This window comes from Nonomuraea sp. NPDC048916 (genome assembly GCF_040649575.1).
Classification (GTDB): Bacteria; Actinomycetota; Actinomycetes; order Streptosporangiales; family Streptosporangiaceae; genus Nonomuraea.
In genome coordinates, this window is record NZ_JBEZFS010000013.1 from 56143 (window position 1) to 110917 (window position 54775).

General features: G+C 71.4%; 55 protein-coding genes (2 of these 55 running past the window's edge). 17 read left to right on the forward strand and 38 right to left on the reverse strand.

What is annotated here, in order from left to right:
• The 3 genes in view from AB0C16_RS15965 to AB0C16_RS15975 are tightly spaced (at most 3 nt apart) and all read right to left on the reverse strand, a layout consistent with a single transcriptional unit that may run on beyond the window.
• A protein-coding gene (locus AB0C16_RS15965) for a DUF87 domain-containing protein (RefSeq protein ID WP_357683192.1) crosses the window boundary here: on the reverse strand, positions 1-984 show its 5' end (the start). It extends 2181 nt beyond the left edge of the window; only the first 984 of its 3165 coding nucleotides appear in the window; it begins with the start codon at positions 982-984; the stop codon falls past the left edge of the window.
• Positions 981-1628, reverse strand: coding sequence for a hypothetical protein (locus AB0C16_RS15970; RefSeq protein ID WP_357683195.1), 648 nt, complete (start codon positions 1626-1628; stop codon positions 981-983). The genes AB0C16_RS15965 and AB0C16_RS15970 overlap by 4 nt, the downstream gene beginning before the upstream one ends.
• 3 nt (positions 1629-1631) lie before the next feature.
• The gene (locus AB0C16_RS15975) at positions 1632-2684 is read right to left on the reverse strand and encodes a DUF559 domain-containing protein (RefSeq protein WP_357683197.1); all 1053 of its coding nucleotides are present in this window, start codon (positions 2682-2684) and stop codon (positions 1632-1634) included.
• Positions 2685-2981: 297 nt separating this feature from the next.
• Between AB0C16_RS15975 and AB0C16_RS15980 the strand changes: the two genes are divergently transcribed.
• On the forward strand, positions 2982-3752 hold the full coding sequence (locus AB0C16_RS15980) for a SigB/SigF/SigG family RNA polymerase sigma factor (RefSeq protein ID WP_357683200.1): 771 nt from the start codon (positions 2982-2984) through the stop codon (positions 3750-3752).
• A 3-nt stretch (positions 3753-3755) separates the two neighbouring features.
• Here the strand turns inward: AB0C16_RS15980 and AB0C16_RS15985 are convergent, their stop codons facing one another.
• The gene (locus tag AB0C16_RS15985; protein ID WP_357683203.1) at positions 3756-4340 is read right to left on the reverse strand and encodes a hemerythrin domain-containing protein; all 585 of its coding nucleotides are present in this window, start codon (positions 4338-4340) and stop codon (positions 3756-3758) included.
• 69 nt (positions 4341-4409) lie between these two features.
• Positions 4410-6068, reverse strand: a complete 1659-nt coding sequence (locus AB0C16_RS15990; protein ID WP_357683206.1) for a catalase — start codon at positions 6066-6068, stop codon at positions 4410-4412.
• A gap of 283 nt (positions 6069-6351) precedes the next feature.
• Between AB0C16_RS15990 and AB0C16_RS15995 the strand changes: the two genes are divergently transcribed.
• Entirely contained in the window at positions 6352-7533 is a 1182-nt protein-coding gene (locus tag AB0C16_RS15995; protein WP_357683208.1) for a TerC family protein, read from the forward strand.
• 329 nt (positions 7534-7862) lie between these two features.
• Here the strand turns inward: AB0C16_RS15995 and AB0C16_RS16000 are convergent, their stop codons facing one another.
• The 16 genes from AB0C16_RS16000 to AB0C16_RS16075 form a co-directional block, all read right to left on the reverse strand.
• Positions 7863-8270: a pyridoxamine 5'-phosphate oxidase family protein gene (locus AB0C16_RS16000; RefSeq protein ID WP_357683210.1), complete on the reverse strand. Its 408-nt coding sequence runs from the start codon at positions 8268-8270 to the stop codon at positions 7863-7865.
• 73 nt (positions 8271-8343) lie between these two features.
• Positions 8344-9138: a hypothetical protein gene (locus AB0C16_RS16005; RefSeq protein WP_357683212.1), complete on the reverse strand. Its 795-nt coding sequence runs from the start codon at positions 9136-9138 to the stop codon at positions 8344-8346.
• Positions 9139-9428: 290 nt separating this feature from the next.
• On the reverse strand, positions 9429-10700 hold the full coding sequence (locus tag AB0C16_RS16010) for a GTP-binding protein (protein WP_357683720.1): 1272 nt from the start codon (positions 10698-10700) through the stop codon (positions 9429-9431).
• A gap of 19 nt (positions 10701-10719) precedes the next feature.
• Positions 10720-11631 (reverse strand): sulfate adenylyltransferase subunit CysD, encoded by a 912-nt coding sequence (cysD, locus tag AB0C16_RS16015; protein ID WP_357683214.1) that lies wholly within the window; start codon positions 11629-11631, stop codon positions 10720-10722.
• Between the two features lie 164 nt (positions 11632-11795).
• Complete coding sequence (locus AB0C16_RS16020) at positions 11796-13241, reverse strand: MFS transporter (protein WP_357683216.1); 1446 nt, start codon at positions 13239-13241, stop codon at positions 11796-11798.
• A gap of 9 nt (positions 13242-13250) precedes the next feature.
• Positions 13251-14648: an FAD-binding protein gene (locus tag AB0C16_RS16025; protein ID WP_357683219.1), complete on the reverse strand. Its 1398-nt coding sequence runs from the start codon at positions 14646-14648 to the stop codon at positions 13251-13253.
• Positions 14645-16345 carry an alpha-amylase family glycosyl hydrolase gene (locus AB0C16_RS16030; RefSeq protein ID WP_357683221.1) on the reverse strand — a complete coding sequence of 567 codons (1701 nt, stop codon included), beginning with the start codon at positions 16343-16345 and terminating at the stop codon, positions 14645-14647. The genes AB0C16_RS16025 and AB0C16_RS16030 overlap by 4 nt, the downstream gene beginning before the upstream one ends.
• A 14-nt stretch (positions 16346-16359) precedes the next feature.
• Positions 16360-17334, reverse strand: a complete 975-nt coding sequence (locus AB0C16_RS16035) for an aldo/keto reductase (RefSeq protein ID WP_357683223.1) — start codon at positions 17332-17334, stop codon at positions 16360-16362.
• Positions 17334-18746, reverse strand: a complete 1413-nt coding sequence (locus AB0C16_RS16040; RefSeq protein ID WP_357683225.1) for a glycosyltransferase — start codon at positions 18744-18746, stop codon at positions 17334-17336. Before AB0C16_RS16040 ends, AB0C16_RS16035 begins: the two co-directional genes overlap by 1 nt.
• Positions 18739-22326: a DUF4915 domain-containing protein gene (locus AB0C16_RS16045; protein ID WP_357683227.1), complete on the reverse strand. Its 3588-nt coding sequence runs from the start codon at positions 22324-22326 to the stop codon at positions 18739-18741. Before AB0C16_RS16045 ends, AB0C16_RS16040 begins: the two co-directional genes overlap by 8 nt.
• Complete coding sequence (locus AB0C16_RS16050) at positions 22323-24362, reverse strand: class II aldolase/adducin family protein (protein ID WP_357683230.1); 2040 nt, start codon at positions 24360-24362, stop codon at positions 22323-22325. The genes AB0C16_RS16045 and AB0C16_RS16050 overlap by 4 nt, the downstream gene beginning before the upstream one ends.
• A 105-nt stretch (positions 24363-24467) precedes the next feature.
• Entirely contained in the window at positions 24468-25178 is a 711-nt protein-coding gene (locus AB0C16_RS16055; RefSeq protein ID WP_357683233.1) for an HAD family phosphatase, read from the reverse strand.
• Between the two features lies 1 nt (position 25179).
• Positions 25180-25830, reverse strand: a complete 651-nt coding sequence (locus AB0C16_RS16060; protein ID WP_357683236.1) for a transaldolase family protein — start codon at positions 25828-25830, stop codon at positions 25180-25182.
• Between the two features lie 170 nt (positions 25831-26000).
• Positions 26001-26663, reverse strand: a complete 663-nt coding sequence (locus AB0C16_RS16065) for a response regulator transcription factor (protein WP_357683238.1) — start codon at positions 26661-26663, stop codon at positions 26001-26003.
• Positions 26660-27322, reverse strand: coding sequence for a sensor histidine kinase (locus tag AB0C16_RS16070; RefSeq protein ID WP_357683239.1), 663 nt, complete (start codon positions 27320-27322; stop codon positions 26660-26662). The genes AB0C16_RS16065 and AB0C16_RS16070 overlap by 4 nt, the downstream gene beginning before the upstream one ends.
• Positions 27323-27383: 61 nt before the next feature.
• A complete protein-coding gene (locus AB0C16_RS16075; RefSeq protein WP_357683242.1) occupies positions 27384-28010 on the reverse strand; it encodes a helix-turn-helix domain-containing protein in 627 nt (208 codons plus the stop codon).
• A 329-nt stretch (positions 28011-28339) separates the two neighbouring features.
• Here AB0C16_RS16075 and AB0C16_RS16080 point away from each other — a divergent pair, with 329 nt between their 5' ends.
• The 3 genes from AB0C16_RS16080 to AB0C16_RS16090 all read left to right on the forward strand — a co-directional run bounded on the left by AB0C16_RS16080 (position 28340) and on the right by AB0C16_RS16090 (position 30848).
• Positions 28340-28627 (forward strand): excisionase family DNA-binding protein, encoded by a 288-nt coding sequence (locus AB0C16_RS16080; RefSeq protein WP_357683245.1) that lies wholly within the window; start codon positions 28340-28342, stop codon positions 28625-28627.
• Entirely contained in the window at positions 28534-29586 is a 1053-nt protein-coding gene (locus AB0C16_RS16085; RefSeq protein WP_357683247.1) for an RNA polymerase sigma-70 factor, read from the forward strand. Before AB0C16_RS16080 ends, AB0C16_RS16085 begins: the two co-directional genes overlap by 94 nt.
• Positions 29587-29666: 80 nt before the next feature.
• Positions 29667-30848 (forward strand): FAD-dependent oxidoreductase, encoded by a 1182-nt coding sequence (locus AB0C16_RS16090; RefSeq protein WP_357683249.1) that lies wholly within the window; start codon positions 29667-29669, stop codon positions 30846-30848.
• A gap of 221 nt (positions 30849-31069) precedes the next feature.
• On the opposite strand, the gene AB0C16_RS16095 is transcribed toward AB0C16_RS16090, so the two are convergent.
• Positions 31070-34243, reverse strand: coding sequence for an acyltransferase domain-containing protein (locus AB0C16_RS16095; protein WP_357683252.1), 3174 nt, complete (start codon positions 34241-34243; stop codon positions 31070-31072).
• A 418-nt stretch (positions 34244-34661) separates the two neighbouring features.
• Between AB0C16_RS16095 and AB0C16_RS16100 the strand changes: the two genes are divergently transcribed.
• Positions 34662-35408 (forward strand): hypothetical protein, encoded by a 747-nt coding sequence (locus AB0C16_RS16100; RefSeq protein ID WP_357683254.1) that lies wholly within the window; start codon positions 34662-34664, stop codon positions 35406-35408.
• A gap of 366 nt (positions 35409-35774) precedes the next feature.
• Positions 35775-35978, forward strand: coding sequence for a cold-shock protein (locus AB0C16_RS16105; RefSeq protein ID WP_014179498.1), 204 nt, complete (start codon positions 35775-35777; stop codon positions 35976-35978).
• A 216-nt stretch (positions 35979-36194) separates the two neighbouring features.
• On the opposite strand, the gene AB0C16_RS16110 is transcribed toward AB0C16_RS16105, so the two are convergent.
• From AB0C16_RS16110 to AB0C16_RS16140, 7 genes are all read right to left on the reverse strand, one after another.
• A complete protein-coding gene (locus AB0C16_RS16110; protein ID WP_357683257.1) occupies positions 36195-36554 on the reverse strand; it encodes a MerR family transcriptional regulator in 360 nt (119 codons plus the stop codon).
• Positions 36554-36679 (reverse strand): hypothetical protein, encoded by a 126-nt coding sequence (locus tag AB0C16_RS16115; protein WP_357683259.1) that lies wholly within the window; start codon positions 36677-36679, stop codon positions 36554-36556. Before AB0C16_RS16115 ends, AB0C16_RS16110 begins: the two co-directional genes overlap by 1 nt.
• A 556-nt stretch (positions 36680-37235) precedes the next feature.
• Complete coding sequence (locus tag AB0C16_RS16120) at positions 37236-37385, reverse strand: GPGG-motif small membrane protein (RefSeq protein ID WP_357683261.1); 150 nt, start codon at positions 37383-37385, stop codon at positions 37236-37238.
• 86 nt (positions 37386-37471) lie between these two features.
• Positions 37472-38083, reverse strand: a complete 612-nt coding sequence (locus AB0C16_RS16125) for a GNAT family N-acetyltransferase (RefSeq protein ID WP_357683263.1) — start codon at positions 38081-38083, stop codon at positions 37472-37474.
• A complete protein-coding gene (locus AB0C16_RS16130; RefSeq protein ID WP_357683265.1) occupies positions 38080-38826 on the reverse strand; it encodes a TetR/AcrR family transcriptional regulator in 747 nt (248 codons plus the stop codon). The genes AB0C16_RS16125 and AB0C16_RS16130 overlap by 4 nt, the downstream gene beginning before the upstream one ends.
• Positions 38827-39034: 208 nt before the next feature.
• The gene (locus AB0C16_RS16135; protein WP_357683267.1) at positions 39035-39571 is read right to left on the reverse strand and encodes an NUDIX hydrolase family protein; all 537 of its coding nucleotides are present in this window, start codon (positions 39569-39571) and stop codon (positions 39035-39037) included.
• An 82-nt stretch (positions 39572-39653) separates the two neighbouring features.
• On the reverse strand, positions 39654-39956 hold the full coding sequence (locus tag AB0C16_RS16140) for a helix-turn-helix domain-containing protein (protein ID WP_357683268.1): 303 nt from the start codon (positions 39954-39956) through the stop codon (positions 39654-39656).
• A 269-nt stretch (positions 39957-40225) separates the two neighbouring features.
• Between AB0C16_RS16140 and AB0C16_RS16145 the strand changes: the two genes are divergently transcribed.
• From AB0C16_RS16145 to crcB (AB0C16_RS16160), 4 genes are all read left to right on the forward strand, one after another.
• Complete coding sequence (locus tag AB0C16_RS16145; protein ID WP_357683271.1) at positions 40226-40582, forward strand: STAS domain-containing protein; 357 nt, start codon at positions 40226-40228, stop codon at positions 40580-40582.
• A gap of 260 nt (positions 40583-40842) precedes the next feature.
• Positions 40843-41355, forward strand: a complete 513-nt coding sequence (crcB, locus tag AB0C16_RS16150) for a fluoride efflux transporter CrcB (RefSeq protein WP_357683274.1) — start codon at positions 40843-40845, stop codon at positions 41353-41355.
• Positions 41352-41702, forward strand: a complete 351-nt coding sequence (locus AB0C16_RS16155; protein WP_357683276.1) for a DUF190 domain-containing protein — start codon at positions 41352-41354, stop codon at positions 41700-41702. Before crcB (AB0C16_RS16150) ends, AB0C16_RS16155 begins: the two co-directional genes overlap by 4 nt.
• Positions 41699-42067 (forward strand): fluoride efflux transporter CrcB, encoded by a 369-nt coding sequence (crcB, locus tag AB0C16_RS16160; RefSeq protein ID WP_357683278.1) that lies wholly within the window; start codon positions 41699-41701, stop codon positions 42065-42067. Before AB0C16_RS16155 ends, crcB (AB0C16_RS16160) begins: the two co-directional genes overlap by 4 nt.
• A gap of 25 nt (positions 42068-42092) precedes the next feature.
• Here the strand turns inward: crcB (AB0C16_RS16160) and AB0C16_RS16165 are convergent, their stop codons facing one another.
• Positions 42093-42437: a DUF3040 domain-containing protein gene (locus AB0C16_RS16165; RefSeq protein WP_357683281.1), complete on the reverse strand. Its 345-nt coding sequence runs from the start codon at positions 42435-42437 to the stop codon at positions 42093-42095.
• Positions 42438-42501: 64 nt separating this feature from the next.
• Positions 42502-44181: a cytochrome c oxidase subunit I gene (gene ctaD / locus AB0C16_RS16170; RefSeq protein ID WP_357683723.1), complete on the reverse strand. Its 1680-nt coding sequence runs from the start codon at positions 44179-44181 to the stop codon at positions 42502-42504.
• Between the two features lie 255 nt (positions 44182-44436).
• Between ctaD and AB0C16_RS16175 the strand changes: the two genes are divergently transcribed.
• The 5 genes from AB0C16_RS16175 (at position 44437) to AB0C16_RS16195 (ending at position 48774) form a co-directional block, all read left to right on the forward strand.
• Positions 44437-44691 carry a hypothetical protein gene (locus AB0C16_RS16175; protein ID WP_357683284.1) on the forward strand — a complete coding sequence of 85 codons (255 nt, stop codon included), beginning with the start codon at positions 44437-44439 and terminating at the stop codon, positions 44689-44691.
• Between the two features lie 48 nt (positions 44692-44739).
• A complete protein-coding gene (locus AB0C16_RS16180; RefSeq protein ID WP_357683286.1) occupies positions 44740-45093 on the forward strand; it encodes a hypothetical protein in 354 nt (117 codons plus the stop codon).
• A gap of 302 nt (positions 45094-45395) precedes the next feature.
• Positions 45396-46154: a carotenoid biosynthesis protein gene (locus tag AB0C16_RS16185; protein ID WP_357683289.1), complete on the forward strand. Its 759-nt coding sequence runs from the start codon at positions 45396-45398 to the stop codon at positions 46152-46154.
• Entirely contained in the window at positions 46142-47623 is a 1482-nt protein-coding gene (gene crtI / locus AB0C16_RS16190) for a phytoene desaturase family protein (protein ID WP_357683291.1), read from the forward strand. Before AB0C16_RS16185 ends, crtI (AB0C16_RS16190) begins: the two co-directional genes overlap by 13 nt.
• Positions 47623-48774: a glycosyltransferase family 2 protein gene (locus AB0C16_RS16195; protein ID WP_357683294.1), complete on the forward strand. Its 1152-nt coding sequence runs from the start codon at positions 47623-47625 to the stop codon at positions 48772-48774. Before crtI (AB0C16_RS16190) ends, AB0C16_RS16195 begins: the two co-directional genes overlap by 1 nt.
• Here AB0C16_RS16195 and AB0C16_RS16200 read toward each other — a convergent pair.
• Positions 48725-49321: a glycerol-3-phosphate acyltransferase gene (locus AB0C16_RS16200; RefSeq protein ID WP_357683297.1), complete on the reverse strand. Its 597-nt coding sequence runs from the start codon at positions 49319-49321 to the stop codon at positions 48725-48727. The two genes, AB0C16_RS16195 and AB0C16_RS16200, sit on opposite strands and share 50 nt — an antisense overlap.
• Here AB0C16_RS16200 and AB0C16_RS16205 point away from each other — a divergent pair.
• On the forward strand, positions 49296-50036 hold the full coding sequence (locus AB0C16_RS16205) for a spheroidene monooxygenase (RefSeq protein WP_357683299.1): 741 nt from the start codon (positions 49296-49298) through the stop codon (positions 50034-50036). The genes AB0C16_RS16200 and AB0C16_RS16205 overlap by 26 nt on opposite strands.
• A 5-nt stretch (positions 50037-50041) precedes the next feature.
• Here AB0C16_RS16205 and plsX read toward each other — a convergent pair whose 3' ends face one another.
• The 6 genes from plsX to AB0C16_RS16235 all read right to left on the reverse strand — a co-directional run.
• Positions 50042-51049, reverse strand: coding sequence for a phosphate acyltransferase PlsX (gene plsX / locus AB0C16_RS16210; protein WP_357683301.1), 1008 nt, complete (start codon positions 51047-51049; stop codon positions 50042-50044).
• Positions 51046-51945, reverse strand: coding sequence for a phytoene/squalene synthase family protein (locus tag AB0C16_RS16215; RefSeq protein WP_357683303.1), 900 nt, complete (start codon positions 51943-51945; stop codon positions 51046-51048). The genes plsX and AB0C16_RS16215 overlap by 4 nt, the downstream gene beginning before the upstream one ends.
• Entirely contained in the window at positions 51942-53408 is a 1467-nt protein-coding gene (gene crtI, locus AB0C16_RS16220) for a phytoene desaturase family protein (RefSeq protein WP_357683305.1), read from the reverse strand. The genes AB0C16_RS16215 and crtI (AB0C16_RS16220) overlap by 4 nt, the downstream gene beginning before the upstream one ends.
• Positions 53408-53602, reverse strand: a complete 195-nt coding sequence (locus AB0C16_RS16225; RefSeq protein ID WP_357683307.1) for a hypothetical protein — start codon at positions 53600-53602, stop codon at positions 53408-53410. The genes crtI (AB0C16_RS16220) and AB0C16_RS16225 overlap by 1 nt, the downstream gene beginning before the upstream one ends.
• A 129-nt stretch (positions 53603-53731) precedes the next feature.
• Complete coding sequence (locus AB0C16_RS16230) at positions 53732-54208, reverse strand: sigma-70 family RNA polymerase sigma factor (RefSeq protein WP_357683309.1); 477 nt, start codon at positions 54206-54208, stop codon at positions 53732-53734.
• A gap of 78 nt (positions 54209-54286) precedes the next feature.
• Positions 54287-54775, reverse strand: partial view of a MerR family transcriptional regulator gene (locus tag AB0C16_RS16235; RefSeq protein WP_357683312.1) — the 3' portion only. The gene runs 474 nt beyond the window's last position; only the last 489 of its 963 coding nucleotides appear in the window; the start codon falls outside the window, past its right edge; its stop codon occupies positions 54287-54289.

Below are 54775 nucleotides of genomic sequence, written 5' to 3' on the forward strand. Positions count from 1 at the left end.
CCGCCCGGTCTCGGCGTCGGAGATGGTCATCAGCGGCGCGGCCTGCCGGAAGCGGTCGCGGACGGTGTCGGTCGCCACCTTCTCGATGAGGGTCCACGTCGCCGGGATGCAGGAGACGACGGTGAGGGTCCGGCGGGTGTACTCGCGCAGCGCCATCAGGCCGCCGGCGATCCGCTCGATCATGAGGCGTTCGCCGCGGTCGTGGGCCGTCGTGGGGTCCGTCGAGGTCAGCGACTGGGCGACGAGCGCGTCGATCTGGTCGACGGCGACGACGGTGGGGCCGGTGAGCGCGAGCAGGTGCGAGATGTCCCTGACGATCTCCTGTGGGGTCCGGTCGACCTGCCGGATGCCCCACCGGGCGCGCTCTCCCGGCTCCTCCTCGGGCACCGACGACAGGTACGCCTCGCCGAGGTCCTGCTGCCCGAGGTCGTCGGAGGCGTAGAGCACCAGCGCCCGCGCGGCGTCCTGGGCCAGGCTGCCGACCTGCCGGTCGAAGCGGCGGAGCGCGCCGATGAAAGTGTCGAGCTCGTCCCTGGTGACGGACTTCCTGCCGGTCACCGCCCGGCGTACCATCCTCGGCACGTCGACCGCCGCCGCCAGGCGGGACAGGAACACCTTGAGCTGGCTCTCGCCGTTCTCCCCTTCGCGCGCGAGGCTGTCGAGGAGGGACACCACCATGCTCTCCCAGAAGCCCTTGGCGTCCAGCAGCCCGGCGAGGACGAAGTAGCCGCCCTCCCGCTGTGTCCGCTCGCGCATCCAGCCGAGCAGGTGCGTCTTGCCCGCGCCGCGCTGGCCCTGCACGACCACGCCGATGGGGCTGGCGTCGGGCCGGTTCGCGGCCTCCGCCAGGCCGTCGAGCAGCACCTTCGTGGAGGCGCCGTGCAGGCCCTCCACGTGGAAGTCGGAGCGGCGCCACACGTCGTCGGCGCCCTCGGTGTAGTTGAAACTGAGTGCCTCCAGCGCGTCGGTGCCGGGGGCCGTCACGGCTTGCCGATCCAGAGCAGGTGCTTGTCCTGGTCTCCGATGTTGACGGCCGCCTCCCGATCCTGCGCCGTGAGGGTCTTCTGGTTGGACTCGGGGACGAGGTTGACGTCCGCCAGGCGCTCCATCCGGACGAGGGCCTCGTCGACCTCTCGCCTCGGCGCGTCGCCCAGGAGCGGGCGGAGCCTCGTCAGGCTGACCCAGGCGCCGGGCGAGGCGGCCAGTTCGCCGTAGGCGGCGCGGATGCGCGACTCCAGGTCGTACGGCTGCGCCGCCGGTGTCTCGTGGGGCTGGAAGTGGGGCTGGAAGACGTCGGCGAGCCGCTGGTCGGTGTGCTCCAGGAAGCCGGGCAGCCAGCCGAGCAGCGCCCGGGCCAGCACCCCGGACGAGCCGGTGAAGGCGGGGACGGCGCCGGTGCGCAGGTCCTCGGCCAGGCGGGCCCAGCCGGAGTCGGTCAGCACGTGGACGAACACGCGGCCCTGCTTCCAGCTGTCGACCAGCTTCAGCTCGTTCAGCCGGAGCCGTTTCCTACCGTCGATCGTCAGCCCGCGGCGCTCCTTGAGCTCGCTGTTGGAGATCTCACGCGCCTCCACGGCCAGGACGACCAGGGCGGTGAATTCGGGGAGCGACAGTGCGCGCTCTGGCATTGCTCATCCTTCCGGTGTTCCACGGCGACGGCTGCGCAGGTACAGCTCGATCTGGCGGACCACGGCTTGCGGGTCGGTCATCACATGGGAATCGGTGAAGCGAAGTACGGCGTAACCCGCGAGCTGGAGGTGTACGTCGCGGCGCCGGTCCTCGTCGAACGCGCGGGGGCGGCGGTGCTCGGGGCCGTCTATCTCCACGACGCACCGCTCGTCCTGCCACAGGAGGTCGACCCTGATCGGCCCGGCCAGCGGGTGCGGCCGGTAGGTCTGGTTCCAGGCCCGCCCGGCGGCCCAGGCGCACCCGGCCAGCGCCGCCTCGAGCGCCTGCTCGCTCCGGCTGCCCGGATGCGGCTTCCCGGCGACCGCCGGATAGCTCACGCTCGGCCGCGCCTCCTCGACGGCCGGTCGCGGCACCCCGACGGACAGGGGAGTGGTCGCCTGCCGAAGGTGGTCCACGGTGTCGGGCGGGGGTGTCACGCGCTGGACGCGGTCGACGGTGTCGAGCGGGGCGCCGGTCAGCCAGACGCCCAGCTCGCCGCGCTGGGCGAGCCATTCGCAGCCCGCGACGAGCACCTCCTGCGCCGCCGGCGAGAGCCCGCCGGGCACGTCGACCAGGAGCGCCGCGCGTGACCTGCCGAAGCTGGCCGCGATCACCCGGGCCAGCCCGGTGGCCCGCGTCTCGGGGGAGAACCTGGTGGGCGCCGTCCGGGCCGACAGTGCCAGCTCGGCGAGGTCGGCTAGAAACGGGCCGAAGTGGTCGCTGGCCGCAGCCCGGCGCAGGGCCAGGGCGCGTACGGCGGGCACGCCCGCGCCGCCGGGCCCGTCGAGCCCTTCGGCGCCGGGCAGCCACGCGGGGAACAGCGCGACGGCGGCCCGTTCGAGCTCGCACAGCGCGGCGGAGACGAAGCCGGTGGTGGAGCGGGCGACGGCCGGCAGGTAGGTGACGATCGCGGGGGCGTCGTCAGGGAGGGGGTCGATCGCCAGCGCGACGGCCTCGGAGTCGGCGCCGTCGAGCCACACGGGCCGGCCGACCGGTAACTGCGCCCACGACCGCACCACTCGCCGCCTTCGACTGCCGGAACATCTCAGTCTTGGCGACGGTATACGGCCCGCACCTGAAAAAGAAGCGGGACCGGGAAGTGCGATCCCCCCTTTTTGCGCGGGTTGATTCGAGCCGGCCCGGTCCCCGATGGGCCGGAGCCGCGGAAGGCCGCGGAAATTCGGCGGAATATTTCGTGTGAAAGGGGTATATACCTGTCGGAGTCCAGCAGAGGGCTTCGCCTCGAGAACGAGCGAGGCGTGCTCCTGCCTGGGTTTTCCTGGATGTGGCCGCCCGCCGAACAAGGAGCAGGCATGGCTGTCCAGGAATTCGTGCTCACGGAAATGACCGCCGAAGAACTTCTGACCGAGATGGTCAATCCGGATACGCCCGACAGCGTCCGCGAGCGGTTGCGTGAGCGGTTGGTGGCGATGCACGACCGGCTCGCCCACGAGATCGCCCGGCGATACCGCTACCGGGGCGAGCCCATGGAGGATCTGCTCCAGGCCGCCTACGTGGGCCTGATGAAGGCCATCAACGGCTTCGACGCCGCTCTCGGCCACGAGTTCAGGGGATACGCGGTCGTCACCATGACGGGCGAGGTCAAGCGCCACTTCAGGGACCGCACCTGGGCCATCAGGGTGCCGCGCGTCTACCAGGAGCGCCGCTCCGAGCTCAACAAGCTCAGCTCCGACCTCGCCCAGGACCTCGGCCGGGCCCCGACCGTCGCCGAGTTGGCGGCCAGGATGAACATCTCGCAGGAGGACGTGCTGCTGACGCTCGACGCGTCGGCCGCCTACAGCACCCTGTCGCTCGACGCCCCGCTGGGCGGCCCCGACGACGACGCCACGCTCGGCGACGTCATCCCCGAGGAAGACCACTCGCTCAGCATCCTGGTCGACAAGCACGCCGTGAAACCGCTCATCGACGCCCTGCCGGCGCGGGAGAAGAAGATCCTCCTGCTGCGCTTCTACGGCAACATGACGCAGTCGGAGATCGCCGCGGAGTTCGGCATCTCGCAGATGCACGTCTCCCGCATCCTGCGCAACGTGCTCTCCCAGTTGCGCGCCGGGCTGTCGGACTAGCGGTCAGTCCCACCCGCCCATGGCCTGGCGGATGACGTCGCGCGCCCGGTCCATCATCGCGATCGGAGTGCCCACCAGGATGTTCCTGATGGCCGACTCGGTGCCGGGATGGGGATGGGTGGGCGCCAGCGCACTGGCCGCCTTGACCCCGGCCGCCAGCGTCCGGCGCTGGGCCACCGTGGTGCGGGCGCGCAGCCGCGGGAACTCGTACCTCTCCTCGCCGCCGGCGTGTGCGGTGACGGCGGCACGCAGCACGGCGAGGTTCGTCAGGAAGTCGGGCTCGTCCACGCCCGCCTGGTCCATCTTCCGCAGGAGCTCCTTGGCCTCCCTCTCCTCGGCCAGGCGGTCATCGACGACCGCCTCGCCGTCTTCGAGCACCAGCCGGGCATAGGGGTGGACGATCTCCTCCTCGACGGTCTCGTGCACGGCGAGCAGCCGCACCAGCCGGGTGAACGCCTTGGCCCGCCGGTGGACGGGCGCCCGCTCGACCTCGTCGAACAGGTCTCGGATCATCGCGTGCTGGGCCACCAGCAGCTCGACGACGTCGGTCTCGTTCATGGTCTCCGGCATGACGCGGGACTCGGGCATGGTGTTCCCTTCTTCGAAGGCGGCGGGGCCCACGCCTGCCGGTCACGGCGGCGCGGGCCCGTGTCAGACCTAGGGGGCGTGGGCGGCCCGCTCGTTGGGCACGCAGTGCGTCATGATCAGGCCGCTGACGTCGCGCGGTCCGTTGGCGCCCAGCCTGGACAGGCGCAGCCGGTCCTCGTCGGTCAGGTTCTGGCCGTCGAGCGGCGGGAGGTCGGCCACGTCCTCGGGACGGATGCCGAGCCCTTCACCGACCCGCAGCCCCAAATCGTCCTCCACCAGCAGGAAGTGCCAGACCATCCGCTCCTGGACGCGCGGGTCGCACTGCTTGAGCGCGGTGACGAAGTTGTGCACGAGGTCGTCGCGCTCCCACTGCTCCATCAGCAGGTAGCGCTGGCCCGGCTGGGCGTAGTCGTTGGTCCGGGGGATGCGTTTGCGCGTGAGACGTCCCGAGATGACCGGACCCTCCTCGTCCTCGGTCGGGTAGTCGGCCTCGCGCAGCCCGTCGACCAGCGACGGCTCGTAGTTGATGTGCGGGCTCTCCCCGGCGGTGTCGACGAAGTAGGTCATCTGCCCGTCGCGCTGGTTGGTGCGGACGGCGGAGTTGCGTGCCTGGTTGATCGGCAACTGCAGGTAGTTGGGGCCGACCCGGTAGCGCTGGGTGTCGCTGTAGGAGAACGTCCGGCCGACCAGCATCTTGTCCTCGGAGAAGTCCAGGCCGTCGATGAGGACGCCGGTGCCGAAGGAGATCTGCTCGTTCTCGGCGAAGTTGTTGTCCACGTTGCGGTTGAGCACCATGCGGCCGACCGGCCTGGGCGGAAACTGGTTCTCCGGCCACACCTTGGTGTCGTCGAGCGGGTCGAAGTCCAGCTCCGGGTGCTCGTCGTCGCTCATGATCTGCACCAGCAGCTCCCACTCGGGGAAGTCGCCGCGGTCGATCGCCTCGTGCAGGTCTCTGGTGGCGTGCCCGAGGTCGTTGGCCTGCACGGCCGCCGCGTCGGCCTCGGTCATGCCGCGTACGCCCTGCTTGGGCATCCAGTGATACTTGACCAGGACGGTCTCACCCTGCTGGTTGACCCACTTGTAGGTGTTGACGCCGAAGCCCTGCATGTGCCGGTAGTCGGCCGGGATGCCGCGCGGGCTGAACAGGTTGACCAGCATGTGCAAGCTCTCCGGCGTCTGCGACATGAAGTCGAAGATCCGCGCGGGCTCCTGCCTGAAGGTCACCGGGTCCGGCTTGAGCGAGTGGATGACGTCGGGGAACTTGATCGCGTCCCTGATGAAGAAGACAGCGAGGTTGTTACCGACCAGGTCCCAGTTGCCGTCCTCGGTGTAGAACTTGATCGCGAATCCACGCGGGTCGCGGGCGGTCTCCGCCGAGTCGCGCCCGCCGATGACCGTGCTGAACCTGACCGCCACATCGGTGCGCCTGCCCTGCTCCTGGAAGATCTTCGCCCGGGTGTAGCGGCTGATCGGCTCGTCGCCGATGCGGCCGTACGCCTCGAAGAAGCCGTGGCTGGTCACCCCGCGGGCGTGGACCACGCGTTCGGGGATCCGTTCGCGGTCGAAGTGGCTGATCTTCTCGAGGAACTGGTAGTTCTCGAGCGTGGCCGGCCCGCGTGCGCCCACGGTCCGCTGGTTCTGGTTGTCGTAGACCGGATGTCCCTGCCGGTTGGTCAGGATCTCCCGTTTGCCACCCGACCGGGGTCCGGTGCCCGAATTGTCTGCCATATCCGTGTTCCTCTCCCTCGTTGGGCCTCTTCCCGTCCGGTCATCAAGGTCCGGTGCCCCGAGAGCAAAGAGTCATCCCGATCCCCCGCCGGAGAGCGCGGGCGGCCTGATCGGGAAGCAGGCGGCTTGAGCGGGAAGCAGGCGGCTTGAGCGGGAAGCGGGCGGCTTGAGCGGGAAGAGAGTGGTTTGAGCGGGACGCGGGCGGCTTGAGAGGAAAACCGGGGGGTAACAGACGCCGAGTAATCCGACAAGGACGGTCGCAGTCGAACCATGGAGCCGCCGAATGGAAGTATCCGCTGCCGTCTGGTGGCTGACGATCCTCGGGATCGCCGCCCTGCTCGCGTTCGACTTCGTCTTCCACGTGCGCAAGGCACACGTCCCGACGATCTCCGAGGCGGCGGTGTGGTCGGCCGGCTACGTGGGCGTCGCCCTCCTGTTCGGCGCCGGCGTGTGGGTCTTCGGCGGCACCGAGATGGGAGCCCAGTATTTCGCCGGCTACGTCACGGAGAAGGCGCTCTCGGTCGACAACCTGTTCGTCTTCCTCGTCATCATGTCGAGCTTCAAGGTGCCACGGTCCTACCAGCAGAAGGTGCTGCTCTTCGGCATCGTCTTCTCGCTGGTCGCCCGGACCGGGTTCATCTTCCTCGGCGCCGCGCTGATCAACACGTTCGCGTGGGTGTTCTACATCTTCGGCCTCATCCTGCTGATCACCGCCGGCAGCCTGTTCAAGTCCGAGAGCGAGGAGAGCCACTCCCCGGACAACATGGTGATCCGGGCCGCCCGCAAGGTCCTGCCCGCCTCCGACACCTACGACGGCGACAAGCTCTTCACTGTCGTCGACGGCAAGCGGGTCGTGACCCCGATGCTGCTGGTCATGACCGCCATCGGCGGGACCGACCTGCTTTTCGCGCTGGACTCCATCCCGGCCATCTTCGGCCTGACCCAGAACGTCTACCTCGTCTTCACCGCCACCGCGTTCGCCCTGGTCGGGTTGCGCCAGTTGTACTTCCTCATCGACGGGCTGCTGGACCGGCTCATCTACCTGGCCATGGGGCTGGCCGTCATCCTCGCCTTCATCGGCGTGAAGCTCATCCTGCACGCGCTGCACGAGAACAACGTCCCGTTCATCAACGACGGCGAGCCGGTGAACGTCGTAGAGATCAGCACCGGGCTGTCCCTCACGGTCATCATCGGGATCCTCGTCGTCACCGTGATCGCCTCTCTGGTCAGCGCCAAGGGACGCGCGCAGAACGCCGTGTCCTGCGCCCGCCGCCACGCCACCGAATACCTGTACGTCGAGCGCGACCCGGCCCGGCGCGAGGAGATCTTCCGCGACCTGCTCGCGGAGGAGGCCGAGATCCGCAAGCTGCCCGAGAAGTACCGCGCCAGGATCCGCGAAGAGGACAAGCTGATGGACCTGCTCCGCCGGGCCCACGCCGAACACGACTCCCGCACGTCGGGCTGACGTCGACCGGGACAATCCTCGCGGCGTCCTGGCGTCGGGGTCGGTGAGGACGTGCCGCCCGGGCCGACGGGGTTGTAGGAGATGATCTGCCGGTTGTCGCGAAGCCCGTCCTGCCAGCACAGGAAGGTACGGGCGCCGGGGAACCTCGTGACGCCGTGTGCCTGCGCCTGGCGGGGGATCAACCGGCAGCACTCGCGCGAACGCATTGAAACACGTGCACACCGGACCGGCAACGCGCCGTGAAAGTTTCACCCGGCCCGGTAGGGCAGCCACCCGGCCAGGTGGGCCAGCCCTGCGACCCGGTGGGTCAGCCGCGCGGCCAGGCTGGGTCAGTCGTGCGGTCGCCCGTCGACCAGGCGGATCCCGGTGATCATCTCCACCTGGATGGAGATCACCTCGTCCATCTCGCGATCCACCCAGGGCCGGAGCATCGTCCGGTAGCGGGTGACCGCGGCCGGTTCGGTGACGAGGCGGGCGGTGCCTGTGACGATCACACTCCAGCCCAGGTGCTCGACCGGGTCCAGGTTCTCGGCCTCGTAGGCGACCACCGAGCCGCCGCGTCCCGCCGACTGGGAGACGATGGCGGCGCCCAGATGGCTGCGGATGATCACCGCTTCCTCGTCCACGATGTGGTTGACCGGGCGGATCGCCGGCAACGCCTGCTGGGTGAAGACGACCCGTCCCAGCGTGACGCTGCCCAGGAGCTCCAGGGACTCCTGCTCGGTCAGCTTCAGCATTCGGCGTGGTGTGGCGGGCATCGTCTCTCTCGCATCGTGCCGCTCCTGGCGGCTGTCAGGGGGCGCGTGCATCTCAGGTTCCCCGCAGAATCCGGTCGTAACGCAGGACGGGGCCGTCCAGGCAGGCTCGCAGCGCGCCGCCGGGGTCGTCCAGGCGGCACCGGCCGCAGCGGCGGTTGCCGCAGCCCAGCAGCCCGTGCGCGGCCAGCTGGACCGACGCGGTGGGCAACCCCCGGCCGATCAGCGCCTTGGCCGTGTCGCAGGCCATCGGCCAGGGGCCCGCGAGCAGGGCCACCGTGTTGCCGGTGTCGAGGTCGAGCTCGTCGGCGGCGGCGGTCATGGCCGGGCCGGGCGACAGGCGCACTCCCTCCCGGGTTGCCAGGTCGCGCCACTCGGGCCGGGACACCCAGCGGGCGCACCCTCCCGCCCACAGCCGGACGCTGCGGACGGCCAGGTCGTCGGCCTGCTCGATGAGCGGGCGGAGCAGCGACACTCCCGTGTCCCAGCCGATGAGCACCAGGTCCCGGCCCGCCGCCGACTCCAGGTCCCAGCCGGCTCCCATCGGCCCCCTGACCTCGACCAGGTCGCCGACCGTGCCCATCGACAGCCCGCAGGGCACGCGCAGCGTGGTCATCCGGACCAGCGTGTCGCCGGGCCCGTACGTGACGTCGACCGCGGGCACCCGCACGTCGCCCGCCAGGTCGAGCACCCAGTACTGGCCCGGCAGCGCGCGTGGCGCGGGTGGGCCCGCGACTCCGGCCGCGGACAGGGACAGGGTAAGTCGTCCCGGACCGTCGGCCCGCAGGTCCACTATCCGGTGTGGCCGGGGAGCCGTCGCCCATCTCCGATCACGCTCGTCACCAGGCACGACAGCCTCCTCACAGCCCATATCCGAAAAACCCTCATGGCGGCGCACCCATCAGGTTTCCGGCTGGTTCCCAGGAACGACAAGGGTCGAAAGTCCCTTCCGTGCCCTCAATCTCCAGCACGCTCCAGCACGGTCCCGCCGGGCGGCCGACGCCGACCACGGCCGGGTGTCCGCGTTGTGGCCTTACGGTCGCCGCACGAGGAAGCGCTGCCGCTCGTCATGACCCACGGCTGGCCCGGGTCGCGCGCCTGCTTCCGCGCGCTCGGCCGCTGAGCGGCCACGCTCCGGGATCAGCGGCCGGAGCGTGGCCCGATGATCATGCCCGCGCCGACCGTGGCGTTGGTCGCCTCGTCGATGAGGATGAAGGCGCCGGTGAGACGGTTGCGGGCGTAGTCGTCGACGAACAACGGCCGGGTGACCCGCAGGCTGATCCGGCCCACCTCGTTGAGCTCCAGGCCGCCCGCGTGCTCGTCGCGGTGCAGGGTGTTGACGTCCAGCCGGTAGCGCAGCTCCTTGACCAGGGCCTTCGCGGTGCTGGTGGTGTGCTTGACGAGCAGCTTCATCCGGGGCGAGAGCGGCCGGTCGGCGGTCAGCCAGCACACCATGGCCTCCAGGTCCTGGGCCGTCTCGGGCCGGTTGTTCGGCCGGGCGATCATGTCGCCGCGCGAGATGTCGATGTCGTCGGCCAGCCGCAGGGTCACCGACATCGGCGGGAACGCCTCCGGCACCGGGCCGTCCGGGCCGTCGATGTGCGTGATCGTGGTGGTCAGCCCGGACCCCAGATGCACCACCTCGTCGCCCGGCCGGAGCACGCCGCCGGCGACCTGGCCGGCGTAGCCGCGATAGTCGTGCAGCCCGGGGTCGTCCGACTTGTGCGGGCGGATCACGTACTGCACCGGGAACCGCACGTCGATCAGGTTGCGGTCGGACACGATGTGCACGTGCTCCAGGTGATGGAGTAGCGACGGCCCGTCGTACCACGGCATGTTCACGCTGCGCTCGACCACGTTGTCGCCGTGCAGCGCGGAGATCGGGACGAAGGTGAGGTCGCCGATGTCCAGCCTGGTGGCGAACGCGGTGAACTCGTCCTTGATCCGTTCGTAGCCGGCCTCGTCGTAGCCGACCAGGTCCATCTTGTTGACGGCGACGACCAGGTGCGGGACCCGCAGCAGGGTGGTCAGGAACGCGTGGCGGCGCGACTGCTCCAGGACGCCCTTGCGCGCGTCGACCAGCACGATGGCCAGGTCCGCGCCGGAGGCGCCGGTGACCATGTTGCGGGTGTACTGAAGGTGGCCGGGCGTGTCGGCGATGACGAACGAGCGCCGCGGCGTGGCGAAGTAGCGGTAGGCCACGTCGATGGTGATGCCCTGCTCGCGTTCGGCGCGCAGCCCGTCGGTGAGCAGCGCCAGGTCGGCGTACTCCTCGCCGCGTTCGGCGCTGGTCCGTTCGACGGCCGCGAGCTGGTCCTCGAAGATCGATTTGGAGTCGTACAGCAGCCGGCCGATCAGGGTGGACTTGCCGTCGTCGACCGAGCCCGCCGTCGCGAACCGCAGGATGCCCATCCTCTTGGTGACGTTCATGCTAGAAGTAGCCTTCCTTCTTGCGGTCCTCCATCGCGGCCTCGCCGCTGCGGTCGTCCGCGCGGGTCTGCCCGCGCTCGCTGACCCGGGTGACCTGGATCTCCTCGATCACCTCGGCCAGGGTGGCGGCCGTCGACATGACCGCGCCGGTGCATGACGCGTCGCCGACCGTGCGGTAGCGGACCCTCGCCTCGAACGCGGGCTCGTCGTCGTCGCGGTGCGCGTACGGGTTGTCGTCCAGGAGCATCCCGTCCCGCTCGAACACCGTCCGGGGGTGGGCGAAGTAGATCGACGGGAGCTCCAGCCCGTCGCGGCGGATGTACTCCCACACGTCCAGCTCGGTCCAGTTCGAAAGCGGGAACACCCGCACGTGCTCGGCCTGCCGGATCCGGGTGTTGAACAGGTTCCACAGCTCGGGACGCTGGCTCTTGGGATCCCACTGGCCGAACTCGTCGCGGAACGACACCACCCGCTCCTTGGCGCGGGCCTTCTCCTCGTCGCGCCGGGCGCCCCCGAACGCCGCGTCGAACCGGTGCCGCTCGATCGCGTCCAGCAGCGTGGTCGTCTGCAGCCGGTTGCGTGAGGCCCGCCTGCCGGTCTCCTCGGTCACCCTGCCCTGGTCGATGCTCTCCTGGACCGACGCGACGACCAGCCGGACCTCCAACTCGGCGACCCGGCGATCCCGGAACGCGAGCACCTCGGGGAAGTTGTGCCCGGTGTCGACGTGCATCACCGGGCACGGGATCGGCGCCGGCCGGAAGGCCTTCTCCACCAGCCGCAACAGCACCACGCTGTCCTTGCCGCCCGAGAACAGCAGGACCGGCCGCTCGAACTCGGCCACGATCTCGCGGATGATCTGGATCGATTCGGCCTCCAGGATCTCCAGCTGCGAAAGCAGGTGGGTGGTGCGCATGGGGTGCTCCCATCGGGTCGGGGACGGTCAGTTGGCTCGCGCGGCCGTTCGGGGGCGTTCGTGCGGGGGATGGTCAGTTGGCTCGCGCGGCCGTTCGGGGGCGTTCGTGCGGGGGATGGTCAGTTGGCTCGCGCGGCCGTTCGGGGGCGTTCGTGCGGGGATGGTCAGTCGGCTCGCGCGGCCGTTCGGGGGGCCGTTCGCGGCCGGATCACGTACGCGATGGCGGAGGCGATCGCGGCGGCCAGCGCGATCAGGGTCAGCCCGACGGGCAGCCCGAAGGCGTCGGCCAGCAGGCCGATCGCGGGAGGCGCGGCCAGGATGCCGCAGTAGCCCAGCGTCGCCGCGACGGCGATCCCGCTCGGCCCACCCGCCACCCCGGCCTGCGCCATGGCGACGGGAAAGATGTTGGCCAGGCCGAGCCCGGTCGCGATGATGCCGACGAACACCAGCGGCAGCGAGTCGGTCATCGCGGCCAGCAGGGTTCCCGCGCACGCGGTCAGCCCGCCGATCACCACGACACGCGTGGGCCCGAGCCGCTCCAGCAGGGCGACGCCGGACAACCGCATGAAGCCCATGGTGAGCTGGAGCGCCGCGTAGCCGGCCGCCGCGGCTCCGGGGCTGCCGGCCAGGTCCTCACGGATGTGCAGCGGCATCCAGCCGTCGAGAGCGCCCTGACTGAAGGCGGCGCACAGGCCGATCAGCCCGAAAACCACCACGGCCACGCCGAGCCGCCGCCCAGCGGGCTTCACCTCCGAGCCCGCCGAGCCGCCCGGGCCTGCGGGGCCATCCGGGCCTGCGGGGCCGTCCGGGCCTGCGGGGCCGTCCGGGCTCCGCGGGCTGTCCATGCCCGTCGGGCCCTTCGCGCCTGCCGAGCCGTTCCGGCCTGCCGGGTCGCCCCGGCCTCCCGGGTGCCCGGCCGTCTCCATGTCTTCCAGGACGTCCGCCTGGCTCGCCGCCTCCGCGTCCACGCCGTCCGGGACCTCGGTGTCGGCGCTCGGGAGCGGATGCGCCATCAGCATCCGCCCCAGGATCGCGGTGGCGAGCAGCCCCGCCGGCACGAGCAGCAGCATGTGCCGGGTCGGCGACAGGTACGGTGCGAGCAGCCCGCCGAGCGCGGCGCCCGCCAGGCTGCCGAAGCTGTTGGCCGCGTGGAAGCCGGGCATGACGGGCCGGCCCAGCGCCGCGATCAGATCGACCGCCACACTGTTGACCGCCACGTCGATGCCGCCGTACGCGATGCCGAAGATGATCAGCACGAGGCCGAGCCCCACCGCGGAGTGGGTGAGGGTCGGAGGCACCACGCTGACGGAGAGCAGCGCGGCGGTCGCGATCGTGACCCGGCGGCTGCCGAAACGCCTGCAGAGCCCGCCGGTCGCCAGCATCGTGAGCACCGCCGAACCGGTCATGCAGAGCAACGCCAGGCCGAGCGGCCCCGGCGAGGCCCCGATCTGCTCCTTGATCGCGGGGATACGGACCGCCCACCCGGCGAACAGGAAGCCGGCCAGCGCGAAGAAGAACGTGACGGCGACGCGTAACCGGACGAGCGCGGCGGGGGACGGTTCCCGGTCCGGAGTGTCGGACCCCGTCCGGTAACCCTTGATCAAGGACACGGGAGTCTCCTAACTCAGGTAGCGATCCAGGAAGGAGTTGCCGAACTTGCCTGCCGGGTCCCAGACGCGTACCAGGTCGCGGAAGTCGGATGCGCGCTCATAGCGCGAGCGCAGGAGCGCCGGGGGAGTGGTGAAGATCTTGGCCCAGTGGGGCCTGGCCCGGAACGGCGCCAGCCGCTCCTCGACCATCCCCACCACCGGAAGGACGGCCGCGGTGTCGGCGATCCAGGTGAAGTGGATGCTCACCGAGTCCTCCCGGTAGAACGGGCTCATCCACAGGTCGTCGGCGGCGACGGTGCGCACCTCGCAGATCTGCGACACGGGGCTGATCGACGCCCGGATCCCGTCTAGGGCGCGCAGCGCGGGCACCGCGTCGCGCCGGGCGACCATGTACTCGGAGTGCAGCTCGTCGCCTGCGCTGCTCGGCTCGAAGTCGGGGCGGAAGTGCGGCAGCCGCTCGTACCAGCGGCCGGTGACGCCGAGCTGCTCGGTGCAACTCGCCGCCGAGAACCCCGGCACCGGGTGCAGCGGGCCCGTCGCGGGCGAGGCGGTGAACCACGGCTCCTTCACCACGGGCGACTCGGGCTCGTCGACGCGTTCGATGATCCAGACCTGCGTCAACGCCGGCGAGCGCCAGTCGGTGAAGAGGCACACGCTGTAGGCCGCGGTGACGAGCTCCTCGAAATGGTCGTCGAGCACGTCGAGCGGCAGCCCCTCGTAGACCCGCTGCCGCAGGTCGAACGACGGCACCAGGTCCAGGGTCAGGCTCACCACGATGCCGAGGGCGCCGAGGCCCACGACCATGCCGGAGAAGTGGTCCGCGGCGCGGCCCACCGTCACCAGGTCGCCGTCGGCGGTGACCAGCTCCAGCCGTGACACCGCGGTGGACAGGCAGCCGTTGCCCACGCCGGAGCCGTGCGTCGCCGTCGCGCAGGCGCCTGCGACCGAGATGTGCGGCAACGAGCCGAGGTTCGGCAGCGCGAACCCCTTCTCGTCGATGTGACGGGCCAGTTCCGCGTAGCGCACGCCCGCGGCCACCCGTACGGTGCCGGCGGCCGAGTCCACGTCCATGGCCGGCGGCAGGCCCGCCAGCGACACCAGGTCGCCCGGTCCGTCGGCCAGCTCGTTGAACGAGTGCCTGGTGCCCAGCGCGCGGATCCGGTCGCCACGCGCGGTCAGCGCCTGCAGCCCCGCCACGGACGTGGGCCGGTGCAGACGCGCGCACGTGTAGGCCACGTTCCCCGCCCAGTTCGTGCGGGCGAGGTCGGCCCGGTTCGTGCGGGCGAGGTCGGCGGCGAGATCGGCCCGGTTCGAACTGGCGGGTTCGGCCCCGTTCGCACCAGCGGGTTCGGTCCGGTTCGTGCGGGCGGGTTCGGTCCGGTTCGCACCGGTGGGTTCGGCCGTCATGAGGCCTCCTCGATCCGTACGATCACGCCCTCGTCCGGGGCGAGACGCAACGGCCGCAGGCTCGCGGCCTCGCCGGACGGGCGGGCTCCGGTCGACAGCCCCACCCGGCCCTCGGCGGGCAGGTCGGGCACGGCGACCGAGGTGCTGTGCGGCGCGAAGTTCAGCGCGACGAGCAGCCGCTCGCCGGGCGCCGAGCGCAGGTAGGCGAAGACGTGCCCGGGAGCCTCCAGCGAGCGGTAGTCGCCCGTCCGGAGCGCCGCCGACGCGCGGCGGAACGAGATCAGCCGCCGGTAGAGGTTCAGCAGCGACTCCGGGTCGTCCTGCTGCCCGGCCACGTTGACCTGGCTCTGGCCGTCGGCGAACGGCAGCCAGGGCAGCTCGGCGCCGGTGAAGCCGCGTCCCGTGGCGTCCCACTGCATGGGGACACGGGCGCCGTCCCTTCCGTCGACGTCCAGCACGAGGTCGAGCGGCGGCTGGGCGTCGGCCATGCCGATCTCCTCGCCGTAGTAGACGCAGGGGATGCCGCGCAGGGTCAGCATCATCATCGCGGCCACCCGGGGCCGGCCGCCGCCGCCGAAGCGGGTGACCGTGCGGGAGATGTCGTGGGTCGCGAGCGCGTGGGTGGGCAGCGCTTCCGGCCGCGCCAGCGCCGCCAGCCTGTCCACCACCTCGCGGAACGCGGCGCCCTGCCACGGCTGCTCCCAGAACGCGATGTGGAAGGCCGTGTGCAGGCCGTCGCCGCCGAAGTACGCGGCCAGCCGCCGGTCGTCGCCGATGGGCACCTCGCCCAGCGCGAACCGGCCGCCATAGGAGTCGAGTGCGCTCCGCAGCTCGCGCAGCACATCCTGCGTCTCGGGAAGGTCCAGGTTGCGCTGGTACGCCCCGGGATGCGACACGTGTCGCCGGGCATGGGCCACCTCGGCCGGGTTGTCGCGCAGCTCGGCGTCCTTCAGCAGTCGGTGCGCCACGTCCACCCGGAAGCCGTCGACCCCGCGGTCCAGCCAGAACCGCCACACCTTGTGCATCGCGGCGCGCACCTCCGGGTTGCGCCAGTTGAGGTCGGGCTGTCCCGGCGTGAAGCTGTGCAGGTAGAACTGGCCCGTCGCCTCGTCGAACGTCCAGGCCGGCCCGCACTTCTCGAAGGCGCTGAGCCAGTTGTTCGGCGGCCCGCCGTCCGGTCCCGGGTCGGCCCAGATGTACCAGTCGCGTTTGGGGTCGCTCCGGCTGGAGCGGGACTCGGCGAACCAGGGGTGCTCCGCCGAGGTGTGGTTCATGATCAGGTCGATCACCACCCGGATGCCGCGCTCGTGGGCTCGGCGGAGCAGCTCGTCGAAGTCCGCGAGCGTCCCGTAGACGGGGTCCACGGCCTCGAAGTCGCTGACGTCGTATCCGAAGTCGGCCAGCGGCGACGGATAGAACGGCGACAACCAGACGGCGTCGACGCCCAGCGCTTCGAGATGGCCGAGCCTGCCGATGATGCCAGGCAGGTCGCCGATCCCGTCGCCGCCGGAGTCGGCGAAGCTGCGCGGATAGATCTGGTAGACGACGGCTTCGCGCCACCACTCGTCCTGGCTCATGTCGGACTGGGTCCTGTCGGACAGGTTCGTCTCGGACAGGTTCGTGTCGGACTGGGTCTTGTCGGATCGGTTCATGTCTGGCTGGGTCCTGTCGGACTGGTTCGTGTCGGGCTGGGTCATGTCGGGCCCCTTCGCTATGTGTTCACCCCGGACATGTCGGGGTAGCGGTCGCCGGCGGCGGACCCGGACGGCACGAGCTCGTCGAGCGCCGCCAGGTCCGCCCAGGTCAGCTCCAGCGCCATGGCGGCGACGTTCTCCGCCAGCCGCGCCCGGGTCTTGGTGCCGGGGATGGGCACGATGTCGGTTCCCTGGGCGAGCACCCAAGCCAGCGCGAGCTGCGTGACGCTCACCCCGTGCTTCTCGGCGAGCCGGGCGACCCGCTCCACCAGGGCGGCGTTGTGCGGCAGGTTCTCCCCCTGGAACCGGGGCAGCGTGCGACGGAAGTCGTCGTCCGCCAGGTCGCCGGCGACGGTGATCCGCCCGGTCAGCAGCCCCCGGCCGAGCGGGGCGTACGCGATGAACCCGATGCCGAGCGAGCGCAGCACCCCCAGCAGCTCCTGCTCCGGCTCCCGGCTGACCAGGGAGTACTCGGTCTGCACCGCGGCGACGGGGTGCACGGCGTGCGCCCGCCGCACGGTCTCCGGTGCGGCCTCCGAGATGGCCAGATGCCGCACCTTGCCCTGCCGCACCAGCTCGGACAGGGCCGTCCACGTCTCCTCGATCGGGATCGAGGTGTCCACCCGGTGCTGGCAGTAGACGTCGATGACGTCCACGCCGAGCCGGCGCAGCGACCCCTCGCAGGACTTCCGCACGTATTCCGGGCTGCCGTCGACCCCGATGACCCGGCCGTCCGGCCCTTTGACGTTGCCGAACTTCGTCGCGATCACCACCTGGTCGCGGCGGCCCCCGACCGCGCGCCCGATCAGCTCCTCGTTGGTGTACGGGCCGTACATGTCGGCGGTGTCCAGGAGGTTGACCCCGAGGTCGAGGGCGTGATGGATGGTCCGGACGGACTCCGCGTCGTCCCGGGCGCCGTAGAACTGCGACATGCCCATGCAGCCCAGGCCGATGTCGGAGACCAGCGGCCCGTCGCGGCCGAGCCGGCGCATCAGGCGGCCCTCGCCGTGGCGACGTTCTCGATCACCTGCGCCCAGTCCAGCAGCTGCCGGTCCGGCAGGTACCGCTGGTGCACCCACTCCCGGGCGCGGTCGCCGAGCCGCCGGGCGAGCTCCCGGTCGGTGAACAGCCGCCGGATCTGCGACGCGGCCGCATCGACGTCCCACGGGTCGGCCAGCAGCAGGCCGGTCTCACCGTCGAGCACCTGATCGCGCAGCCCGCCGACGGCGCTGGCCAGCAGCGGGCGCGACTTCCACATGGCCTCGGTGGCGGTCAGCCCGAACCCCTCGGCCAGGCTCTTCTGCACCACGACCGTGGCGTGCTGCTGGAGGGCGTTGACCACCACGGCGTTCTCGCGGAGGTCGGCCATCGGCAGGCACAGCAGCTGGCAGCGGCGACGGTGCTCGGGCGGCAGTGCCCGCCAGGCCCGCACGCACTCCTCGTACAGCTCCTTGGCCTCGGGGTCGTCGACGACGCCGCCGAGGTCGGCGCCGGCCAGGCTCAGGTAGCCGTCCACACCGGAGGCGACGAAGGCGTCGAGGACGCCGCCCATGTCCTTGAGCCGGTCCCAGCGCGACACCTGGACGACCATCGGCAGGTCCGGAGGCGGCGGCGGCCCGTCGCGGAGCACCAGCGCCGGCCGCCGCACCTCGACGTCCGGACCGATCGGCGCCGGCACGGTGACCGGAAGCCCCGGCCCGCCGTCCAGGATGCCGGCGGCGCCGAGGATCGAGACGGCGTCCTCGCCGCTGAGCGCCATGTTCTTCGGCCCGCACGGGTCGATCGACGGCGCGATGATCTGCGGCCTGGGCGCCCAGTCGGGGACGTGGCCGGGGGTGGAGAACACGGTGGCGTCCGCCGCCTGGACGAACCGGCTCACGAACGCCCCGCCGTCGCGGGTGTGCTCGTTCTGCCGGTCGCTGCCGATGTGGCAGCGCCACACCACGGTCGCCCCGCGCTTCCGCGCCTTCTCGATGAGGCCGGCGGGCTGGGCGTCGTGCACGATCACCACGTCGCCCGGGCCGACCAGCTCGGCCAGCCAGCCCGCGTTGGCGTCGATCGCCCGCTGGTAGTGCCGCAGCTCCGCCGGGCCCAGTGGCCCGCCGTCGCCCGCGATCCCGTAGAGCCGCGACACCAGCCGCTTGGCGATGGCGTAGAACTCGGGATCGCCGTCGATCACCAGCCACCGCACGTCCAGGCCGACGGCGCGGGACAGCGGGCCGAGCACGTGCAGCAGCTCGGCCACCCCGCCTCCCGCGGCGGTCGAGTTGACGTTCCAGATCCTGCGGCCGTTCAGCATCCCTCCGACGCGTCCGGCGTCGTCGCGCAGCCGCGCGACCCGCTCGTCACCGAGCACCTGCCGGTACGGCGCCAGGGGGATCTGGCGGAACTGAACCTCACGCATCTCGGCCTCCTACCTCGATGGGCCCTTGGTTGGTGGGCCCTTGCTTGGCGGGCTCTCGCTCGACCGGCCCCTGCTCGACCGGCCCCTGCTCGACCGGCTCCTGCTCGACGGGCCCTTGGTTGGTGGGCCCTTGGTTGGCGGGCTCTTGCTCGACCGGCCCCTGCTTGCCGGGTTCCTGCTGCTTGCCGGCCTGCTCGAAGCCCTGGTTGATCCAGACCCCGGTCCAGAACTCCGGGTCCGGCGGCAGGACCAGCTCGATCAGGGTGGGACCGGGATGGTCGACCATGGCGTCCAGCGCCCGGGCGAACGTCTCCAGCCGCATCGCGGCGTGCTCGCGGTCCAGCCAGCCGCTCAGGTCCACGCGCAGGCTGCGGACTCCGAGCGCGGTGGCGATCTCGACGTAACGCATCCCCTCGGCGTTGTCCAGATAGCGGTTGTGCCCGCTGTCCAGCCAGCCCGACGGGGTCGACTGCTTGCGCAGCGACACGGCGCCGCCGTTGTTGCACACCAGGAAGGTGACCGGGGCGGCCTCCTGAACGGCGCCGACCAGGCCCTGCATGCTGTTGGTGAACCCCTGGTCGCCCAGGCAGCAGATCACCTTGGCCGAGGGCTCGCCCAGGGCGAGACCGGTGGCCAGCGTGATGCCGCTGCCGACGAAGCCGCCGTGGCCCCCGGCCACCCGCAGGCCGGGCGGGAACTCGTCGTACTCCTCCGCGAGCATGCCGCCGAACATCTGGCTGTCGTCCACGAGCACCACCTGCCGGGGCAGCCGCGCGGCCACCTCGCCGATGGTCCGGGCGATCCCGGTACGGAGCGCCGCGGCCTCCTCCGGGATCTCCGACTCCGCCGGGCCGGCCGCCCGCTCACCGGTCGCGAGCCTGGCGTACCAGGGGGCCGAGCCGTCGCGGCCGGGCACGGCGCCGGTGAGGCCGCGCAGCGACTCCACCACGTCCGCGTGCACGAGCGCGTCGTCCGGCCGCAGGTAGCCGTTCTTCTCGACCGCCTCGGGCTTGGACGTGAGCGCGATCTTCCGGCACCCGGGCAGCTCCCCGACGACGCGGGGATACATGTTGCGGTCCTCCACGGTGATCAGCAGGTCGGCGGCGTCCAGCACCGCCCGGTGCTCGGGGTCGGCCGGGTCGTACCAGCCCAGGAAGCCCGGGATCTCGCTCCCGCTGATCCGCTCGAACAGCATGGGGCCGCGGCGGTACTTCACCTGGAGCACCGGGGCGCCGGTCCGCTCGCAGAACGCCGCGAGAGCGGGCACTGCGCCGTCGTGCAGCAGCGCGTAGTCGTCGACGAAGACCACCGGCCGGCGGGCCGAGGCCACTGACTCCGTGGCCGCGCGGAGCGCCGCGTCGTCCCCGGCGGCTTCGCCGCCCGAGCCGCCGCTCCTCGGCAGCGCGTCGAGCGGCACCCAGGCGGCCTCCGCCACGTCCTGCGGCACGGCGACGAGCGCCGGTCCGTACGGTGCCCGCTTCGCGTCACCTATCGCCGCCTCGACCGCCTCGACCAGGGCGTCCACCGCCACGCGGCGCTCACCCGGCTCCTTGGGCACCGCGTGCAGCTCGTGCCACGACTTGGCGAAGGCGCCCGAGACCGGGATGAGGTCCGGCTCGCCGTGCGGCGGCAGGAAGGGCTGGGAGCCGGTGGACGGCAGTCCGACCACGGCGACGGTGCCGATCTCGTTGCGGCGCAGGTCGGCCAGCGCGCCGAGCGCGTTGGTCAGGCCGCGCGCGCCGTGCAGGACGGCGGCGCCGTTGCCGGGCCGCAGCCGGCTCGCGCCCCCGGCCTGGAAGAGGGACTCCCGGTCGCCGCGTCCGTTCACGAGCAGGCCCAGCCGGGCCATCGTGTCGCACATGACCAGCTCGGACGTGCCCGCGTAGGCGAACGCCACGTTCACCCCGGAACGGCGCAGCGTGAGCCCGACCGCCTCGGCTCCGGTGAGCAGCACCTCGCCGGCCTCGGTGATGGCGTCGTCGACGACGTGCTCGAGCGAGGCGGCCGACGCCTTCAGCGCCGTGGCCAGCGCCTTGACGAACGCGGGCCGCCCGGCGTCCTCGATCAGCCCCACGGTCAGGCCGTTGACGCCGCCGGTCGGGCGGGTCAGCAGGGTCCGGACCAGGTCGTGGACCGTGCCCCCCGCCGTGCGCGCGGCCCGTACCTCCGCCGGGTAGAGCCCGAAGGCGCCGAGCGCTCCGTAGGCGGCGTTCTCGGCCACCACGCTGATGCCGACGTCGGCCGCGCACCGCTCGTCCAGCTCGTCGAACGGCACGCCGCCGTCCTGCACCAGGGTGATCCGCAGCCGGTAGTCGCCCAGCTCCGAAGGGGTGCGCGCCCGGATGAGGACTCGGGCGATCGCCTCCGGCGGCAGCGAGCGGGGCAGCGGCACCGTGATCGGCTGCGTCGAGACCACCTGGCCGTCCGCGTCGTACCAGCGGTGCAGCACCCGGACCGGGAACGGCGGCGCGGGAGTCAGCACTCCGGCTCCGGTGTTGCGGATCCGGCAGTCCACCGTGATCAGGCTGTCGGCCTCGACCTGCTCGTCCACCGGGTCGGCCACGGTGATGACCGCCCGGCAGTCCTCGACGGCCAGCGGGTCACCGACCGCCCAGAGCCGCTTCGGCTGCCTGCCGAGCCGGTCGAACAGCTGCCGCTGGCCCTGCTCGTGCACCCGCGTGTGGTTCGCGTCGAAGCCCTGCCGGGCGCCCTCGGCGAGCGGAGACGAGGCCAGCGCGAGCGCGTACACCTCGCGCGCGGGCAGGTCCACCAGCCCGATCACGCTCCAGTCGGCGCGGTCCACCACGGCCACGGCCGCCGTCTCCACCGAGTCGGTCACGTGCCGGTGCGGGCTGACCCCGACGAACAGGTAGTCGTCGGTCACCACCAGGCCGCGCGGCCAGCCGGGCAGGCTCAGCCGCCTGGTCTCCTTGCGGGTGGCGTCGGAGATCTCCACGAGGTCGCCCTCGGCCGAGTCGCAGACCAGCCACACGCCGTCGCCGTACCAGGGGTTGTGCGGGGCGCGCAGGCCCTTGAGCACCGGCTCGCCGGTGTCCAGGTGCACCACCTGGCCGGTGGTGGGCTTCCCGCTCTCGTCCCAGCCGCGCCGGCGGAGGAACGGGCCGAACCCGCACACCACGACCCGGTCACCGGCCAGGGCCAGGCTGTTCAGGTGCCAGCTGTCGACCTCGCCAGGCGCGCGCCAGCGCCACGCGATCTCGCCGTCGGGTGAGACGCACTGCACCTCGTTCTGGGTCGTCGCCACCACCAGCACCTGGCCGTCGACGACCAGGATGTCGTGCGGCGTGGAGACGTCGTCCAGCCGGTGGTAGCGGCGCACGCCGGTCTCGTCGTACGCGACCAGCTCGGCCGGGCTGCCCTCGGCGCTCCACAGGCAACGGAACAGCAGGCCGTCCGCCGCGAACAGGCCGGTGCTCGACACCCGGTCGATCTCCTCGACCGAGCCGTTGATCGCGAACAGTCCGCCGCCGATCGTGTGGTGCGCGTCGAAGCACGACGCCAGCAGGTGCTGATCCGGCGGCACCAGGCCGTCCAGCGTGGTCAGCTTCTCGATCGTCATTCGGATCCCCTCGTGTTGTCGTGGATCGTGTCGTCGTGAACGTCCTGAGCGATGTCATGAGCTGTCTCGTGGGCGATTTCGTGAACCGTGTCGTGCGCGGTGTCGTGGGCGGTTTCGTGCCCCGTGCCGTGAACGGTGTCGTGAGCGCGTCTCGGGCACAGCACCGTGCCGTCCCAGGTGTCGCTCACCGGGCCGAAGACCGGACCGGCGAGGAAGAGGGCGGCCTCGGCCACGGCCACCGGGTCGGCGGTCGCGACGGCGTTGACCGTCAGGCCGAACCGGCCCTCCGCGTCCGCCTCCAGGCGGCCGATCTCCAGCTCCAGCTCACCGGCGGTCCGCCCGTCGCGGGCCAGCAGAACCGAGCCGCGGCGGCGCTGGCGGCCGAAGACGGCGAGCGCCGCGGATGCCAGGTCGCCGGAGCCGGTCAGGTCGATGAAGACGTCGAATCCGCCGTAGGCCAGCACGGCGTCCCGGACGACGGCGGCCGGATCGGAGGCCGGTGAGGCGAGCGCGACGGCCCGCCGCTCGCCGTGCCGCGCGCTGATCTCGGCGGCCGAGGTCGCCATCCCGGCCTGTTGCCGGGGCGACTCGGCGGCCAGGGCGACGTGCGCGCCGGACGCGGCCAGCCGGTCGACCACCGCCGCCGCACAGGGCTCGTCGGAGGCGGCGACCAGGAAGACCTTCCCGGCCAGCGGCCCGTCCGGCGGCCGTAACTGGGGCTTGCGCCGCATGAGCGGCCAGTATTCGTCGGCGGCGCCCTGCGCTTCGGTCAGCGACTGGTAGCCGCCCGCCGCGTCGGCCGCCCGGATGACGGTCATCGTCTGGGCGAGGTGATCGGCGCACAGCCTGGCCTTGGCCGCGTCCGGCCCGGCCGTCACCACCCCGAGGCCGGGCAGCACGATCGCCCGGGGCGCGTCGCCGCGCCTGCCCTGAGCGCGCGCGGTGAGCGGCACGTGCCGCTCGTAGTAGCCGTTGTACCAGCGCCGGTGGCGTTCGATGCCGTCGAGGACCGCACCGGTGTCCGTCAGTGCGCGGTCCAGGACCGTGCTGGTGTCCGCCGGTGTGCCGGTCAGGGCCATGGCGGCGTTCGCCGGTGTCCGGTCCAGGACGAGCGGGCGATAGCCGACCGTGACCAGGTGGTCGGGGCAACTCGGCCCGTCCTGGCTGCACCGCGGGCCGCGCGCCGAGGAGGCGAACCGCACCGCCTCGTCGCTCCGGTCGACGTGCAGGACGAGCCCGGGAGTCCCGGCCGACAGCGCGCCGCGCATCGCCGGGAGCAGCTCGGCGAGCAGGTCCGTCGCGGCCTCGGGAGCCGGCGGGGTCACCACCGGGCCGCCCAGGTCAGCCGGACGCCGGATCGCCTTCCGCACCGCCCGCGTGGCCCGTTCGACGGCCTCCAGCGAGTTGCGGTAGCACTCCTCGCTGGTGTCCGCCCAGGTGAAGAGCCCGTGGTTGGCCAGCAGCACGAACCGGCAGCGGGGTTTGGCGGCGATCCGACCGGCCAGCTCGCGGGCCACGCCCACGTCGAACTGCCGGTAGTCGAACCAGATCGCCTCGTCGCCGAACTCCGCGTCGGCCGCCTCCCGCCCGCCGGGGAACGACGTGAGCGCGATGACCGCGTCGGGATGGCAGTGGTCGACGTGGGGGTACGGGATGAAGGCGTGGGTCAGGGTCTCGATGCCCGGACGGCGCTGCTCGCCGCGCAGCCCGCAGTCGACCAGGTAGTCGATCATCCTGTTCTCGCTCAGCGGGCCCGAATCGCGTAGTTCGAGCAGGTCGTCCAGGCGTAGCGCGGGAAAGTCCGCCGGTGTGGTCGCGGCCCCGTCACAGCCCCACGCGCTCATCCAGAGCACCCTGGTGATGCGGTGGCGGTGGTCCGAGGCGATGCCCTTCGCCGAGAAGTTGCCGCCGCCCTCCTTGGTCAGCGCCGGGTCGGCCCCGACGAGGTGGGAGCGGTGCAGCACCGCGTCCCTGCCCGATAACCGGGCGGCCTCCGGCTCCCAGCGGTCCACCGGTGGCATGAACAGCTCGTCCATGAGTGACCCCTTCCGGATCAGGCCGGTCAGCCGGCCGGTCGTTCGGTGGGTGTGTCAGTCGGCCGGCCGTCAGCCGGCCCGCCAGGCGGTCCGTCGACCGGTTTGTCAGTTGGCCCGGAGGTAGCGGCTCTCGCGGGCCGCCGCGAAGCCGAACCCCGTCTGGCCGCCGACCCGCAGCAGGTGCTCGTACGGGTCGAAGGAGATCCGCTCGAAGTCCCGTTCGACGGTCGACGCGCCCGCCTCGATCACCTGGGCCGCCCGGTGCGGCGGGGCGAGCGCCACGCAGGCGGCGCCGGCCGTGACCGCGGAGGTCACGCCGCTGATCGCGTCCTCGAACACCAGGCAGTCACCGATCGCGGCGGACAGGCGATCGGCGGCCAGCAGGTAGCAGGCCGGATGCGGCTTGCCCAGCGCCACGTCGTCCGCGCAGATCAGCACGTCGAAGGTCTCGGCCAGGTCCAGCTGACCGAGCACCTCCGCCGCCTTCCAGTCCTGTGCGCCCGTGACCAGGGCGACGGGGACGCGCGCGTCGCTCAGCTCGGCCAGCAGCCTCAGCACGCCCGGGATGGCGGTGTAGCGCAGGCTCTCCTGGTTCTCGCGCAGCCGCCGGTAGACCTCGCCGTACCGGTCGGGCGAGACGCTGGGGAACAACTCGCGGAGCGTGTGGTCCGCGCGATGCCCGTAGACATGCCGTTCCAGGTCGTCGGGAGCGATCGAGAAGCCCTCGGAACGGGCCAGCCGCTGCCAGAACTCGGTCACCGAGTGCTCGGTGTCGACGACGACCCCGTCCATGTCGAACAGCACTGCCTCGTACATGTCAGCCCCTCTCGATCGGCTGCTCCACGCGGTACTCCTCGGCGAACGCCCGCTCGGCCTCCAGCGCGGCCGGATGCTCCAGCACCTGCTCCAGGACGGCCAGCGGCGCGGTCACCGCGTCGGCTCCGTCGAGGTACGCCTGGGTGAACTGGCCGGCGTTCTTCACCGAGGCCGCGACGATCCGGGTGCCGCCCTTCCTGACCCGGGCCAGGGCCGAGACCAGGTGACTGTCGGTTCCGTGGTCGCGCAGGGCGCGGTCGACGTAGGGGATGACCGCGACGCAGCCGGCCGCCTCGGCGGCGATCATCGCGTTGGGCGTCTGCGCGGCGGTCAGCGCGACGGGGATGCCGCGGCCGATCAGGCTCTTGGCCATCGTGAGGCCGCCGGTGGTCGCCGGGATCTTGAGGACGACACGGTCAGGGGCGAGCGACCAGGCCATCTCGGCCTCTTCCACCAGGCTGGAGTACGCGCCGCAGGGCTGGTAGTAGAACTCCGCGAGCTCCGTGTCGGAGAGCAGCTGCTTCGCGTGCTCCAGCGGGTCCTTGGTCACCGCGCGCATGAGCGTGGGATTGGTGGTGACTCCGTGTACGAAGGCGAGACGTACGGCTGCGTGGACGTCGTCTCGATCCGCTGAGTCCAGATAAATCGTCATATCCGAAGCCCTTGTGTCGCCTGTCGTTGGACGTTTCTCAACGTAGGCGTCCTGTTGTCCCGGATTCGTGGGAGCCAGGTCCCGGCCCGGTCCCTGATTCCGAACCCCACTCTCGGACCCGCTGCCTACCCTTGGTCACGGGACGCGGGTCACTGCAGGACACGGCCGTATTAGGCCGGATCGAGCCCCAGGCCGGCGTTCCTGGCGCGTAACGCCGCTGTCGTGCGGTCGGTGACATCTAACTTCATGAAAATGTGCGTGATGTGGTTGCGAATGGTCTTCTCGGCCAGCACCAGTTGGCGAGAGATGTCGCGGTTGTCGTAACCACGCGCGAGCAGGTCGAGAATCTCCGTCTCGCGGTCGGTGAGTTCGGGGAACGCCACCCGGCCCGGCACATGCCGGATCGCGGAGAAGTACGTGGTGAGCCGGGTGGCGACGTGCGGGCTGAAGACCGCGCCGCCCTTGGCCACCAGGTGGATGCCGCGCAGCAGGTCGTCGCGGGAGGTCGCCTTGTCGAGGAAACCCTTCGCGCCCGCGCGCAGCGCCCCGAGCACCACCTCGTCATCGTCGTCGGCCGCCGATATCACGAGCACGTGCGGAGCATTCGCGCCGCCGGTGATGAGCCGCGTGGCCTCGATTCCCGAGCAGCCGGCGAGCCTGACGTCCATGAGGACGACGTCCGCCCGGGGCCGCAGCGTCGGCAGGATGCGGACCGCCGCCTCGCCGGTGCCGGCCTCTCCGACGACCCGCGTCGTCTCGGCCGAGTCCAGCGCCACGCGCAGCCCGTCGCGGAACGTCGGGTGGTCGTCCACCAGAAAAACCCCGATGGTCATGCGGCCTGCCCGGGAAGCACGGCGCGCACCAGGGTGCCGGACCGCCCGTCTCTTCGGGGCAGCACGTCGCAACGGCCCCCGACCTCCTGGGCGCGCCTGGTCATCGATGACAGGCCGAGCCCTCGTGCGTGGCGGACGTCCAGGGGGCCGACCCCGTCGTCGGTCACCTCCAGGACGATGTGGTCGTCGTCGAGGGCGAGCCGCAGCGTCACCTGACCCGCGTCCGCGTGCCGTACGACATTGGTCAGGCTCTCGGAGGCGATCCGGTAGGTGGCGACCTCCACCTCGGCGGACAGCCGCGGCGAGACCTCGGGCACGTCGAGCACGATCGTCATGTGGGCGCCCTCGTCGAGGCGGGCGGCCAGCCGGCGCAGCGCGCCGGGCAGGCCCCAGTGCAGATCGGCCGGGCCCAGACCGTCGATGATCCGTCGTAGCTCCTGCGCCGTGCGGGCCGCCTCCTCGGCCGCCTGGGTGATCAGGCGGTGGGCCTCCGGCGCGTGGGCGACCATCGTCGCCGCGGTGTCGAGACGCAACCGGATGCCCGCGAGTGCCGGGCCGACCGTGTCGTGCAGATCGCAGGACAGCCGGCGGCGTTCGTCCTGCCGGACATCGGCGGCCGGCTCGCCCGCCGCCTGGCTGATCGGCTTGCTGAGGCTCATGGCATTATCCCGGTCTCAGACAATTCGTAGACTTGAGTCTAAAAGCGGATTGAAGTACGCGTCAAGACTCGGAAGTCGCCCGTGGCCGGGTCAGGATCCCGTCGAAGATCAGCCGCAGTGCTCCCGTCATCGCCTCCGCCAGCGAGAACGGCGGCTCGGCGCTGGCGCCCACCCAGCGGTAGAGGGTGCCCAGATACATGTCCCTGATCAGTTGGCCCGCCATCACCGGATCGACGTCCGGGCGCACCTCGCCGCGCGCCTTGCCGTCGGTGACGATCTGGGCGAAGACGTAGGCGCTGTAGGGCTCCTCCAGGACGGGCGCGCCGGTGCGCACCCAGGCCAGCAGCAGCTCGCTCGTAAGGGCCCGCTCCTGTGTCGTGACGTCGCTGAGCGCGCGCATGCAGCGTGTCAGCTGGTTGACCACGCCGACCTCGCGGGTGCTCTCCTGGATGAGCAGCGCGCTCAGGCGGCGACGGCGCTCGTCGCCCCATGCCAGCAGGAACTCGTCCTTGCGCCGGAAGTGGTTGAACACGGTCGCGCGGGCGACGTCGGCCCGCTCGGCGATGTCGTCGAACGAGGTCGCGGTGAAACCCTTCTCGCCGAACAGTGACACGGCGGCCTCGTAGACCCGGGCCCGCATGGCGTCACGGTTTCGCTCCCGCCGGCCGGCGGGGTGCTTGGCATGCATCAGGACGTGCTCACCAGCCGTACTTGAATCAAATAGTAGACTGGAGTCTACCATCAGCAATCCTGTGCCGAATGGCTACTGCGGCATAGGAGGCACCGGCGCGGGAGCCTGGAGACTGCTGCTTGCGTTTGCTGCGCATATTGCGGATACCGCGATTGGGGGTGTCGCGATGGCAGACGTGCAGGCCAAGCGTGTTCAACCCGAGATCATCGACGCCGAGCTAGCTGGTCGCGCCGTACGGCGGATCAAGGACTGCCTCATGCGTTATCCCGAGCAGTCGAACCGTCATACCGTCCCATGCCGAACTAACGACGCAGCAAGCAGCGGACATGCTGCACGTCTCGCGTCCTTATCTGATCAAACTTCTGGAGACAGGCGAGATTCCCTTCCGATTGATCGGTAAGCATCGGCGTATCACCTATGAGGATCTCCAGGAGTACAAGCGCCGTGACGACGCCAAGCGCCGGACGGCTGCTGACCAACTTGCTGCGCTGGGGCAAGAGTTGGGCATCGCGCGCGGATCGTGCTGGACGCCGCCCGCCGCCTGTCCAACGCCGAGATCGCCCGCCGCCACCGGATCACGGTGGACACGATGTGGACGCGGCCTGCGCGCATGACCGATCATGGGGCAATGTTGCTCCGCACGCACGAGGCCGATCTGTTCGAAAGCTCTAGGGGCCGCTTGGAGGCGATCGCCTACCGGCTGCTGGGATCGGCCGGTGATGCGGAGGACGCAGTGCAGAATACGTACCTGCGCTGGCATGCGGCGGACCGGGAACGGATCGAGACGCCCGAAGCGTGGCTGACGAAGGTGCTCACCAATCTCTGCCTCAACCAGCTCACCTCAGCGCGGGCCAGGCGGGAGACCTACGTGGGGCTGTGGCTCCCTGAGCCGGTGCTGGACGGAGATCGGATACTCGGTCCCGCCGACACCCTCGAGCAGCGTGAGTCGGTCTCCATGGCGATGCTCACCTTGATGGAGCGACTGTCCCCCAATGAGCGCGTGGTGTATGTGCTGCGCGAGGCGTTCGGATACGCGCACCGCGAGATCGCGGAGATTCTGGACATCACCGAGTCGAACTGCCAGCAGATCTACCGGCGTGCCAGGCAGCATCTGGCTGTCGAACGATCCCGCACGGAGATCGATGTGGTCGCCGCGCGGAAGATCGTCGAGGAGTTTCTCGCCGCGGCCCTCAGCGGCGACACCGAGCCACTGATCCGGCTGCTCGCCGACGACGCGGTCAGCATGGCCGACGGCGGCGGCAAGGTTCATGCCCGCAGGACCCCGATCATCGGAGCGATGGGCATCGCGAAGTACCTGCGTGCTTTGTTCCAGCCGAGCGTTGCCAAGCGAGCCCTCGTCGGTGGCAGTCCCGCCTTCTACGCCGTCGTCGTCAACGGCGGTCCTGCCGTGCTGGCCGAGGTCGACGAGCAGGTCATCGGCGTGTTCTGCCTCGATGCGACCCCCGACGGTCTGGCGTCGATCCACATCCAGGTCAACCCGGACAAACTTCAGCGCATCGCGCGCCAGTGGGCGGCCGCTGGACCCCAACGCCCGCTAGTGGTGAATTGGTGACCCAGGTCATACTCGTTCGCTGTCAGGGATCGCGCGCCTGTCCGGTTCAGGAGGTGAAAGCAACCAGATAGGAGCGAGCCATGAAGCACCGCATCGTCGTCCTGGGAGCCGGGTACGCCGGAGCCAACACCGCCGGTCGCCTCGCCAAGCGGCTGCACCGCGACGACATCGAGATCACCCTGGTCAACGGCGATCCAGAGTTCGTCGAACGGGTGCGCATGCACCAGCTCGCGAGCGGGCAAGATCTGCGGCCTCGCCCACTGCGCGACCTCTACGCGGGCACTGGCGTACAGGTCCGGACCGCGCGGGTCACCGCTGTCGATGTGGAAGGCAAGACCGTCGATCTCGGCGGTGAGACCCTCGCCTATGACACCCTCGTGTACGCCCTGGGCAGCGCCATCGCCGATCACGGCGTCCCTGGTGTCGCAGAGCACGCCTACAACGTGGCCGGCAAGCAGGCCGCTCTCCGACTGCGGGCGCGCCTGAGCGAGGTGAAGCCGGGTGAGACCGTGCTGATCGTGGGCGGCGGCCTGACCGGCATCGAGGCAGCCACCGAGATCGCCGAAGCCCACCCGGACCTTAAGGTCGCGATCGCCGCCCGCGGCCGCGTCGGCGGCTGGCTCAGCGACAAGGCCCAGCGCCACTTGCGCGACGCCTTGGACCGGCTCGGCATCACGGTCCACGACCATGCCGACATCACGCGCGTCGAAGCGAACAGCGTGGTCACCGGTGCAGGCAGAAAGATCCGGGCCCAGGTGACCGTGTGGACCGCGGGTTTCACCGTGCACCCGATCGCGGCCGCCACCACCCTTGAAGTGTCCGACACAGGCCGGATCGTCGTCGACGCCAGCATGCGATCGGTCTCGCACCCCGATGTGTACGCCGTCGGCGACGCGGCGCTCGCCGAAGGAGCGGGTGGTAAGCCGCTGCGGATGTCCTGCGCCTCGGCAAACCCGATGGCGTGGCTGGCAGCCGACGTCATCGCCGCGCGCTTGACCGGTCGCAAGGTGCCCGAGACCAGGATCGGCTACTCCTTGCAGTGCATCAGCCTCGGACGCCGCGATGGAATCATCCAGCGCGTGACCCCCGACGATCAGGTCACGTCCACCGTCTTCACGGGCCGGACCGCCGCCCGCATCAAGGAGATGATCTGCGCTAGCGCGGCCTGGAGCATCTCCCACCCGACCATGATGATGCCGAGCCGCCGCCGCCACCTCGCGGTCACCGGCGCAGTGGAGACCCAATCCCTCACCCGGTCATGACGAAGAGCGTTGCCGGGCGAGCGTGGTTGCCCGTTCGCCCGCCCGCTGCATACGAGCGAACTGCTCGGGTGTCCCCTGTCGCTGATGCGGCTGCGCTACGGCGGATCCGCCCCAGTGGCATCGAAGGTTGAGATCCGTCGTGGGTGCCCGTGTCCGAGGTCTGCGGATGCCTCCTGGCCAGGGCCTCGTCTGCGTGCTCTAGTCCTGGCGAACGGCCAGCATTATTCGTGCCCGAAGTGAACCACTATCCTTCCGCCGCGCCGCCCGCTGGAAGAGGTTCTGACCTGTTCGAGCAACTCGCCGACCGGCTGCTCGCCCAGCAGTGTCCGCGGCGACACCTCGACCCCGGGGTCGGCCCGCAGGTTCCGGGCCAGCCGCGACGCCATCAGCGAGTCGAGGCCCAGTGAGCGCAGCGGCCTGCGCAGGTTCAGCCGGGCGGCCGGCATCGACAGCTCCTGGGCGATCCGCTCCACCACCCGTCCCACGACCCCGTCACCCTCCCGGGTTCCCGAACCCATACCGGGGCGCGCATCCGGACCGGGCCTCGGATCCGCATGGGGCCCCGGTCCCGGTCCGGGATCCGGTCCGGGGGCCGGATGGGGGTCCGAAGTGGGGCCCGGGTTGGGATGCGGCGAAGGTCCGGGTGGGACCGGGGTGCTCTCGCGTTCCGACGTGGACGGGGGCGAGGTGGGGGTGAACCAGTGGCTCTCACGTTGCCACGGGTAGGACGGCAGGCGCACTGGCCGGCCCTCCGGGTAGAGGCGGCGCCAGTCCACCGGCCCGCCCGCGACGTGGATCGTGGCCAGCGACTCCCGCAGAGCGGGCCACGCGGGCCGGTCCCGGCGCAGCGAGGCCACCGCGGAGCCGGGGAGCCCGTGGTGGCGCAGGCAGTCCCGGATCGCCCCGCCGAGGATGGGATGCGGGCTGAGCTCCACGAACACCGTCGGCGCCGCCGCGGCCACCCGGCGCACGGCGGACGCGAACCGTACGGGCTCGCGGAGGTTGCGCACCCAGTAGCCGGCGTCGAGGTGCGTGCCGTCGATGAAGCCGTCCAGCACCGTCGACCAGATCGGGATGCCCGCCGGGACCGGCCGGAGGTCGCGTAGCTCCAGCAGGAGGTCCTGCTTGAGGTCGTCCACCTGCGGGCTGTGCGAGGCGAAGGCCACCTGGACCGTACGGTGGAAGATCCCCTGCCGGTCGAAGTCCCGCGTGATCTCGCCGAGCGCCTCCGGATCGCCGGACAGGACCGTCGAGTCCGGGCTGTTGAGGGCGGCCACGGCGACCCGGTCCTCGTATCCGGCGAGCGCTTCCCGGGTCGCCTCCCCGGCGATCCCCGCCGACACCATGGCCCCCCGGCCGCTGATCCGCTGGGCCAGCCCGCTGCGGCGGCAGATGATCGCGGCGGCGTCGGGCAGCCCGAGGCCGCCCGCGACACAGGCCGCCGCCACCTCGCCCATGCTGTGCCCGATGACCAGGTCGGGTTCGACGCCGAGGGAGCGCCACAGCGCGGCCAGCGCCACCGACACGGCCCACAGGGTGGGCTGGATCTCGTCGGCGCGGTCCGACAGGGGCGCCCCGGCCTCCAGCCTGGCGAGGACCGACCAGCCCGCCTCCGCCTCGACCGTCTCCGAGCACCGTCGCAGCGCCTCGCGGAACACCTCGGACGACGACAGCAGGTCGCGGGCCATCCCCGTCCACTGGGAGCCCTGCCCGGGAAAGACGAACGCGATCCGGGGCGAGGCGCCCGGCAGGTCGTCGCCCGCGACCACGTCATCGGCCGCGCCCGCGTGTCCGTACTCGCGTAACGCCGCCGCCAGGGCGTCGTGGGTGGGTCCGGCGGCGACCAGGCGGTTCTCGTGGTGGCTGCGGCGCAAGGCCGCCGTGTAGCAGATATCGCGCAGGCTCGGTTCGCGTCCGGCGCCGCCGGGCGCCAGGTAGCGGGCGGCCTTCCCGGCCGCTTCCCGCAGCGCCTCCGGCGAGCGGGCCGACAGCGTGAGCAGGTGCGCGCCGCCCACCGGCAGCTGGGCCCGCCCACCGGTCCGGGCCGCGGACGGGTGAGTCCGCTCATCGGTTCGGGCCGCGGGCGGGTGAGCCCGCCCACCGGGCCGGGCCGGGCTTCGGTCGTCGTGCTCGCCGAGCACGACATGCGCGTTCGTGCCCGAGATGCCGAACGAGCTCACCCCGGCGATCACCGGCTCGGGACCGGACAGCGGCCACGGCTCGGTGGGAAGCTCCAGAGTCGAGCCGTCCCGGGTGACGACCGGGTTCGGCTCGTGGACGTGCAGGGTCGGCGGGACGGCCCGGTGATCGACGCACAGCGCCGCCTTGATCAGCCCCGCGATGCCCGCGGCGGCCTCGGCGTGCCCGATGTTGGACTTCACCGAGCCCACCAGGCACGGCTTCCCGGGCGGTCGCCCCACGCCGAGGATGTTGCCGAGGGCGGTCAGCTCCACCAGGTCGCCCATCCTGGTGCCCGTTCCGTGTGCCTCGACGTAGTCGACGTCGGCGGCGTCCACTCCGGCGGCGTCCAGCGCCTGCCGCAGCAGGTGCTCCTGGCCGGCCACGCTCGGCGTCATCAGCTGTCCGTTGCTCCGCCCGTCGTTGTTGACCGCGCTCCCGTGGATGACCGCGTACACCCGGTCCCCGTCGGCGAGCGCGTCGGGCAACGGCTTGAGGACGACGACGCCGACCCCGTCCGAACGGACGAACCCGTCGGCGGCGGCGTCACCGAACTTGCACCGGCCGTCGGGCGCCAGCATGCCCGCGTCCGCGAAGGCCGCCCCTTCCTGAGGGAGTAAGGCCAGGTTGACGCCGCCGACCAGGGCCGTCGTCGACTCGCCGAGCCGCATGCTCTGGCAGGCCAGGTGGACGGCGGTCAGAGACGCCGAGCAGGCGGTGTCCACGGACACGCTCGGGCCGCGCAGGTCGAGGTGGAAGGAGACGCGTCCGGGTAGTGACGCCCGGAATTCGCTGCCGACCAGGCTGTAGATGTCGGGGGCGGCGTTCCGGCAGAGCAGCTCCCAGTAGTTGGAGGTCACCTGCCCCACGAACACGCCGGTCCTGCTCCCGGCGAGCCGGTCCGGGCAGAGCCCGGCGTCCTCGATCGCCTCCCAGGTGGTCTCCAGGAAGAGCCGGAGCTGGGGATCCGCCTGCCGCGCCTCCCTGGGCGCCATGTCGAAGAAGGCCGCGTCGAACCGGTCGATCGCGTCGAGCCGGCCTCCGTGCCCCGCCCCGCCGTCGGGGTGGGGTTCGCGTGGCACGTCGCCGAGGACGTCCACTCGGTCCATCAGCAGCCGCCAGAACTGGTCTGGTCCGTGAGCTCCCGGGTATCGGCACGCGATCCCGATGATCGCGATCTCCGTCGACTTCCCGGTCTCGTGGTTGAGCCGGTCCATAACTGACCCCGTCTACGTGGTGTCGGTGTACAAATCGCCCAAGTGCCCCGACAGCAGTGCCCAGAGGGGTCCGCGATATGCGTCGTCGAGAGAAGTCGTCGAGAGAAGCCATGGAGAACATGGAGAACGTGGGGAGAATCCGTCGTGCCGGTCCGCTCGAACGGCGACGCCCCGCGACGGACGACCGTCGCGGGGCGTTCTCACACGTGCCTCAGCCCGGTGGCTCCCGTACGTGCTCCTGGCTGGTCTCCCAGTGGTTCTCCTACCTGGCGGCGAAGGCGTGCCGGCCACCTTTCATCCCGCTATCGGCGGTCTTCGTCGGTGGCGGGCAAGGCACTCGCAGGCGGTGGGGCGCATAACTGGTGTGAGCCCCGGAGGCACCGCCGGACCGGGAACACAGCACGACAGGAGACCTCCCATGAAGCGCACCTCGCTCGGTCTGGCCGTCTTCGCGATCGCCGGCCTCGCCACCGTCGTCCCCGCCACCTCCGCCTCCGCCGCCACGGTCACCACCGCCGCGGCCACCGCCGCGGCCGCCGACCCCGGTCCCGAGACCTGCCGCCAGGGCTACGTCTGGCGGGTCGCCCGGTCCTCCGACCTCGTCTGCGTCCTGCCGAAGACCCGCGACCAGGTCGCCGCCGACAATGCCGCCAAGGCCGGCCGCTGGACCAACGGCGCGTACGGCCCGCACACCTGCGTCGTCCCGTACGTCTGGCGCGACGCCTACAACGGCGACGACGTGTGCGTCACCGGCAAGGAGCGCGACCTGGCCGCCGCCGACAACCGGGCGAGCTCCGGGCGCAAGGTCCTGGCCAAGCTGTGGATCACCAAGTACACGGTCCCGCCGAAGGACAACGGCGACGGCACCGCCACCAGGACGTCCGTCGATGACATCGCCCGGCTCAAGCTGAACGGCAGCCACTACAACTTCGGCAAGGTCCAGCTCGTCATCCGCTGGAACCACAACGACGCCGTCTACTGGCACGGCAGCGTGACCGCCAAGTCCAACGCCGGCTACCCGGGCGGCAGCTTCGGCTACAAGACCGGCAAGTTCGACTGCTCGGCCAAGGGCAAGCCGGCCAACGCGTACGCCTACGCTTTCGACACGATGTCGGGCCGCTACTCCGCCCGTGTCCCCGTCCGCATCGGCTGCGCCGTCCTCTGACCGCCATGCTCCGACCGCGCCACCCGGCAGGGCCGGCCCATCGAGGGCCGGTCCTGCTCGCTGTCCCAGCCGTACGCCTCGCGGCTGCCCACGGGCAGGGGAGGCGAAGCGGATCGCCTGGTTCGGACCCGAAACGGCACTTCTGAGAAGGGCACGGCGCGGTCATCGATCCTTTGCCCCGCGCACGGCGAGGTGCGTGCTAGACTCGGTGTAGTTGCAGTTTTGGTACCCATGAACTTTGTGTGCGCCTGGCGAATGTAACCCAGGCGCATTTTGTTTTGCCGGTCATTTCCGGATGGGTCATGGCGGCGACGTGGGATCCGTGAAGTGCGGATACCAGCTCTGCGCCTATCGAAGGAGAATGACATGGCGACTGGCACCGTTAAGTGGTTCAACGCTGAAAAGGGCTTCGGCTTCATCGAGCAGGACGGCGGCGGCGCCGACGTCTTCGCTCACTACTCCAACATCGCCGCTCAGGGCTTTCGCGAGCTCCACGAGGGCCAGAAGGTGAGCTTCGACGTCACGCAGGGCCAGAAGGGCCCGCAGGCCGAGAACATCGTTCCCGCCTGACGCGACGCAGCGCCTCGAGCCGGGGTCCGGACCTGAAAGGGTCCGGGCTCCGGCTCGTTCGTTTCACAGGGCTCCGGCCCTCACGCCCCGACCGTCACACCCCGACCCCCTCGAACCCTGACCCCCTCGAACCCTGACCGTCAGAACCTGAGGCTCACACCCCGACCGTCAGAGTCCGAGTCTCGGGAGTCCGCTCCGTCAGGAGTCCGCCCCCGGTTATCGGTCCGGATCGCCCTGCTCGGGCTCGTGCGACTCGCGGAGCTCGGCGTTGGCGCGCCGGGCATCGGCGAGTTGGTCCTCCAGGACGATGATGCGGCAGGCCGCCTCCAGCGCGGTGCCCTGGTCGATCAGCTCACGGACGCGAGCGGCGACCCGGAGCTGTCGGCGGGAGTAGCGACGGTGGCCGCCGCTGGAACGCTGCGGTGAGATCAGTTCGGCCGTGTCCAGGCTGCGCAGGAAAGCCTGTGTGACACCGAGGATCTCCGCGGCCCGGCCCATGCTGTAGGCCGGGTAGTCCTCGTCTTCGAATTTGTCGTCGGGGAAGTTGCCCGGTGACTCCGATCGAGCTTGATCCATCAAACCTTCCGGAACGCGAACGGGGGGCCCGGTGCACATGCACCGGGCAGCGGGTTGTCGAGCAGGTAGATCTGTCCCACCGACAGGTAGTTCGCTGCACGCCAGAAGGCGTCGATTTGGTCCATTCATAGCTGATTCCTCCAAACTGGCGACTCAACCGGATTAGTTCTCGCTTTCCACTTCACTGGCAAGACTTCGGCGGCCCGTCTGGCCGCTCGCTAGGGACTTTCTCTCGTTGCTTCGATAGGAACTCTACCGGCGGCGACTGTGCATGTCTACATCGAGTGCTACAGATTTTCTTCTTCTCCCGGGAAAGAGCCAGGGCCGATTGGCCGGGCCGTCTGAGGGCACGGGATCAGCCGCCGACGAGGCGTGGACCACCGCGAAGTTCCCCCATCACCTGATTCCCGGGTTCGCCAGACTGGACATCGCCGGCGGCCAAGGGGTTCGTGGTGGCGAAGGGCACGCCGGGTTTCACCGAGAACAAGATCGCCCTGCGGACCATCTACTCCTATGAGGGGACACGCGACGATCCTCCGCCAGCCGCGGGGAAGGGTGGACGCGTCAACATCCGGCGTGGGCGCACCTGACCTTGCACGCGCCTGACCGCGCCTGGAACGGCTCATCCAGGCGCGGTCTCGGCTACTCGTGCCCCGGCCCGGGTGCGGTCGGGGCAGAGCGTCAGACGTGGAAGATGCTCACTCCTCCTGGGCCGACGAGCAGCCCGAGAACGATGAGGACGATGCCCCACAGGATGTCGCGGCGTGCGATCAGCACGTAGACGCCGGCGATGACCAGTACAACGGCCAGAATCCACAGCAATGTAGCCATGCCGTCCAGCTGCCCTGTAGTTGAGAGGTAAACATGCCCATCGGGAACGCCAGGTCAGTGGCGTTCCTGGCGGCTGCCCGCGGCCTTCAGATCGTGCGGGAGCTCGGTCTTCTCTGAACCAGGCGCATGCCGACGTAGGCGCCGATCCCGGTGATCTTCGTGTGGCGCACCCTGGTCCGCTTGAATTCGGTGAAGCCGAGCTTCTCGTACAGGCGCAGGGCCGGGGTGTTGATGTCGGCGATGGTGTCCAGCACGTACTCGTCGTACTGCGGCAGGTCGAGGAGGTGCTTGATGATGGCCGAAGCCACCCCCTGCCCACGGAACTTCAACCCGGTCGCGACGAACTCCAGTGAGGCCATCCTCTCCCTGGCATACGGCAGGGGCTGCTCGAACATGCGGCTGAACGAGATGTGAGCGATCGTCCCCTTGAAGACGCCGAGGTGCCTGCGCAGCTCTCGCGCGTCGTGCCGGACCGCCTGCTGCCGCCCGTCGGTGCACGCGACGATTCCCGCCGGCTCCCCGTCGACCAGGCCGACGTAGAACACGTCGAGCACCAGCATGTGCGCAAGGGCGTCGGTGAGCTTGTCCGGGTCCTTGGAGAAGAAGGACAGGTCGGGCCCGAACCCGTCGACGAAGATCCTGGTGATCGCTCTACGGTGGCTCTCGCCCAGGTCGCCGGCGCGCTTGACCTCGATCATGGTTCGGTTTCCTTTCGTCGGGCGATGAGTGCCTCGATGCCGTCGAGGAGCAGGGTGAGGCCGAAGGTGAAGTCGGCCTCCTCGACCCAGTCCGGCGCGGCGCCGAACGCCCCGGACTCGAGCGCCGCCGCCAGCCCCGGGTAGCTGCTGGCGTCGACGAGCTGGGTGAGCAGTGCGGTGTAACCGGCCAGCCCTTCCGGCCCTGCCTCGTCGACAGTTCCGCTCATGGCGGACTGGAGGGTGGCGGCGCTGACGGCGTAGGCGGACAGGGTGGAGGTGATGTTGATTGCCTCCGCCGCTGCCAGCCCGGCGCCGGCCAGCACGGTCAGCGCCCGGTCCAGCCAGCGCAGGGTGCGCGGCCCGGTGGGCGGGGTGAGGGGCGACACTTCCAGCAGCCACGGGTGGCCGGACAGGAAGTCGCGGTTGGCGCGGGCCCAGAGGGCCAGGTACTCCCGCCAGGTGAGCGTGCCCGGCTCCGGCGGATCCGGAGCTGCCGCGTCCACCATCGCGGTGAGCAGGTCGTCCTTGCTCGTGACGTAGCCGTACAGCGACATCGTTGACACGCCCAGCCGGGCGGCCACGCTGCTCATCCGCACTCCGGCCAGGCCTTCCGCATCCGCGATCTCGATCGCCACGTCGGTGATCCGGCCGAGCGTCAGGCCGGGGCTGGGGCCGCGGCGCGACACGGGTTTCCGCCCCCACATCTGTGCGATGACCGTGGGCAGCTTCTGCTCTGATCCCATGATGCCCCTTCTAACTCCGTACGAGATACACTATATCTTGTACGGAGAAGTGTTGCGGTGGGGAATCATGACGACGTCTGGGGCTGACTGCCGAGCAGGAACGCCTCTACCGCCGGCTGCTGCGCAATCCGCGCGCGAGCGGCCGTGCCGGGCCGGCCCGTGGAAGCGGTCGTGGATCCGGCGAGCCGCCGGGCGACGCCAGCGGCCTTCAGGACAGGCGGCCGACGTGGGCCAGAGCCTGCTTCAGCAGCACTCCCTGCCCTCCGGTCATCTCCTCCTGAACCATCGGGGAGCACGCCTCCTCGGGGGTGAACCAGACCAGGTCGAGCGCATCCTGGCGGGGACGGCAGTCACCGGCCACCGGGACGATGTACGCCAGGGACACGGCATGCTGGCGAGGATCGTGGTAGGGCGTGACATCGCGCGACGGGAAGTATTCGGCGATGGTGAACGGCTGCGGCGACGCCGGGACGTGCGGCAGCGCCACGGGCCCGAGATCCTTCTCCAGATGGCGGAGGAGCGCGTCACGCACGCGTTCCCGGTGCAGCACCCGGCCGGAGACGAGGGCCCGGCTGACCGAACCGTCGGAGGAGATCCGCAGCAGCAGGCCGACATGGGTCACGATCCCGGTGGCGTCGACCCGCACCGGCACGGCGTCCACATACAGGATCGGCATCCGCCCCCGCACCGACTCGAGCTCCTCCGGAGCGAGCCATCCGGGCACGGTCTCGGTATCTTCGATCATTCGTCGATCGTACGTGCAGGTCGGACCCGCGCGGGCGAACGGGGAGCCCGGACGGCTCACCGCCGAATCGCCGGGCAGGTGACTACTCGTCCCGGAGATCTCGATGGGTGAACATGTCGAGCAGCGCCTGCACCGGAACATCGGCCTCGGTGGGATGGCGGAAATGCCGGCGAGGGTCGATGCTGTAGTTGTTGCGCCGTCCTATCCGGGTGCGCTGAAGGTAGCCGGCGTCTTCCAGGTCGGTGACGATGCCCTGAGCGGCCCGTTCGGTGATGCCGATGGTGGCGGCGATGTCCCGCAGGCGGGCCTGCGGGTCGCGGGCGATCACCAGCAGCACACGAGCGTGGTTGGTGAGGAACGTCCAGGCGGACGGCGTCTCCATCATCTCGCCCTCAGGGTGGGAACGGGTCGTCGAACGCAGGACCTGAGGCCCTATACCAGAAGACTTTATACTGAAAACTTCTTCCTGTAATCTTCTTCCGAGGTTAACGTCGAGAAGAACGCCGTCTCCCTGTCGAAGGGCGCCGACCGTGAGCATGAACAACGGGACTGTCATGATCGAAACCCTGTGTGGCACGTGTGTGCCGCATCCGATCAGCCTGTCTGCGGGCAGCGATGAGACGGGTGTTTAGGCGGGTGCGCGCCATGTTGTCGATGGACAGCGACGACGCTGTCCAGGCACGGGGAGCGGTTCCCGCCGAGAGTGCCTCGGCCGAGCAACTGCTGTACGTCGACGGCATCCTGCGCATCACCTGCGCCGTGATGGCGGGCCCGTCGGTGGTCCGGCTGGTCGGTGAGGTCGACGCCACCAACAGCAACGCGCTGCGCCGCACGCTGGTCCAGGCCAGGCAGATCGATCACTACCTTGTCGTCGACGCCGGTCGGATCGCCTTCATCGACGTGTCAGGTGTCCGGGAGCTGTCCGCCTTCGTTCAGGAGAGCCAGACCCGCGTGCAGAACGTGCCGTCCCAGATGCGCCGGCTGCTGCACATGCTCCGCCTGGCCCTGTGAGCCCCGAGTGATCCCCGAGTGATCCCCGGGCGATCCCGGCGAGATCACCGTCCAGCCCGCGCGTCACGGGAATCGCCGCACCCTCCAGCAGCACGGAACAGGTAAAACCGCATGCCCCGGACTCGCCTGATGAGCACGGTACGTATGCTTGGAGGACTCGCCGGTGATGGACCCCACCGGGGCGGCCGGGCCGCCCAAACCGCTCACGTGGCTGATGGCTCCTGACTCAGGTCAGCGACGCATGTCCAAGGGGGTGGAAGGTGATCTCGCGTCCGGCTCACGACCGGCTCGGTGGCTTCCGCGCCCGACCCGACCAAGACGCGTTCCGGCTACGCGCGCGCTCCCCTGACCGGCGCGCCGCCAAGGTGCTCGCGATGATCGCACTGGGCGGCGGCCTGGGCAGCGTGGCCCGCTACCTGGTGACCGAGGCGATCCCGGTGTCCGCCGGCGGCTTCCCGTGGGGGACGTTCCTCATCAACGTGACGGGTTGCTTCCTGCTCGGCCTGCTCATGGTCTTCGTCCTACAGGTCTGGCCGCCCACCCGCTACGTCCGCCCCTTCCTCGGCATCGGGTTCCTGGGCGGCTACACCACCTTCTCGGCCTTCACCGCCGAGATCGTCCACCTGGCCGGGGACGGCGTCTGGACCCCGGCCGACCTGTACGCGCTGGACAGCCTGCTGGCCGGGCTGTTCGCCGTCTGGTGCGGGACGGCCCTGGCCCGGGCCGTGGCCGGACTGCCGCACCGGCGGCGCGGTGAAGGGAGCAGACGATGAGATTGCACGGCAGCGCGATGCGGCTGACCATCCTGATCGGAGAGGACGACCGCTACAGGCAGCGCCCCCTCTACACCGAGATCGTCCGCCGGGCCCACGACCAGGGGCTGGCCGGCGCCAGCGTCTTCCGGGGGATGGAGGGCTTCGGCGCCTCCTCGCTCATCCACACCAGCCGCATCCTGTCGCTCAGCGAGGACCTCCCGGTCGCGATCGTCATCGTCGACAACGAGGAGCGGATCAACGAGTTCGTGGCCCAGCTCGACGAACTGGTCGCCGAAGGGCTCGTGATCATGGACCGGGTGGAGGTCTACCGGTACGTCGGCCGGCCGCCCAGGGGTGCCCGGTGACGGTCCTGCTCGTGTTCGCCGGCGGCGCCATCGGGGCGCCGGCCCGCTACCTCCTCGACCGCTACGTCCAGCGGCACCGCCGGGGGGTCTTCCCCTGGGGGACCCTCACCGTCAACGTCCTCGGCTCCCTCGTCCTCGGCCTGCTGCTCGGGGCGAGTGCCGGGGCGGGCCTGCCCGACCAGGTCGTCCTGCTGGTCGGCACCGGCGTCTGCGGCGCCCTGACGACGTTCAGCACCTTCGGCTTCGAGACCGTGCGCCTGCTGGAGGAGGGCGCGACCATGGAGGCCGGGCTGAACGCCGTCGCCAGCCTGGTGCTCGGCGTGCTGGCCGCCTTCGCCGGCCACCTGCTCGGTGGCCTGCTCTGACCTGGGCGGTCCCGGGTGGCGTGGATCATCGGCAGGGGTGACCGGTCCGTGACCCCCGGGGCGTCTCTGGTGACGGGTACGGGGGCACGTACGGGGATCCGCTGCTGGTGGCGCTGCCCGTACGTGCCGGCGCGGGGCAGGAACGACCGGCGTGCAGCACCACGATCACCGGCAGCACGGCCAGCAGGAGCGCGGCGAGGAGGACGCAGACCAGCTCCACCCCGCTCACATGGGAGGAGAACCGCTGGGGGTTCTCCCGGGGCGCGGCCGCGTTGAGCGCGTCGATGCGACGGGCGAAGGCCTGGTCGCACTCGCGCAGGCCCAGCTCGATCTCGGCCAGGATCCGGCGCTCCCGATGCGACAGGCTCACGGCTCGGGCCCCTTCCGGTGATCCGGCGGGGCGGGCTGTCCGGCCACGGGCAGCGGCCGGGGCTTCACGGCCGGTACCTCTTGCCGGGAGGGACGGTGAGCTGGGTGCTCGGGTCGCCATGCGGATGGCGCTGGTCGAAGGCGGGCCGTTCGGAGCGGATGGGCGGCATCGAGGTGAAGTTGTGCCGGGGCGGCGGGCAGGAGGTGGCCCACTCCAGCGAGTTGGCGAACCCCCACGGGTCGTCCACGGTCACCTTGGGCGCGTAGCGCGTGGTGTGCCAGACGTTGAACAGGAACACCAGCGTGGACAGGCCGAGCAGGAACGCGCCCAGGGACGAGATCTGGTTCAGCGTGGTGAACCCGTCGATCGCGCCGTAGTCGGCGTAGCGGCGGGGCATGCCGAGCATGCCGAGCCAGTGCTGGATCAGGAACGTGGTGTGGAAGCCGATGAACAGCATCCAGAAGTGCACCTTGCCCAGCCGGTCGTTGAGCATCTTGCCGGTCATCTTGGGCCACCAGAAGTAGAACCCGGCGAACATCGCGAACACCACCGTGCCGAACACCACGTAGTGGAAGTGGGCGACGACGAAGTAGGTGTCGGTGATGTGGAAGTCGAGCGGTGGCGAGGCGAGGATCACGCCGGTGAGCCCGCCGAGCAGGAACGTCACCAGGAAGCCGATGGAGAACAGCATCGGCGATTCGAAGGTCAGATAACCCCGCCACATGGTGCCGACCCAGTTGAAGAACTTCACACCCGTCGGCACCGCGATGAGGAACGTCATGAACGAGAAGAACGGCAGCAGCACCTGCCCGGTGCCGAACATGTGGTGGGCCCAGACCGTCATCGACAGGCCCGCGATGGCGATGGTGGCGCCGACGAGGCCGACGTAGCCGAAGAGCGGCTTGCGGGAGAACACCGGGATGATCTCGGAGATGATGCCGAAGAACGGCAGCGCGATGATGTAGACCTCGGGGTGGCCGAAGAACCAGAACAGGTGCTGCCAGATCATCGGCCCGCCGTTGGCGCCGTCGTAGACGTGGGTGCCCAGCTTGCGGTCGGCCTCCAGCACCAGCAGCGCGGCGGCCAGCACCGGGAACGCCAGCAGCACGAGCATGCCGGTCAGCAGGGTGTTCCAGGTGAACAGCGCCATCCGGAACATCGTCATGCCGGGCGCGCGCATCCCGAGGATCGTGGTGATGAAGTTGACCGAGCCGAGGATCGTGCCGAGGCCGGCCAGCACCAGGCCCATGATCCACAGGTCGCCGCCGACCGACGGGCTGTAGGCCATGTGCGCCAGCGGCGCGTACGCGGTCCAGCCGAAGTCGGCGGCGCCGCCGTTGGCGAAGAAGCCGGCCATCGCGATCATTCCGCCGAACAGGAACAGCCAGTAGCTGACCGCGTTCAGCCGGGGGAAGGCCACGTCGGGGGCGCCGATCTGCAGCGGCATCAGCACGTTGGCGAACCCGGCGAACAGCGGGGTGGCGAACAGCAGCAGCATGACCGCGCCGTGCATGGTGAACAGCTGGTTGTACTGCTGCTGGCTGACCAGTTGCATCCCCGGCTCTAGCAGCTCGGCCCTGATCATCATCGCCATGATGCCGCCGAGGAGGAAGAACACGAACGAGGTGATCAGGTAGAGGTATCCGATGACCTTGTGGTCGGTGGTCGACAGCCAGGCGGCGATCACCTTGCCCTTGCGGGCCTTGGGCGGGGCCGGCGGTGAGGTCGGCGGCTCGCCCGCCAGTGGCTCGTAGATGGTCACCGGGAAAACTCCTTCCGCCGTGGTGGCGGGTGTCGCGATCGCCGGGCGTTCGTGCCGTGGTGAGGCGGCTGCCTCGGCAGCCATCACCCTCGCCCTTGCCGTAAGCCGGGATTACCCGGTCCACCAGGCGCTATGCCTGCCCGAGGGCCCGCCGAGACGAGGGCAGGAGTTCCCTTCTGACCAGGTTTTCACCGAGTTCGGAGATAGCTCCGGACCCGGTGGGGTAACGGCGGCGCCATGGGCATGCCCGGGGGGCCGATGCCGTCCGCGTCCCGGGACGAGAAGGGGCCGTCGCCCCGCCGCGGGCCGCCGGCCGGGCGGTGCCGGAGGCGGCTTCCGAAAGATCCGGTAAAGGTTCCGCGCAGCTCACCGCTCTGCCTGTCGCCGCAGTGCGGCTTCTCCTCCGCGGTCGAGGGCAACACCCTCACCTCCGACCAGCAGTTCGCCAGGCTGTCGCTGATCGCCGAGACGGCACGGGAGGTGTGGGGTTGACAGGTTTGACGGTCGCGCCTGGCGGTAGCTCGCATGCAGGGGGGAAGCATGAAGGGAATCGTTGTCTCTGGGGTCGGGATGCTGGCCATCCTGGGGATGCTCGCGGGCTTCACCTGGGATGGTCATGAACCACGAGAGGTGAGCGAGGACCAATACCAGATCCTGACGGACCAGTGCCGGTATGTCGACACCTCGAAGGGGCAGGCCGAGTGCCGGTCGGCGGTCAAAGAGGGATACCGCGTCGGGAAGGCCGACCCGACGCTCGACTGCCGCACCTATTCGGGCGTGACCGTGTGCGGCGAGCTCTCACTGAGCTTGGCCGAGGAGAAGTGCGTGCGCCACTCGGTCGACGAGGGGCTGCCGTACCGCCGCGCCGAGGTGGAGTGTTACGTCTTCGCATGACCGGATGCAACCGGACGGGGAGGCCCTGACGAAGGACAGGGCATGCGGTCGGAGATGGAAGGTCAGGCGGTGGACTGCCACCTGACCTTCTCCGTGAACGGGAGCTCCAGAGCTCGTGAGGTGTGGTCGCCCAGCATCACGCCGTGCCGATCACCCGCCGCCTATGGGGCGTGACGGGCCGGAGCGGAAAGATTCCCCCATGTCGGCGGTTCGGCCGGAAGCCTCGCACAACGCCCGGAGAGCATGGAAGCGACCGGTGTTAGGGCGCAACCGAGCGCCGCCCCGATCCGAAAGATCAGGACATGCACACTACCCGCACTGCACCCGTCACCGGGTCGGTGCTCGGACCGGCGCTGGGCTCGGCGTTCCTGTGCGCCATGGTCGCCGCCCAGGTGATGTCGGGACTGAGCGACGATCCGCCGCTGTTCACCGAGGTCGTCGTGGCGCTCCTGGCGGCGAGCGCCGTGAGCTTCGCGGCGGCTGCGCTCGGCCGGACGCGGGCCGTGGCCGCCTTCGGCGCGGCGGTGGCGGTCGGCTACGCGGCCGAGCTGGTCGGCGTCCACACGGGGTTCCCGTTCGGCGCCTACCACTACACCGACGCGCTGTGGCCGCAGGCAGGCGGGGTGCCGCTGGTGGTGGCGCTCGCGTGGGGCGGCATGGGGCTGGCCGCGTACGGGATCGGCGGCGCGGTCGGCGGGCGGGGCGGCGTGGTGGTGGGCGCCCTGGCGCTGACCGCGTGGGACCTGTTCCTCGACCCGCAGATGATCAGGCTTGGGCTGTGGGTATGGGCCGACCCCGGCCCGTACCGGGGCGTGCCGCTGACCAACCTGGCCGGCTGGCTGCTGGTGTCGCTGCTGGTCATGGTCGTCATCCGGCGGATCGCCGGACACGACCGGCCGGCCGGGACCGGGCTGGTCGCCCTGTACACGACGATGGCGGCGATGGAGACGCTCGGCTTCGCGGCGGTGTTCGACCCGCCCGACCCGCTCGTCGCGGCCGTGGGAGGGGTGGCGATGGGCACGTTCGCCGTAGTGGGCTGGAGGCGGCTGTGGCTTCGGTGACCGTGGTCGGCGGCGGCTTCGGCGGCATGGTGTCGGCGCTCCTGCTGGCCGGGCAGGGCCACGAGGTCCGGCTGTACGAACGGCAGCCCCGGCTCGGGGGCAAGCTCGCCGAGCACCACCGCGACGGCTTCACCTTCTCCCTCGGCCCGTCGCTGCTCACCATGCCCGGCCTCTTCCGCGAGCTGGGGCTGGGGCGCGAGCTGGTCGAGCCGGCCGAGCTGTGCCGCTACCGGTTCGCCGACGGGTCGCGGCTGACCGCGCGGCGCGACCCCGGCCTGATGGCCGCCGAGGTCGAACGCCTCGCCCCCGGAGAGGGCGCCGCCTGGCAGGCCTTCCACGCGTGGGGCGCCCGCGCCCTGGCCGCCGCCGGTCGCACCTTCTTCGCCGGCCCCCTCGCCCGCCCCCCGAAGCAGGCGCGCCTGGCCGACCTCCTCGCGGTCGCGCCCGGACGCACCCTGCACGGTCTGGCCCGCCGCCACTTCCGCGACCCGCGCCTCGTCCAGTACGTCGACCGCTACGCCACCTACGCCGGCTCCGACCCGCACCGGGCGCCCGCCGCGCTCGGCTGCATCCCCGCGCTGGAGCACGGCCAGGGCGGCTGGTACGTGCCCGGCGGCCTGCCCCGGCTGGCCGACGACCTGGCGGCGCTGCTGGACAAGGCGGGAATTCAGGTGCGCCTGTCGGCTCCGGTGGCCGCGATCACCGCCGACGGCGACCGGGTGACAGGGGTACGGCTGGCGGGCGGCGAGCACGTGCCGGCCGACATCGTGGTGGCCAACACCGACGCCGCGCAACTGTACGGCGACCTGCTGCCGCACCGGCGGCGGCTGCGCCGGATCGCCCGGCTGGGCTCGTCCTCCTCGGCGTTGCTGCTGCTGGCCGGCGTCGAAGGCCGCACGCCCGGCCTGGCGCACCACTCGATCGTGTTCTCCGCCGACTACGCGCGGGAGTTCGCCGACATCTTCGAACGCCGCCACCCGCCGCGCGACCCGACCGTCTACATCGGCTGCTCGGCCGTCGACGACCCGTCCCAGGCTCCGGCCGGCGCGGAGAACTGGGTCCTGCTCGTCAACGTGCCCGCCCGCGACCCGGGCCGCTGGCCGGTGTCCGTGGAGTCGTACCGCGACCTCGTGCTGGAGCGCCTCGCCGAGCGCGGCCACGACCTGGCCGGGCGGCTGCGCTTCGTGGACACCTTCACCCCCGCCGACCTGCGCGACCGCTACGGTGCCTGGGGCGGAGCCATCTACGGCGGCGCCTCCCACGGGGCGCTCTCGCCGTTCCTGCGCCCCGGCAACCGCGGCCCCCGGCGCGGCCTCTACCTCGTGGGCGGCTCCGCTCACCCCGGCGGCGGGCTCCCTCTGGTGACCATGAGCGCCCGCATCGTGGCCGGCCTCGTCGCCGAGGACTTCCCGCCGGCGGCCTCGCCGAAGGGCGAGAACCTTCCGGGCTCCCCGGAAGGCGAGGACTGATGAGGACGCGTCCGCTCGCCGTCGCCCAGGCCGTCGCGGCCGTCGTCGTCGCCGCCCGGCTCGCCCGCGGCCGCGACCGCCTCCCACCACTGAGCGCACCGGCACCGCCCGATGACGACCGCCTCCCGCCCCTGGCGGGCAGGGCGATCTCCGTGGTCGTTCCGGCGCGGAACGAGGAAGGACGGATCGGGGCGTGCCTGCGGGCCGCGGTCGCCGACCCCGCCGTCGGTGAGGTCGTCGTCGTCGACGACGGCTCGACCGACGGCACGGCGGATCTGGCGGCGTCGCTGGGGGCCAAGGTCGTCACCGGCGCACCGCTGCCCGCAGGGTGGGTCGGCAAGCAGTGGGCGTTGCGTCAGGGTGTGGCCGCGGCCCGGGGGGACGTCGTCATCACCCTGGACGCCGACACCCGGCCGGACCCGGGGCTGTTCGGCGCGGTGGCCGCCGCGCTCGACGGCCGCGACCTGGTCAGCATGGGACCTCGGTTCAGCTGCGACGGCGGCCTGGAGCAGGCGTTGCACGCGTCGATGCTGGCGACGCTGGTCTACCGGTTCGGACCGGTCGGCCCGGCCCGGCCGCCCGCGCCGCACCGCGTGGTGGCCAACGGCCAGTGCATGGCCTTCCGCCGTGATCGGATGGTCGCGGCCGACGGGTTCGCCCGGGTGCGCGACCGGATGACCGACGACGTCGCGTTGGCACGCCACCTGGCCGGTGAGGGCTGGACGGTCGCGTTCCTCGACGCGGGCACCCTGCTGGAGGTCGACATGCACGACTCGACGGCCGAGCTGTGGCGCGAGTGGGGCCGGTCGCTGCCGCTGCGTGACGTGGCCGGGCCCGGCTGGCAGGCGGCCGACCTGGCGGTCGTCTGGCTGACCGCCGCGCTGCCCGTGCTGCGGCTGGCGATCGGCCGCCCGTCCCGGCTCGACCTGGCGCTGCTGGCCGTACGGTGGCTGCTGGCCGGGGCGTTGCGAGGCAGCTACAGCCGGCCCGGCGCCGGGCTGTGGCTCTCACCGCTGCTCGACCCCGCCGCGGCGCTCCGCCTGACGCAGGCCACCCTGCGCCCCGTCCGCACCTGGCGCGGCCGCTCCTACCCGCCGGCGGTCAGGAGCGCTGCGAGCTCAGGGCGGCCTGGCCGAAGCGCAGGCCGATGAGACAGAGCAGCGCGCCCGTCGCCGCCACCTGCACGGCGGGTGTGAACAGCAGTTGCAGCACCGGCACACCGAACACGGCCACCCTGGCGCCGACGGCGAACGACCGGGTCAGCAGCGAGACGAGCACCAGTGCCAGGACGGCGAGCAGGAAGGCGGGCAGGCAGATGACCGCGATGCCCCCGGCGAAGGCGAGGATCGAGCGACCACCCCGGAACCCGGCGAACACCGGCCAGGCGTGGCCGGCCATGGCCGCCGCCACGGCCACGTACACCGGCAGCACGCTCGGCCCGACCACCACGGCCCACCCGCCGAGGTGCGCGCCCCCGGCGAACAGGCCGAGCAGGCCCGCCGCCGTGCCCTTCAACGTGTCACCGGCGAACACCGGCACCGCGGCCCGCCAGCCGAGCTGCTCCTTCATGTTCCAGAAGCCGGGGTTGCGGTCGCCGACGTCGCGCGGGTCGAACCCGTGGGCACGCGCGACCAGCAGGGCGACCGGCATCGAGCCGGCCAGGTAGCCGCCGATGAGCGACACCAGCACAGCGACCATCGCCTCGTTCCACCTCATCCGTTACGACACCGTCGGCGCGATGCGCCACATGGCCTTCGACCGGCCGCTGCTGCGGGGCACCGGCGGGTTGCGGTTCTGGCGGCTGCTGGGCACCGGCCGGGGGCCGAGCATGTCGCTGGGAGCCGACCTGCGCCGTTGGGCCCTGTTCGCGGTCTGGCGCGGCGAGCCGGACCTGGACGACTTCCTGCGGCGCTCGCCGATCGCGGCCCGCTGGCGGGACGAGGCCCGGGAGTGCTGGCAGGTGCGGTTGCGCCCGTTGTCCGCGCGCGGCACCTGGGGCGGCACCGCCCCGTTCACAGCCCCGTTCACAGCCCCGCTCACCGCCGCCGTCCCTCCAGTCCGGCACGCCGGTCCCGTCGCCGTGTTGACCAGGGCGTCGATTCGGGCCCGCAGCCTGGCGGCGTTCTACCGTTCGGTCCCGGCGGTGGACCGGACGCTGCGGGAGCAGGACGGGCTGCTGGCCTCGGTCGGCATCGGCGAGTGGCCACTGGCCCGCCAGGCCACCTTCTCCTTGTGGCGCGACGCGCGTGCCGTCCGCGACTTCGCCTACCGCACCGCCGACCACCGAACCGTCATCACGCGGGTACGAGCCCACGACTGGTACGGCGAAGAGCTGTTCGCCCGCTTCACCCCCTACGCCGCCCAGGGCACCTGGAACGGTGTCGACCCCTTGGGCCAGCACGCGGGCGGGTGACGGCGTCACGGCACCGGCTGGGTCGCGAGTGGCGCCGCGACCTGGGACGTGATCCGGGTCGCGACGTCGGCGCGGGCCAGGTCGTGGGCCACCACGCAGGCACGGGCGATGGTGGTGGCCGTGGCGGAGCCGTGGGCCACGACCACGGTGCCCTTGAGGCCGAGCAGGGCGGCTCCGCCGTGGGTGCGGGGGTCGTAGCGCGCGGCCACCTCGGCCAGCCGGGCGGGCGAGGCGATCCCGGCCGCCGCCACCATGGCGAGCGCGGTGCGCACGGTGCCTTCGACGTTCTTCAGCACGACGTTGCCGGTGAAGCCGTCGGTGGCGATCACGTCCACGGCGCCGGCGAGCACGTCGTGGCCCTCGATGTTGCCGTGGAAGCGCACCGGCAGGCCGGGCAGGATCTCGGCGGCACGGCGGGCCAGCCGGTTGCCCTTGCCGGGTTCGGAGCCGATGGACAGCAGCCCCGCCACCGGGTCGGCGACGCCCAGCACGACCCGCGCGTAGGCCGCGCCGAGCAGCGCGAACTGGCCGATCATCTCGGGCGTGGGGTCGGCGGTCGCCCCGGCGTCGACCAGCACGCCGGCCCCGCCTGCCAGGGACGGCAGCGCCACGGCCAGCGCGGGCCGCAGGATGCCCTCGGCCCGCCCGATCGCGCGTACGGCGCAGGCGACGACCGCTCCGGTGGACCCGGCCGACACGAAGGCGTCTCCCACGCCCTGCCGTACCAGGTCGCAGCCCATCACCAGGCTGGAGGTGGTGCCGGCGGCGGCACGCGCGCCGGGCTCGGCCATGGGCACGGCGTCCGGCGCGTGCACCACACCGATCCCGCCACCGCCACCGCCACCGTCACCGGCGGTGGCGCCGAGCCGGTCGAGGTGGAGGCGCAGCAGGGGCTCGCGGCCGACGAGGAGCACGGGCACGCCGTGTTCGCGCCACGCCCGCACGGCGCCGGCCACGGTCTCGGCCGGGCCGTGGTCGCCGCCCATCGCGTCCACCACGACGGTGCCCGTCATGACGGCTCCAGCCGCAGGAGGCGTTCGGCCCGGCCGGTGGCGGTGGAGGCGAGCAGGTGGCGGACGAACGTGGCGGCGCGGCGGCGGCGTGGCACCCGTGCCCGCCTGGCCAGCACCTCGTACCCGCTGCGCTCGATCTCGGTGAGGATGCCGCCGTACAGCTCCAGCGCCGCCCGCACGCACGGCCGCGAGGACGGCACGAGCAGCTCGATGCCCCCGGCGGCGGCGCGGTAGTGCTCGCGCGCGCGCTCCGCCTCGAAGGCGAGCAGCTCGCGCACGGCGGGCCCGGTGCGCGGCAGGCGCAGGTGCGCCTCCTCCACCCCGAACGTGGCCAGGTCATCGCGCGGCAGGTAGACGCGCCCTCTGGCGAGGTCCTCGGACACGTCGCGGAGGAAGTTCGTGAGCTGGAAGGCCAGGCCGAGTTGCCGGGCGGGCTCGCGGGCCAGGGACTCGGCGCCGTGCACTGGCTCCAGGATGGGCAGCATCATGGTGCCGATGACGGCCGCCGAGCCTTCCATGTAGCCGAGCAGGTCGTCGTAGCTCTGGTAGCCGGTCACCGACAGGTCGGCGCGCATCGCGCGCAGGAAGGCGTCGATGTCGCCGCGTTCGATGGCGAAGGAGCGGACGGTGTGCAGGAACGCCGGCAGCACCGGATCGCGCACCCGTTCTCCCGCCAGCCCGGCGGCGACCCCGGCGGCCAGCGCGTCGAGCGCGCCCGCCCGGTCGGCGGTCATGGTGAAGGAGTCGACGATCTCGTCGGCGTGGCGGGCGAAGCCGTACAGGGCGTGCACGTGCCGCCGCTTCCACGCGGGCAGCAGGCGGGTGGCCAGGTAGTAGGAGCGGCCGTAGCGGGCGTGCAGGCGGCGGCAGCGTTCGTAGCTGGCGGTGAGCGTCATCGTGCGGCCTCCAGGATGCGCGTGGCGGCCAGCCGGCCGGAGATCAGCACCGGCGGGACACCCACTCCCGGAGCGGTGTGCATGCCGGCGAAGTGCAGCCCGGGAACCCGCCTGGCCACGCCGGACGGGCGGAACCAGGCGGTCTGGGTGAAGCGGTGATCCAGCGCGAACGGGGTGCCCGCGCTGTGGCCGAGGCGCTGCCAGGCGGGCGGGTCCAGGACGAGGCCGGGGGCGTTCGACAGGTCGCCGTAGCCGAGGTCGGCCAGGCGGCCGAGCAGGCGGTGCTCCAGCTCGGGGCGGAGCCGTCGCCAGTCGGCGCCCCGCAGGTTGGGGGCGGGTTCCAGCACGCTGAGCGTGGCGTGCCCGGCGGGCGCCGCGTCGGCGTCCTCGGGATAGGTGACCAGCAGGCTCGGGTCGGGCTGCGGCTGTCCGTTCTCCAGGGCCTTGAAGGTCTCCCTCCAGGTACGCCCGAAGTGCACGGTGTGGTGTGCCTGGCCGGGCAGTGTGCGGTCGAGCCCGGCGTGGAGCACCAGGCAGGACGGCGAGAAGCGGGGGCGGCGCCAGCGCCAGTCGACGGCCCGCTCGGGCAGCAGCCGGGCCGCGCGGGCGGCGGGCAGGTCGCAGGCGATCACCACGTGGCCGGCCGGCAGGTGTTCGCCCCCGTCGAGCCGCACCCCGGTGACGCCGTCGCCGTCCGTCTCCACCCGGCTCGCGCGCGCTCGGTAACGCAGGCGGGCGCCCTTCTTCTCGGCCAGGGCGGCCAGGGCGCGCGGGATGGCGTGCATGCCGCCCCGCTCGGGGAAGTAGACGCCGCCGACGGTGTCCATGTGCGCGATCACCGCGTAGATGCCGAGTGCCCGCTGCGGTGACAGGCCCACGTACAGGGCCTGGAAGGTGTGGGCCCTGATCAGCCGCTCGTCGGTGAGGTGGGCGGCGGCGAGCCGGTCGAGCCGGCGGAAGCCGCCGAGGGCGGCCAGCCGGAGCAGGGCCAGCGGGCGGGCCAGGGCGCGGGCCCGCGTCATGTCGGCGTCGATGAACGTCGGCCACTCCGCTTCGAACAGCTCGCCGAGCCGCCGCCGGTAGGCCAGGTAACGGCGGGCCTCGGCCGGACCGCAGAGCCACCGCAGCTGCTCGGCCATCCGCTCCCGCTCGGGCACGATGTCCAGGTGGGAGCCGTCGTGGAAGGCCAGCCGGTAGGCCGGGTCGAGGCGGCGTAGCGGAAGCCAGTCGGCGATGTCCTCGCCGGCGGCGGCGAACGTGCCGGCCAGCACGCCCGGCATGGTCAGGACCGACGGCCCGGTGTCGAACCGGTACGGGCCCGCGTTCGCGGTGCCGCAGCACCCGCCGGGCCCGCCGCCCGCCTCGACCACGGTGACCTCCCGGCCGGCCGCGGCGAGGTGGACGGCGGCGGCCAGGCCGCCCAGCCCGGCGCCGACCACCACCACCGGTGCGTGACGGCGCATCAGATGCTCCTCTCCGTGGCCAGGCCGGCGAGGTCGGCGAGGACGATCACCGCGGCCGGCATCTCGCGGGCGACCGCCGGCGCGGCCGTGGACTCGCCGGCCAACTCGGCGAGGCGTTCCTCGACGGTCGCCAGGGCGCCGCAGGACCCGATCAACTCGCGGATGCCGGCGGACTGAGAAGTCACCGTGGTCATGGATGCGGCTCCCCTGTCGCTGCTGACGTCGCGGACGCTTTGCATCTGTTTCACACCCGTGCCCGGTCGCCGGTATCGGGGCGTCCGGGGGCGCGTAAAGAACTGGTGATCAACGGGCTTCCCCTCGAGTCAGGTCAGGAGGGTGGCCAGCCGGTGCAGGCCACGCGAGGTCCGCGCCTTGACCGTGCCGAGCGGGAGGCTGAGCCGTTCGGCGATCTCCCGCTGGCTCAGGCCGGCGTAGTAGGCCAGCACGATCGCCTCCCGCTGGGCGGTGGGCAGCTCGGCGAGCGCGCGGTGGAGCCGGTCCCGCTCGGCCAGCGCGGTGGCGCCGGCTCGGCCGTCGTCGCCGGCGGCGTCGGCGTCGTCCAGCGGGACGGTGTGCGGCCTCCGGCGGCGCAGGTGGTCGACCGCGCGTTTGTGCGCGATGCCCAGCAGCCAGGCGCGCGGGCTGCGGCCGGGGTCGTAGCGGTCACGCGACCGCCACGCTTCGGCGAACACCACCTGCAGCATGTCGTCCACCTCCTGGGAGGGCACGAACCTGCGCAGGTACGTCCGCACGGACGGGGCATGAGTGCGGTAGATCTCGGAAACCTGGTCCTTCCCCATGACTCGACCCCTTAGATAAGTTACTCAAAACTTATTCAAACAGAGGCAAGCGAGTCCCCGCAAGCGGTCGCGGGCAGATCAGGCCAACGCCTTCATGACGGTCGAGACGGCCTCGTCGAAGGTGCGCACCCGTACGACACCGCGCGGAAGCGGCTCCCACCAGCCACGGCCGCCCACCACGAGCCTCGCCGGAGGCCGCAGCGCGGGCAGCGCCGCGAGCGGGGCGGGATCGCCGGTCGTCTCCTGCTGTGACCAGACGAACACCACCGCCGGCCCGAGGCGGCGCATCGCGGCCGCCAGCGCCGAGCAGGGCACCCGCGCGCCCAGAGTCCGCGCGTCGACCCCCCGCTCGGCCAGCCCGGCGGCCAGCGCGTGCACCGGCAGGCTGTGCTGCTCGTCCTCGGCGCAGGCCAGCAGGACCGACCTGCCGGTCACGGGCACGCGGTGACGGTCGGCATGGAGGTGCAGCTCGGCCAGGACCCGGTCGGAGAACAGGTGCTCCACGTCGATGCCCGAGCCGGTGCGCTTCTGTGTGCGGCAGATCCGCTCGAAGACCGGCAGCACCAG

Excerpts from the sequence above, each read along its gene's own strand:
- AB0C16_RS15970 (WP_357683195.1), bottom strand. The coding sequence starts at position 1,628 with ATGCCAGAGCGCGCACTGTCGCTCCCCGAATTCACCGCCCTGGTCGTC.
- AB0C16_RS15980 (WP_357683200.1), top strand. The coding sequence starts at position 2,982 with ATGGCTGTCCAGGAATTCGTGCTCACGGAAATGACCGCCGAAGAACTT.
- AB0C16_RS15985 (WP_357683203.1), bottom strand. The coding sequence starts at position 4,340 with ATGCCCGAGTCCCGCGTCATGCCGGAGACCATGAACGAGACCGACGTC.
- AB0C16_RS15990 (WP_357683206.1), bottom strand. The coding sequence starts at position 6,068 with ATGGCAGACAATTCGGGCACCGGACCCCGGTCGGGTGGCAAACGGGAG.
- AB0C16_RS15995 (WP_357683208.1), top strand. The coding sequence starts at position 6,352 with ATGGAAGTATCCGCTGCCGTCTGGTGGCTGACGATCCTCGGGATCGCC.
- AB0C16_RS16000 (WP_357683210.1), bottom strand. The coding sequence starts at position 8,270 with ATGCTGAAGCTGACCGAGCAGGAGTCCCTGGAGCTCCTGGGCAGCGTC.
- AB0C16_RS16010 (WP_357683720.1), bottom strand. The coding sequence starts at position 10,700 with ATGGGCATCCTGCGGTTCGCGACGGCGGGCTCGGTCGACGACGGCAAG.
- cysD (WP_357683214.1), bottom strand. The coding sequence starts at position 11,631 with ATGCGCACCACCCACCTGCTTTCGCAGCTGGAGATCCTGGAGGCCGAA.
- AB0C16_RS16025 (WP_357683219.1), bottom strand. The coding sequence starts at position 14,648 with ATGACGGCCGAACCCACCGGTGCGAACCGGACCGAACCCGCCCGCACG.
- AB0C16_RS16030 (WP_357683221.1), bottom strand. The coding sequence starts at position 16,345 with ATGACCCAGCCCGACACGAACCAGTCCGACAGGACCCAGCCAGACATG.
- AB0C16_RS16035 (WP_357683223.1), bottom strand. The coding sequence starts at position 17,334 with ATGCGCCGGCTCGGCCGCGACGGGCCGCTGGTCTCCGACATCGGCCTG.
- AB0C16_RS16040 (WP_357683225.1), bottom strand. The coding sequence starts at position 18,746 with ATGCGTGAGGTTCAGTTCCGCCAGATCCCCCTGGCGCCGTACCGGCAG.
- AB0C16_RS16045 (WP_357683227.1), bottom strand. The coding sequence starts at position 22,326 with ATGACGATCGAGAAGCTGACCACGCTGGACGGCCTGGTGCCGCCGGAT.
- AB0C16_RS16050 (WP_357683230.1), bottom strand. The coding sequence starts at position 24,362 with ATGGACGAGCTGTTCATGCCACCGGTGGACCGCTGGGAGCCGGAGGCC.
- AB0C16_RS16055 (WP_357683233.1), bottom strand. The coding sequence starts at position 25,178 with ATGTACGAGGCAGTGCTGTTCGACATGGACGGGGTCGTCGTCGACACC.
- AB0C16_RS16060 (WP_357683236.1), bottom strand. The coding sequence starts at position 25,830 with ATGACGATTTATCTGGACTCAGCGGATCGAGACGACGTCCACGCAGCC.
- AB0C16_RS16065 (WP_357683238.1), bottom strand. The coding sequence starts at position 26,663 with ATGACCATCGGGGTTTTTCTGGTGGACGACCACCCGACGTTCCGCGAC.
- AB0C16_RS16070 (WP_357683239.1), bottom strand. The coding sequence starts at position 27,322 with ATGAGCCTCAGCAAGCCGATCAGCCAGGCGGCGGGCGAGCCGGCCGCC.
- AB0C16_RS16075 (WP_357683242.1), bottom strand. The coding sequence starts at position 28,010 with ATGCATGCCAAGCACCCCGCCGGCCGGCGGGAGCGAAACCGTGACGCC.
- AB0C16_RS16080 (WP_357683245.1), top strand. The coding sequence starts at position 28,340 with ATGCTGCACGTCTCGCGTCCTTATCTGATCAAACTTCTGGAGACAGGC.
- AB0C16_RS16090 (WP_357683249.1), top strand. The coding sequence starts at position 29,667 with ATGAAGCACCGCATCGTCGTCCTGGGAGCCGGGTACGCCGGAGCCAAC.
- AB0C16_RS16095 (WP_357683252.1), bottom strand. The coding sequence starts at position 34,243 with ATGGACCGGCTCAACCACGAGACCGGGAAGTCGACGGAGATCGCGATC.
- AB0C16_RS16100 (WP_357683254.1), top strand. The coding sequence starts at position 34,662 with ATGAAGCGCACCTCGCTCGGTCTGGCCGTCTTCGCGATCGCCGGCCTC.
- AB0C16_RS16105 (WP_014179498.1), top strand. The coding sequence starts at position 35,775 with ATGGCGACTGGCACCGTTAAGTGGTTCAACGCTGAAAAGGGCTTCGGC.
- AB0C16_RS16110 (WP_357683257.1), bottom strand. The coding sequence starts at position 36,554 with ATGGATCAAGCTCGATCGGAGTCACCGGGCAACTTCCCCGACGACAAA.
- AB0C16_RS16115 (WP_357683259.1), bottom strand. The coding sequence starts at position 36,679 with ATGGACCAAATCGACGCCTTCTGGCGTGCAGCGAACTACCTGTCGGTG.
- AB0C16_RS16120 (WP_357683261.1), bottom strand. The coding sequence starts at position 37,385 with ATGGCTACATTGCTGTGGATTCTGGCCGTTGTACTGGTCATCGCCGGC.
- AB0C16_RS16125 (WP_357683263.1), bottom strand. The coding sequence starts at position 38,083 with ATGATCGAGGTCAAGCGCGCCGGCGACCTGGGCGAGAGCCACCGTAGA.
- AB0C16_RS16130 (WP_357683265.1), bottom strand. The coding sequence starts at position 38,826 with ATGGGATCAGAGCAGAAGCTGCCCACGGTCATCGCACAGATGTGGGGG.
- AB0C16_RS16135 (WP_357683267.1), bottom strand. The coding sequence starts at position 39,571 with ATGATCGAAGATACCGAGACCGTGCCCGGATGGCTCGCTCCGGAGGAG.
- AB0C16_RS16140 (WP_357683268.1), bottom strand. The coding sequence starts at position 39,956 with ATGATGGAGACGCCGTCCGCCTGGACGTTCCTCACCAACCACGCTCGT.
- AB0C16_RS16145 (WP_357683271.1), top strand. The coding sequence starts at position 40,226 with ATGGACAGCGACGACGCTGTCCAGGCACGGGGAGCGGTTCCCGCCGAG.
- AB0C16_RS16155 (WP_357683276.1), top strand. The coding sequence starts at position 41,352 with ATGAGATTGCACGGCAGCGCGATGCGGCTGACCATCCTGATCGGAGAG.
- AB0C16_RS16175 (WP_357683284.1), top strand. The coding sequence starts at position 44,437 with ATGGGCATGCCCGGGGGGCCGATGCCGTCCGCGTCCCGGGACGAGAAG.
- AB0C16_RS16180 (WP_357683286.1), top strand. The coding sequence starts at position 44,740 with ATGAAGGGAATCGTTGTCTCTGGGGTCGGGATGCTGGCCATCCTGGGG.
- AB0C16_RS16185 (WP_357683289.1), top strand. The coding sequence starts at position 45,396 with ATGCACACTACCCGCACTGCACCCGTCACCGGGTCGGTGCTCGGACCG.
- AB0C16_RS16195 (WP_357683294.1), top strand. The coding sequence starts at position 47,623 with ATGAGGACGCGTCCGCTCGCCGTCGCCCAGGCCGTCGCGGCCGTCGTC.
- AB0C16_RS16205 (WP_357683299.1), top strand. The coding sequence starts at position 49,296 with ATGAGCGACACCAGCACAGCGACCATCGCCTCGTTCCACCTCATCCGT.
- AB0C16_RS16200 (WP_357683297.1), bottom strand. The coding sequence starts at position 49,321 with ATGGTCGCTGTGCTGGTGTCGCTCATCGGCGGCTACCTGGCCGGCTCG.
- plsX (WP_357683301.1), bottom strand. The coding sequence starts at position 51,049 with ATGACGGGCACCGTCGTGGTGGACGCGATGGGCGGCGACCACGGCCCG.
- AB0C16_RS16215 (WP_357683303.1), bottom strand. The coding sequence starts at position 51,945 with ATGACGCTCACCGCCAGCTACGAACGCTGCCGCCGCCTGCACGCCCGC.
- crtI (WP_357683305.1), bottom strand. The coding sequence starts at position 53,408 with ATGCGCCGTCACGCACCGGTGGTGGTGGTCGGCGCCGGGCTGGGCGGC.
- AB0C16_RS16225 (WP_357683307.1), bottom strand. The coding sequence starts at position 53,602 with ATGACCACGGTGACTTCTCAGTCCGCCGGCATCCGCGAGTTGATCGGG.
- AB0C16_RS16230 (WP_357683309.1), bottom strand. The coding sequence starts at position 54,208 with ATGGGGAAGGACCAGGTTTCCGAGATCTACCGCACTCATGCCCCGTCC.